The sequence below is a fragment of the Corynebacterium sp. LaCa78 genome, from assembly GCF_046717505.1.
Taxonomy (GTDB): Bacteria; Actinomycetota; Actinomycetes; order Mycobacteriales; family Mycobacteriaceae; genus Corynebacterium.
The window spans coordinates 1,140,378-1,198,048 of sequence record NZ_CP177112.1 but is presented as its reverse complement, the minus strand read 5'-3'; the positions used below and the strand labels follow the sequence as shown (position 1 = coordinate 1,198,048).

The window sequence follows — 57,671 nt, the reverse complement described above, 5'->3', positions numbered from 1 at the left end:
CCTGCAATAGGACATCATACCCATCGCATCGCGCGGTAAAATCTCCTTGCGGTCCCGGTCGCACCTGCGAAATAGGCAATGAAAGCTCGTGCATGCCTGCCCCAATAAAATTAGGCCGTGCCTCCACCGGGGCTTCGATAAGCTCCAGCTCGCCCGATACACCGGTCAAGACATGGAAGGTATTCATCGCTGCGGCGTTACCCCCAACGATATCCGTATCTAGCCTGTCGCCCACCGCCAATGGCTTCTTGGAACCGGCCTTCTTGGCCGCGAGGAAGAACATCGCTGGTTCAGGTTTGCCGGCAGAAACGGGCTCTACTCCCGTCGCCTTCTGGACGGCAGCAACTAGGGAGCCATTGCCAACGCCTAGCCCCCTCTCAATTGGAAGGGAAGTGTCCAGGTTTGAGGCGAAAAACTTCGCTCCTGCCCGGATAGCCAGCGCACCTTCCGTTAGCTGTTCCCACCCAACGGACTTATCAAACCCTTGTAGGACGGCAGCCGGTTTCTCATCGGCACTCGAGACCACGGAAAAACCCATGTCTTTAGCCAAATCACGGAAAGAATCCGCGCCAATAATTAATACCTTCGCACCCGACGGAATTTCCTCGGCAGCCAATTGCAATACCGCTTGGGCGGAGGTGACGATGTCACCTGAATCAGCCGTCAAGCCGATATCCGTCAGCATCGTCGCAACGGCTTCAGGGCTGCGCGACGCATTATTTGTGACATATACTGCGGGAACGCCGCAGGTATTAATAACGTCTACGACGTTGCTGAGCGGACGGCCGCCTTCCCAGACGGTTCCATCCAAGTCCAACAATAAGGCGTCATGTTTGCTTAAAACACTCATTACTTACATTCCGCCAATCGGTCAGCGGCATCGGTCCAATCGCCCTCCTCAATGGCGATGGTGTGCTCGAACCACTCGCGGGCTTCGTCCTTGCGGCCCGCGGCGAGCAGCGCATTTGCATAGGCATACGACAACCTACAAGCGCTTACTCCACGATCGCTGCGATCTGGTTGTGCCCGCTGAATGGTAACCACCGCTGATTCAGGTTGATCGAGGTCAAGGCGAGCACCCGCCAGCACAATCGCTAATTCAATAGCGGATTCTTTGTCTAGTTCCTTCGCCTCCTCGCTGCGCCCCAGCTCTAATGCCTTTTCCGACCGACCCAACCCACGTTCACAATCAGCCATGACCGCGAGCATTCCAGGACCGCCAGAAATACGACGCGCAGCACGCAGCTCAGCCAGTGCCTCTTTCCACTCGCCGGCGCGGTATGCAGCGATACCGTTAACTTCCCGTGCGATAGCCACACGTCCTGCACGATCCTTAGCCGCACGGGCATGCCGCAGCGCCAGTTTAGGATCATCGTCCATCCAGGTCGCCGCCATGATCATGTGCTTGGCGACGGTCTCCGAGTTCTCTTTAGAGAGAGACTTCAAGTCTTGGAGCACCAATGGGTCCAAGTCATTGATATCAACCTCTTCAGGGATGTCCGGATCGGTCATACGACGGTTGATTCGCTCTTCCCGATACCCAGAGCGCTGTGGAGAGAAAGACTTCTTCTTTCCCCCACCGCGAGAATCGCGGTCCCCCGAGTTGCGTGGATTTCGACCCCGACGGTCTTGTCCGCGGCCATTACGGCCGTGCTGGTTGCGCTCCGACATTCAGTCCTACCCTTTCTTGGTTGGAACTCGCACAGAAATACCGCACCCATTCTACAGTGCTAAACGACATTCAAAGAATCTCGATATTTCCCTGCTCTTGTTCTTGGTTTCGATGAACATGGACTCAGCTTTTGGGCGCAGTGGTGTGGTGGTGCTGGGTTAGTGGGCTCTTATTTTTTGTTGTTGTGTTTGTTTCTTTTGTGTGTGAGGAATTGTTTCCAGGTGTAGTGCCAGTGTGTGTTTGTGGTGGCCAGTGGTCCTGTGGGGTGGTCTGTTTGGTAGGTGCCGTTGGTGTGTAGCCAGGCGATGGTGCCGGTTATTGGGTCCATGATGTAGTGGACGCGGCGGTCGGTTTTGATGTTGTGGTGGTGTTGGCACAGGGTGACGAGGTTGTCGGGGTTGGTGGGTCCGCCGTTGTTGTATTCGATGCGGTGGTCGAGTTGGCATGTGTGTGCTGGGGTGGTGCATCCGGGCCAGCGGCAGGTGAGGTCTCTTCCTTGTGTGTAGGCGCGGATGTGGTTGGTGGGCTGGTAGCTTTCGGTTTCTTGTGGGTTGAGTTGTCGGGTGAAGGTGTCGATGTTTTCTAGGTTGGTGATGCGGGACCAGCCGTAGCCTGGGAAGTACACCTTTGTATTTGCAGTCCCGGCGGCTCCGGCATTGTCATCGCTGTTGTCGGTGTTGGTGGCGGCTGCGGTGGTGAAGGGGACCTGACCCCTTTTTGGTGGACACCTGATATCCAGCCCAGTCGGGCTGGGAAGAAAGGTAATCTACCACCATGTCCAGGTACTCCGAACAGTTCAAACGCGATGCTGTGGCCCTCTATGAGAACAATGAGGACCTCTCGCTCAACGCAGCATCAGCAGAGCTCGGTATCAACCGTGCCTCGCTGCATTCTTGGGTCAAGAAGTACGGCACCGGAAAGCGTGCGCGCATTAAAGCTGTGCATGATAAAGCCCAAACGGCGAATAATTCCGAACGGATCCGCCAACTAGAAAAAGAGGTCTCTAAGCTACGCGAAGAACGCGATATCCTGCGCAAGGCCGCGAAATATTTTGCCGAAGAGACTCACTGGTGATCCGCTTCCAGTTTGTCTATGACCACCGAACCGAGTATTCGGTCAAGCGGATGTGTCACGTGTTAAAGCTGAATCGTTCCTCGTTTTATAAATGGGTGCAAACCCGCGAAAAGCGCAGGTTAAAAATGTATTCCGATGCCGCTATTGGTGCAAAAATCAAGACCACTTTTGATGATGAGCACGGGCTTTATGGTGCTAAACGCATCGCTGCAAGCCTTAAAGCCGATACGGACTTCGGCCCGATAAATCACAAGAAGGTCGCCCGCATCATGAAAGCCATGGGACTTAAAGGCTTTACCAAGCGCCGCCGATGTGTCACTACCAGGCGCAAGCCTGGCCACCGTGTCATGCCGGACTTAGTAGGCCGTAAATTCACAGCTGATAGACCAAACCACGTCTATGTTGGCGACATTACGTACCTGCCGTGTAAGGGTGGCAAGAACATGTACCTTGCCACGGTCATCGACGTCTACTCTCGCAAACTTGTCGGTCATGCACTCGCGGATCACATGCGGGTATCGCTGGTTATCGAGGCTTTGTCTCATGCCAGAAAGGTCCGCGGAAGCCTTAAAGGGGCAACTTTCCATTCTGATCATGGCAGTGTGTACACCTCACAGGCGTTTGGGGACCACTGCGCCCAGCTTGATGTGCGTCAATCCATGGGAGCAGTGGGAACGAGTGCTGATAACGCCTTAGCAGAATCCTTTAACGCCACCTTAAAGCGTGAAGTACTGCGTGATAGGAAACTCTTTGAAAGTCCAATCAGCTGCCGCCAGGAAATCTTCCGGTGGTGCATGCGCTACAACACGCGCAGGCGGCACTCCTGGTGCAGCCTTCTAGCCCCCGATGACTTCGAAGCGCTTAATTCAGCTACACTGACCCAAGCAGCATAACTAACCCCCGACGTGTCCACTTTCTGGGGGCCAGGCCCAGGTATTGATCGCGACTTTGGTGTGCGTGTTATCCAGGATGAGTTGGATTAAGGCTTCACCGGCACCGCACTTGTTGTTGGCGGCATGGGCATCAATATGGCGGGCGATGATGGCGGCAGTGGCTTTATCACACGTCACACTGATAGTGGCCCGGTTATTGTGTACAGATACGTTGAGGGTGGGTTCGACCTCGTCAGTGTCGTCGATGGCCAGGTGGTGGGTGTCGATGAAGTCGCGGATAAACCGGCGGATTTCTGCAGCAGTAGGTACATGTTGGCTCGGTGCTGTCGGTGTCAGATAGTCTGCCAGGGCGGCATCGACCAGTCCCACATGTTCGTGGTTGTCGCCTATACGTTCTACTTCCCTATCGATAACCCGCAAGCGTGGTGTATCCAGGATCCACTGCTCCACGTTAGTCGCTGCTACCAGGGGGAGTTCCTGCATGCGGAAATGCGCCCTAATAATGCCAGACAAGATGCTATAGGAAAGCCCTAGGTCTTTAGCCAGGCTGGTCAGTGTCAGATCGACGTCGTCGCCCAGGTCTGGAAGGAGTGACTGGTAGAAAAACCAGGAGTTCTTCCGGGCTTGTGCTCCAGCAGCAGCAATAGGATTGTTTGGGGTATTGGTGGCATAAAAGACTACCGGTTCTCCTGCCTCAGCATCAGTGTCGGTATCAGGTGCCTCGTCGCCGTCAGCGGCAGTGATCATGCGTGCATCAGCTATACCATCGGCGCGCTCGGATTCGCCTGCCGCGCAAGTAGCGCTGGGTAGACGGGTATCTCCCGCCGTGGTGTCATGCACCGGCCCGCCTACGTGCGCGTGGTCTGTGGTGGGTGGTGGTGTACTCATTGTGGTCGAATCCCCCCCGGGGGGTACTACACCCTTCAATGTGTCGAATATGTTTTCGTCTACCAAGGCATCAGACTACCCACCCGAAAAGACACCAGGGGTAAAACCCACACACCCCACCACGCATAACCCCTGCTCGACAGAGTACAAGTCGGCTACACTAGCGGGGGTAAAACCACAATTAATCCCCAAAAGCACCAACCACCCACAATTATTCGGGGTGATGGTCTTTCGGGGACTATCGTATAAACACTATTTTGTTGTTTGTTGTTTGGTGTCGGCGGTGACTTACTCTCCCACAACCTCCCGGTTGCAGTACCATCAGCGCGTACAGGCTTAGCTTCCGGGTTCGGAATGGGACCGGGCGTTTCCCTGTAGCTATAAACCACCGACAAACCTAAAAGAACACTACCCACCACACTGTGTGCGGGTGTTGTGTCAGATACTGCATAGTGGACGCGACACACAATAATGTGTTCATTTATTTGTTTACTCGCTTCACAAGTCCACCCAACATATCCAAACATTGTTTGGGTTGTTGTGGTGTGTTTGTTTTGGTCAATTAGTACCAGTAGCCTTCACACCTTACAGTGCTTCCAAGTCTGGCCTATCTACCCCATAGTCTTTAGGGGACCTCAAAAGAAACCTCATCTTAAAACAGGCTTCCCGCTTAGATGCTTTCAGCGGTTATCCCTTCCGTACGTAGCCAACCAGCGATACCCCTGGCGGGATAACTGGCACACTAGAGGTACGTCCGTCCCGGTCCTCTCGTACTAGGGACAGCCTTCTTCAAGTTTCAACGCGCGCGGCGGATAGAGACCGAACTGTCTCACGACGTTCTGAACCCAGCTCGCGTGCCGCTTTAATGGGCGAACAGCCCAACCCTTGGGACCTACTCCAGCCCCAGGATGCGACGAGCCGACATCGAGGTGCCAAACCATCCCGTCGATATGGACTCTTGGGGAAGATCAGCCTGTTATCCCCGGGGTACCTTTTATCCGTTGAGCGACACCACATCCACAAGTAGGTGCCGGATCACTAGTCCCGACTTTCGTCCCTGCTCGACATGTCTGTCTCACAGTCAAGCTCCCTTGTGCACTTACACTCACCACCTGATTGCCAACCAGGCTGAGGGAACCTTTGGGCGCCTCCGTTACATTTTGGGAGGCAACCGCCCCAGTTAAACTACCCACCAGGCACTGTCCCCAACCCAGATCATGGGCCAAGGTTAGATGCTCAATCCGATCAGAGTGGTATTTCAACAACGACTCCACCACCACTAGCGTGATAGCTTCACAGTCTCCCACCTATCCTACACAAACCGAACCAAACACCAATACCAAGCTATAGTGAAGGTCCCGGGGTCTTTTCGTCCTGCCGCGCGTAACGAGCATCTTTACTCGTAATGCAATTTCACCGGGCCTGTGGTCGAGACAGCAGAGAAGTCGTTACGCCATTCGTGCAGGTCGGAACTTACCCGACAAGGAATTTCGCTACCTTAGGATGGTTATAGTTACCACCGCCGTTTACTGGGGCTTAAATTCTCAGCTTCGCAACAAAAAAGTCACTAACCGGTCCTCTTAACCTTCCAGCACCGGGCAGGCGTCAGTCCATATACATCAACTTAACGTCTTCGCATGGACCTGTGTTTTTGATAAACAGTCGCTTCCCTCTATTCTCTGCGACCCCACAACACTCCAACCGCAAGGGTCTTCACATCACAGGGCCCCCCTTCTCCCGAAGTTACGGGGGCATTTTGCCGAATTCCTTAACCACAGTTCACCCGAACGCCTTAGTATCTTCAACCTGACCACCTGTGTCGGTTTAGGGTACGGGCCATACACACACTCGCTAGAGGCTTTTCTCGACAGTACAGGATCACCACCATCAACCCCTTTAGGGTCTACGCATCACGCCTCAACCACATGTGTAGCGGATTTACCTACCACACGGCCTACACGCTTACACCACCAATCCACTAAGTGGCGCGGCTACCTCACTGCGTCACCCCATCACTTGAACCACACATCAGGCCCCACGACATCAACACCACCAACACTCAAAGAATGCTAGGTAGCGTATCCGCAGTGGTTAGTATCAGTGCTTCATCATGGGCGCACATGTACGGGTACCAGAATATCAACTGGTTATCCATCGACTACGCCTGTCGGCCTCGCCTTAGGTCCCGACTCACCCTGGGAAGACGAACTTGACCCAGGAACCCTTAGTCATCCGGCGGTAAGGATTCTCACCTTACAATTCGTTACTCATGCCTGCATTCTCACTCGCACACAGTCCACGCCTCCTCACGGTAACGCTTCCACCCATGCACGACGCTCCCCTACCCAAACAACAAAAACTGTTGCTTGCCGCGGCTTCGGCGGTGTACTTGAGCCCCACTACATTGTCGGCGCAGAACCACTCGACCAGTGAGCTATTACGCACTCTTTCAAGGATGGCTGCTTCTAAGCCAACCTCCTGGCTGTCTTCGCGATCCCACATCCTTTTCCACTTAGTACACCCTTAGGGGCCTTAACCGGCGATCTGGGCTGTTTCCCTCTCGACTATGAAGCTTATCCCCCACAGTCTCACTGCCGCACAACACAATTGATGGCATTCGGAGTTTGGCTGACATTGCTAAGATTGTAGTCCCGCTCAACCAACCAGTCGCTCTACCTCCACCAAGCTCATACGACGCTGCACCTAAATGCATTTCGGGGAGAACCAGCTATCACGGAGTTTGATTGGCCTTTCACCCCTACCCACAGCTCATCCCCGCAGTTTTCAACCTACGTGGGTTCGCGCCTCCACAACCTCTTACAGCTGCTTCACACTGGCCATGGGTAGATCACCCCGCTTCGGGTCCAGGACATGCCACTAACCACCCCATTAGGATTCGGTTTCCCTACGACTACCCCACACGGGTTAACCTCGCGACATGCCGCTGACTCGCAGGCTCATTCTTCAAAAGGCACGCCATCACACACACAAGGTGCTCTGACGGATTGTAAGCACATGGTTTCAGGAACTATTTCACTCCCCTCCCGGGGTACTTTTCACCATTCCCTCACGGTACTATCCACTATCGGTCACACTGAGTATTTAGGCTTACCGGGTGGTCCCGGCAGATTCACAACAGATTCCACGAGCCCGTTGCTACTCGGGAACCCAACAACCCCCACATCATCATCTTCAGCTACAGGACTCTCACCTACTCCGGTAGATCATTCCAAACCACTTCACCTAACAACAATGCACAGGGCGTGCCACTGGTAGATGACACAAAATCAGGCCCCACAACACCGCACACACAACCCCTACCAGGTATCACATGCACACGGTTTAGCCTCATCCACGTTCGTTCGCCACTACTAGCAGAATCATTATTATTTTCTCCTCCTACGGGTACTGAGATGTTTCACTTCCCCGCGTAACCCCCACAACAGCTATGAATTCACTGAAGGGTAACCCCACATAACCAGGGCCAGGTTTCCCCATTCGGACATCCTCGGATCAACGCTTTATTGACAACTCCCCGAGGCTTAACGCAGCCTTACACGTCCTTCATCGGCTCAGCATGCCAAGGCATCCACCATGCGCCCTAAATAACGAACACACCAACCACCACACACAAACCACACAACCAACAAAAGGTCACGCAGCCCACGTGCGGTAGCAACAAGTGAACTTGACAAAATAAACAAAAAGAAAAATCACATCACACACATGAAACACCACCCACACAAAGCAAGTGGCACCATGCAGATGCTCGCGTCCACTATACAGTTCTCACACAACACCCCGAACCAGCAACCAACACCACCAACAAAGGCAGCATCCATCAACCAGTCAGGCACACAAAAAAGGGGATAATGCCCCAGACACCCAACAATGCACCAACGACTTACCACTAAACACTCATTTTTGTATGCATGGACACTTTTACGCATGTCACAAAGCACTGTCTCAACACTCGGTCCTGCTGATTAAGGTGTATGTCCTACCCGGAATTTCCATAATGCGGTGGCAGCAGAACACTCGCCTACTCAACCACCAACCCACCATCAAACAACAGTGGGCAACCCACAAACAGTGGGCCATTGGCTGCAACTGCAGCCCAATAAAAAGCTCCTTAGAAAGGAGGTGATCCACCCGCACCTTCCGGTACGGGTACCTTGTTACGACTTCGTCCCAATCGCCGATCCCACCTTCGACGGCTCCCTAACACGTTTAGGCCACCGGCTTCGGGTGTTACCAACTTTCATGACGTGACGGGCGGTGTGTACAAGGCCCGGGAACGTATTCACCGCAGCATTGCTGATCTGCGATTACTAGCGACTCCGACTTCATGGGGTCGAGTTGCAGACCCCAATCCGAACTAAGGCCGGCTTTCAGCGATTCGCTCCACCTCACAGTGTCGCAGCGCGTTGTACCGACCATTGTAGCATGTGTGAAGCCCTGGACATAAGGGGCATGATGATTTGACGTCATCCCCACCTTCCTCCGAGTTAACCCCGGCAGTCTCTCATGAGTCCCCAACCAAATGCTGGCAACATAAGACAAGGGTTGCGCTCGTTGCGGGACTTAACCCAACATCTCACGACACGAGCTGACGACAACCATGCACCACCTGTACACCAACCACAAAGGGAAACTACATCTCTGCAGCGATCTAGTGTATGTCAAGCCCAGGTAAGGTTCTTCGCGTTGCATCGAATTAATCCACATGCTCCGCCGCTTGTGCGGGCCCCCGTCAATTCCTTTGAGTTTTAGCCTTGCGGCCGTACTCCCCAGGCGGGGCGCTTAATGCGTTAGCTACGGCACGAAAGTCGTAGAAAGACCCTCACACCTAGCGCCCACCGTTTACGGCATGGACTACCAGGGTATCTAATCCTGTTCGCTACCCATGCTTTCGCTCCTCAGCGTCAGTAACTGCCCAGTAACCTGCCTTCGCCATCGGTGTTCCTCCTGATATCTGCGCATTTCACCGCTACACCAGGAATTCCAGTTACCCCTACAGCACTCAAGTTATGCCCGTATCGCCTGCACGCCCGGAGTTAAGCCCCAGAATTTCACAGACGACGCGACAAACCACCTACGAGCCCTTTACGCCCAGTAATTCCGGACAACGCTCGCACCCTACGTATTACCGCGGCTGCTGGCACGTAGTTAGCCGGTGCTTCTTATCTAGGTACCGTCACACAAAGCTTCGTCCCTAGCGAAAGGAGTTTACAACCCGAAGGCCTTCATCCCCCACGCGGCGTCGCTGCATCAGGCTTGCGCCCATTGTGCAATATTCCCCACTGCTGCCTCCCGTAGGAGTCTGGGCCGTATCTCAGTCCCAATGTGGCCGTACACCCTCTCAGGCCGGCTACCCGTCGCCGCCTTGGTAGGCCATTACCCCACCAACAAGCTGATAGGCCGCGAGCTCATCCTACACCGAAAAAACTTTCCAACCACCACACTAAAGATGGCTCCTATCCGGTATTAGACCCAGTTTCCCAAGCTTATCCCGAAGTGCAGGGCAGATCACCCACGTGTTACTCACCCGTTCGCCACTCGAGTACCCTGCAAGCAGGGCCTTTCCGTTCGACTTGCATGTGTTAAGCACGCCGCCAGCGTTCGTCCTGAGCCAGGATCAAACTCTCCACAAAAAGAATTTCAGCAAAACACTGAAAAGGCCGTGAAAAGCCCAAACCTAACCAAAAGAACAAACCACCACAAACCACACAAAAGCAGGCCCATGCTGGCGTCCAAAAATTACTACAAAGAAAAATCATTGCCTCCCCAACCCGACGGGGCAAAAAAGGGAGACAAAAAGTTGAACACAATCACATGCCAACCAATCCATCAATGCAGCCGAAACACTAAACAGTATTCAAAAAGATGCGTATTCCAACACCTTACCGGCACACACCAACCAACAAACCACACAAGATTCGCTGGCCAACAGACCAATCAACACACAACCATGCACACAAAAATAAAAAATAAGTACATTGGCACACTATTGAGTTCTCAAACAACATCCACACACCACAAGAAAATTAACCAAACGTTAACCTCTCGTTGGCGGCTCGTACTAACTTACCCAACAACCTGAACCAAGTCAAATACTCGAGCCAAGTCAGTACAAAAAGTCACTCAAAAGTAACCAACCGGCTACCTCTCGGCAACTTCGATAAAGTTACACCCAACCCCGAAAAACACACAAATCCCCTGGTAAACACGCAAAACGCGATTACCAAGGGATCAGTCAACAGCTAAGGTGACGCTCTTAGGAAGGATCCACGACCCGTGCCCCGGCGAAGCGCTTCTTGCCCTTACGCAGCACCAGCCACGAACCGTGCAGCAGATCGTTGGAATTCGGCGACCACTCGATGTCCTCGATGCGCTGGTTATTCACGTAGGCGCCACCCTCGCCCACGGTGCGGCGCGCAGCACCCTTTGATTTTTCCAGTCCCGCCTCAACCAACAGATCCAGAATCGTGGCCGCTGGGTCGACCTCGGCAATCTCGGTTTCCTGCAATGCGGAAGACAACGTGGCCTCGTCCAAATCCTGCAGCTCTGCCTTACCAAACAACGCCTGGGAAGCCAGCTCCACTGCTTCGGTGGCCTGCTCGCCGTGCACCAAGGTGGTCATCTCCCGCGCCAATACGCGTTGCGCCTCACGTTTGTGGGGTTCCTCCTCTACCTTGCGCGCCAGCTCTGCGATCTCCTCCTGGGTGAGGAAGGTAAACCAACGCAGGTAATCGATAACCACCGCGTCGCCAGCATTGATGAAGTACTGGTACCAGGAGTACGGGCTGGTCAGCTGAGGATCCAGCCACAGTTTGCCGCCGCCGGTGGACTTGCCAAACTTATTGCCCTCGGCATCTGTCACCAACGGCACCGTCAGGCCATGGACCTTCGCACCATTCACGCGACGGTTCAGATCGACGCCGGAAACGATGTTTCCCCACTGGTCGCCACCGCCAATTTGCAGCACACAATCGTACTCTTTGTGCAGGTGCACAAAGTCGTTTGCCTGCAGCAGCATGTAGGAAAACTCGGTGTAGGAAATGCCGTCGGATTCCAGGCGGCGCTTGACCGTATCGCGGTCCAGCATGGTATTCAGCGAGAAGTTCTTACCGATATCGCGTAGGTACTCGATGACGTTGATCTGGCTAGTCCAGTCCGCATTGTTCACCATCACTGCTGGGATTGCGGACTCGCCCGCCTCAGTGAAGTCGACGAAGGCCTCAAGTTGGTCCTTGATTGCCTGCATATTCTCTGCGATCTGCTCTTCCGAGAGCATGGATCGCTCTCCGACATCGCGTGGGTCACCGATCATTCCCGTCGCGCCACCGGCCAGCGCGATGGGACGGTGACCGAATTGTTGGAAGCGCTTCAGCATAATCAGCGGCACGAGGTGGCCAGCGTGCAGCGAGCTTCCCGTCGGGTCGAAACCGCAGTACAAGCTGATCGGGCTCTCTGCGGCTTCCTTCAATGCCTCTAGATCTGTCGACTGGTTTATCAGCCCGCGCCATTGCAGTTCATCGATGATGTTCGTGGTGTTGCTCATACGTAGGTGTTCCCTTGTTGCCTATTACGTGTTTTCTTTCCAGAGCGCGTCGCTCTACTTAATGGGCCAGTCCTTGGCTTCGTCGACCAGCATGACCGGAATACCATCCTGCACCGGATAGGCCTTGTTCAGCCTTGGGTTCACCAAATAGTCGCCGTGATCCTCCAGCGGCTGCTTGTCGATGGGGCACACGAGGATCTCTAGGAGCTTCTGATCGATCATGCTGCTTAGTCTAACCCGTACCCCAGACAACCTATTTAGTGACTCCCTGATGTTGCTTGCCGATGTCCCCTCGGTCAATCCCCTAGCCCATATCTTCACCCTCGCGTGCTGTGCGTTACAGTGGAAGGCGCAACCGAACACGGGCGCTCGAGGTATCGAGCTGAGATCGCGCTGTACACCTGCGCGAGTACCGCTAGAACCTGCCTGGTTAGAACCAGCGAAGGAAGAATGAGGAGAGTCAACTATGACGGATACGTCTGCCCAGCACACCCGTACCACCATCCCGAACGACGAGTACGGTGCGGAAATCCACCCGAAGCACAGCTTCGCCCCCATCGAAAAGCAGGTGGAGTCCTTCGGCAAGACCTTCACCCTTGAGGTGCCGGAGACCGAGGTTCAGCTGGACGATTCCCCGACCGGACCGAACGCGCCGCAGAAGCTCTACCGCACCCGTGGCCCGTGGGCCGAGCCGACCGAGGGGCTAGAGGCACTGCGCAGCGAGTGGATCGAAGCTCGCGGCGATGTGGAGGCCTACGAGGGGCGTCGACGCAACCTGTTGGACGACGGTAACCGCGCCCTCAAGCGTGGCGAGGCCAGCGACGAGTGGAAGGGCATAAGCCGCGAGACGCTGCGGGCCAAAGACGGCAAGCGCGTAACCCAGATGCACTACGCACGCCAGGGTATTATCACCCCGGAAATGGAATACGTCGCACTGCGCGAACACTGCGATGTAGAAAAGGTGCGGGAGCAAGTTGCTTCCGGCAAGGCGATCATCCCGAATAACATCAACCACCCGGAATCCGAGCCGATGATCATCGGCAATGCCTTCAACACGAAAATCAACGCCAACATCGGTAACTCCGCCGTGACCTCCTCCATCCGCGAAGAGGTAGACAAGCTGCGCTGGGCTACGCGCTGGGGCGCAGATACCGTAATGGATCTATCCACGGGCAACGACATTCACACCACCCGCGAGTGGATCATGCGTAACTCTCCGGTGCCGATCGGTACCGTGCCGATCTACCAGGCCCTCGAGAAGGTCGACGGCGTGGCCGAGGATCTGACCTGGGAAATCTTCCGCGATACCGTGATCGAGCAATGCGAGCAGGGCGTGGATTACATGACGATCCACGCCGGCGTGCGCCTGCCCTTCGTGCCGCTGACCACCAAGCGCGTGACCGGCATTGTCTCCCGCGGCGGTTCCATCATGGCCGGCTGGTGCCTGGCCCACCACAAGGAATCCTTCCTGTACGAGAACTTCGACGAGCTGTGCGAGATCTTCGCCAAGTACGATGTCGCGTTCTCGCTTGGCGATGGCCTGCGCCCCGGCTCGATCGCCGATGCCAACGACGCAGCCCAGTTCGCAGAGCTAAAGACCATCGGCGAGCTGACCCACCGCGCCTGGGAGTACGACGTTCAGGTCATGGTCGAAGGCCCGGGCCACGTGCCACTGAACATGGTGCAGGTCAACAACGAAAAGGAGCAGGAATGGTGCGGCGGCGCTCCGTTCTACACCCTGGGGCCGCTGGTTACCGACATTGCCCCCGGCTACGACCACATCACCTCCGCCATCGGTGCAGCCAACATCGCCATGGGCGGTACCGCAATGCTGTGCTACGTCACCCCGAAGGAGCACCTGGGTCTGCCGAACAAGGATGACGTGAAGACCGGCGTGATCACGTACAAGGTCTCCGCGCACGCGGCGGACGTCGCCAAGGGCCACCCTGGCGCCCACGAGTGGGACGATGCGATGAGCAAGGCGCGCTTCGAATTCCGTTGGCACGACCAGTTCGCCCTGTCCCTGGACCCGGATACCGCCCAGTCCTACCACGACGAAACCCTGCCCGCGGAGCCGGCGAAGACCGCCCACTTCTGCTCGATGTGCGGACCGAAGTTCTGCTCCATGCGCATCAGCCAGGATATCCGCGACGCGTTCGGCGAGAAGATCGACGAGGCTCTGGCCACCGACCAAAAGCAATCGCTAGTCAAGGACCTCGGCTTGCCGGGCTTCGGCCGCCAGAGTGTGGACGAAGAGCACTTCACTAATGCCGAGGGCGAAGAAGAAATGGCCGAGGAGTTCCGTCGTGCAGGATCCAAGCTCTACCTAAACCGGGACGAGGCCAAGGAAGTTTCTGAGGACCTGCAGAAGGAAGCAGCGGCGTACAGTGAGCGCTAACCAGCTGGACCTGCGGTGCTACCACGTGACGGGCGCACCGCAGGAGAAGGTCGTACAGGTTGCCGCAGCGGCAGCAGCCGGTGGCGCGGGCGTGATTCAAGTTCGCAGTAAGCCCATTAGCGTGCGCGATCTGACCGCGCTTGCTATCGACGTGGCGGCGGCGGTCGAAGAGGCCAATTCAGCAACGCGGGTGCTTATCGATGACCGAGTCGACGTGGCCGCCGCGCTAATGTGTAAGCACAATATCCACGGCGTACACATCGGCCAGGACGACCTGGATCCGCGCCTGGCACGGCAGATTCTTGGCGAGGATGCGATCATCGGGTTGACCACCGGCACCCTCGAGCTCGTGCAGGGTGCTAACGAGTACGCCGATGTGATCGACTACATCGGTGCGGGTCCGTTCCGCCCCACGCCCACGAAATCCTCTGGTCGAGCCCCGCTGGGATTGGAAGGCTATCCCCCGCTCGTCGCGGCTTCGGCCGTTCCGGTGGTGGCGATTGGTGATGTGCAAGCCACCGACGCCGAAGCGCTGGCGGAAACCGGTGTGGCTGGTGTCGCGATTGTGCGCGCATTTATGGACTCCGACGATCCGGCGGCGCTGGCGACCACGGTTGTCCGAGCTTTCGACCGCGCGAATGCAGCCACAGGTTCACATGAATAATGCCGAGCACGCCATCATTGGCGCGGGAATCATCGGGCTTAGCACCGCATTCGAGCTGGTGGATGCGGGTGTCGACCCACGGGAAATCGTGGTGATCGATCCCCACCCCATTAGCGGAGCCACGTTCGTGGCCGGCGGCATGCTGGCTCCGGTGGCGGAGGTGCAATACCGGCAAGAGCCGTTGTACCCGCTGATGGTTGCTTCAGGCGAGATGTTCCCGGATTTGCTAACCAGGTTGAGTGCGAAAACGACCGCTCCGACGGGGCATCGCCGTGAATCCACCCTGGTGGTGGGCGCCGACCGCGCCGATGGCGTGCACATCCGCGAACTGCTGGCGCTACAGCAGAAACACGGCATGGATGCCCACGCGCTGCCACTTCGGCAGGCCCGAAAGCTAGAGCCTGGGCTCAGCCCCCAGCTGGCCGCCGCAGTGGAAATCCCGGGCGATCACCAGATCAACCCGCGCATGTTCAGCGCGTGCCTGTTGGAATACCTGCAGCACGCCGGGGTTCGCTTCGTGGCTACGGCGGCAACGCGCATCGACGGGCACACTGTGCTGCTTGCCGATGCCCAGCTGGTCACCGCCGACATGATCTACCTCTGCAACGGTCTGGGCGCCAAAGACGTGGATGGCTGGTTCGAGGGCGCCAATCCCCTAGCGCTACGGCCGGTGTTGGGTGACATGCTAAGGCTGCGGGTACCAGAAGAGCTAGCGCCAATCACCCGAGTGGTGCGCGCATTCGTGGAGGATCGGCCGGTGTATGTTATCCCCCGCACCGACAGCACCATCGCTATCGGTGCCACCAGCCGCGAGGACAACCGCAAGGGCCCGTCCGTGGACGGTGTGCACACGCTCCTTCGCGATGCTATCCGCGTGGTGCCGGGGCTGGAGGACTGCGAGTTCATCGAGGCTATCGTTGGAGCCCGGCCTGGCACCCCCGATGATTTGCCCTACCTGGGCAAAGTACGCGACGGGCTAGTGGTTTCCACCGGCTACTTCCGCCACGGAATCCTCCTGTCCGCCCTGGGAGCTAAGGTGGGTGCCCAGTTGGGAATGGGCACGTCCCCGAGGATGGACATCTCGGCCTGCGATCCGCTACGCCACGCCCGATAGCCTCACAAGAATAGCCTCACAAGAAAGGAATAAGCACCATGGACTACACACTTAATGGCGAGCCCCGCCACAGCGATGGGCCGATCACCGTGAGCGCCATCGTAGAAGCAGAGACTGGCGATGCCTCGCCAAAGGGCGTGGCCGTGGCCATTAATGGCGATGTGATCCCCGCCAGCAACTGGTCTCATGAGGTTACCGACGGCGACCAATTGGATGTCCTCATCGCGGTACAGGGCGGGTAGGAATCTCCTATGCTTACTATTGCAGACAAACAATTCGATTCGCACCTAGTAATGGGAACCGGCGGGGCCAGCAGCCAGGACATGCTGGAGCAATCCCTGGTTGCCAGCGGTACGCAGCTCACCACCGTCGCCATGCGTCGGCACAGCGCTAAGAGTCCCGGTGGCGAGTCCATCTTCGAGCTCTTACAGCGGTTAAACATTGACGTGCTGCCCAACACTGCGGGATGCCGCACCGCCCGCGATGCCGTAACCACCGCCAAGTTAGCCCGCGAGGCGCTGGGCACCAATTGGGTGAAGGTAGAGGTGATCGCTGATGACCGTACGCTTTTGCCCGACGTGGTGGAGCTCGTAGATGCGTGCGAGATGCTGGTTGCCGAAGGATTCGTAGTGCTGGCATACACGAGCGACGATCCGGTCATCGCCAAGCGGCTAGAAGACGTGGGCGTGGATGCGGTGATGCCTTTGGGCTCGCCCATCGGCACGGGCCTGGGCATCCTGAATCCGCACAATATTGAGCTGATCTGTTCGCGTACCCACGTGCCCGTACTGCTGGATGCCGGTGTGGGCACAGCCTCCGATGCTGCACTGGCTATGGAGCTGGGCTGCGACGGCGTTCTCCTCGCCAGCGCTATCAACCGCTGCCAGGATCCCCTGGCAATGGCCACTGCAATGAAATACGCCGTGGAAGGCGGCCGGTTGGCCCGCCAAGCCGGCCGCATTCCAAAGCGACAGCACGCCGTAGCATCGTCATCGTTTGCAGGCTTGGCTAGCTGGGAAGACAAGGTCCTGTAATGAGCCAACTGCCCCACGATGAGCTGCATAGAGTGGCCCGTCAAACCCTGCTGCCCGGCTTTGGCATCGCCCAGCAGGAAGCGCTGCACTCCACCCACGTCTTCGTCATCGGCGCTGGTGGTTTGGGCTGTCCCCTGATGCAGCAGCTGGCTGCCGCCGGCGTGGGTGAGATCTCTGTGATCGACGACGACACGGTGGATTTGAGCAATATCCACCGCCAGATTCTATTTGGCGCCCACGATGTGGGAAGGCCCAAGGTGGAGGTCGCCGCCGAACAGCTCCAGCAACTACAGCCCGGCATCGTCGTGCATGCGATTCGCGACCGACTTACTTCTGACAATGCCGTGGACTACCTCCGTGGGGTGGACATCCTGGTGGATGGTTCCGATACGTTTACCACCAAATTCCTAGCAGCCGATGCCGCGGAAATCACCGGCACCCCGCTGGTATGGGGCTCGGTGCTGCGTTTTCGGGGCGACTGCGCGGTGTGGTGGTCTGGGCCCGGCGCCGAGTCGGGCGTGGGCATGCGCGACCTCTATCCCCTGCAGCCCGACCCCGATTCCGTCCCGGATTGCGCCACCGCCGGCGTGCTGGGTGTGACCACCAGCGTGGTCGCGGGCCTGATGTCCACCGAGCTGATCCAGTTCGCAACGGGCATGAACCGCGAGCGGGTGGGCCTGCTAAGCATCTACAATGCACTAACCGCCTCCATCGACCACTTCCGCGTGCCCCGCGACCCAGCACGCGAACTAACCACCCAGCTGCAGCATGACTACGGTGGCGCTGCCTGTGCCGTGCCGGAGGCTGCTGATAGCGCTGACGAGTTATTCGATAAGCTGCGCGATGGCGCCGCGGCCATCGATGTGCGCGAAATCAGTGAAGCCGCCATCGATGATTTCTTTTTTGACGCCACCGCCAAACATTTCCACTTACCAACCTCCGTATGGCTGGAAGATCCAGAGGCAGCGCGCAGCTTGCTCGATTCCCTGCAGGCCGAGGGGCTTAGCGAAGCGTGGGTGTACTGCGCCTCCGGCAAGCGCTCTGCCAGCTTCATCTCAGCTTTCGCCGAGGAGGGCGAACGGCGCGGCATCACTTTGCACAACGTCGCAGGCGGCATAAAGGGCCAGCCCGCGACATCTCATGGAATGCCTTCCTCTCATTGATGAGGGCATTTTTATCTTCTAGATAAGCCAGGGGCCTAGTCTGTCGCCCCTCTAGTTCTGCGTGCGCACTGGCTTGGTGGCCCACTTACGCGCCGCGGCGGCATGTTCGCGGACGGTTTCGCGCTGCTCAGCAACGCGGACGCCGGCGGTCCCGCCCTTAGTTGTGCGGGAAGCGACCGCACCATCAATGGTCAGAACCTCGCGCACCTCTGGCGTCAGCCGCTTGTCGACGCCCATGAGTTCCTCATCAGTGAGATCCACCAGGTCCACTCCCCGCTCTTCGGCGATGCGTACGCACGCGCCGGAAGCTTCGTGTGCTTCGCGGAAGGGCACGCCTTGGCGCACCATCCACTCGGCCAAGTCGGTGGCCAAGGTGAATCCGCGTGGCGCCAACTCGCGCATCCTGTCTTCATTAAAGGACAAGGTGGACACGAGCCCGGTCATCGATGGCAACAATAGGTTGAGCTGTGCCACCGAGTCCACGATGGGTTCTTTGTCCTCTTGCAGGTCGCGGTTATAAGCCAGCGGCTGTGCCTTGAGCGTGGACAACAACCCGGTGAGATTGCCAATCAGGCGCCCAGTCTTGCCGCGGGTAAGTTCCGGGATATCCGGGTTCTTCTTCTGCGGCATGATGGATGAGCCCGTGGACCATGCATCGTCCAAGGTGACGTAGCCGTATTCCGGGGTGCACCAGTAAATGATCTCTTCTGCCAGCCGGGACATGTCAACGGCGATCTGTGCCAAGACAAAGGCCGTCTCCGAAGCGAAATCGCGAGAAGCGGTGCCATCCAAGGAGTTCTCCGCGGCTGAATCAAAGCCGAGTTCCGCGGCGATGGCCTCTGGATCGAGCTGCAGGGAGGAACCTGCGAGTGCACCCGAACCATATGGAGATACGGCTAGCCGCTTATCCAAGTCCTGCAGTCGCTGAATATCGCGCAACAGCGGCTGAGCGTGGCCCAGCAGCTCGTGCGCAAGCAAGATGGGCTGCGCGGCTTGGGAGTGCGTTTTACCCGGCATGATGGCCTCGGGGTGCGCGGCGGCTTGATCCGCTAGGGCATCGACAAGCTCGGAGACCTGCACTGCCGTATCGCGGATGGCATCGCGCACCCACATGCGAAAGAGCGTGGCGACCTGGTCATTGCGGGAACGTCCCGCGCGCAGGCGGCCGCCCACCTCGGGACCGACGATGTCGATAAGGCCGCGCTCCATGGCGCCGTGCACGTCTTCATCGGTGGGTGCTGGGACAAATTCGCCCGAAGCTACCCTCTCCCCGAGCTCGGTGAGCCCGGAAAGCATGGTGTCGAGGTTGGCATCGGAAAGCAGCCCTGCCTTGTGCAGCACCTTGGCATGCGCCTTCGAGGCAAACACGTCGTAAGGGGCAAGCACCCAGTCAAAATGGGTGGAAACCGAGAGGGCGAACATCGCCTCGGAAGGGCCGCCGGAGAATCGGCCGCCCCAGAGCGCGCCTTCGTTAGTCTTGTGTGGTTCCATCGGTGCCTATTTCTCTGCGCTGGTGGGGAAACCACCCTCGCGGTCACGCTGGTTGGAAATCTGGGTGGACAAGCCGTGCAACTGGACAAAGCCCTTTGCAGCGGTCTGGTCGAAGGCATCGCCGGTGTCGTAGGTAGCCAAATCGAAGGAGTACAGCGACTGGCCAGAGCGGCGGCCGGTCACGGTCGCGGTACCTGCGTGCAGGCTCAGGCGGATATCGCCAGTGACATTCTCCTGGGACTCCTCGATGAAGGCGTCCAGGGAGCGCTTGAGCGGCGAGTGCCACAGGCCGTCGTAGACCTCTTCGGACCACCGTGCATCCGTCAGGCGCTTGTAGCGCGCGAGCTCGCGCTCCACGGTGACATCCTCCAGCGCCTCGTGGGCCTGGATGAGCACCATGGCACCCGGTGCCTCGTAGACCTCGCGGGACTTAATGCCCACCAACCGGTCCTCTACCATGTCTAGGCGGCCGATGCCCTGGGCGCCGGCGCGGCGGTTGACCTCTTCGATGACCTGCAGCGGGGTCAGCTTCTTGCCATCGACAGCAACCGGAACACCCTTCTCAAAGGAAATGATGATCTCATCCGGAGCATTGCCCAGGCCCGGATCTTCCGTATATGCGTAGAGATCCTTTGTCGGTGGGTTCCACAGATCCTCAAGGAAGCCGGTTTCTACCGCACGGCCCCACAGGTTCTGGTCGATGGAAAATGGCGAGGCCGCCGACTGCTCAATGGGCAGGTTAATCTCTTCTGCAAAATCGATGGCCTTATCGCGAGTCCATGCATAATCGCGTGCTGGGGCCACAATCTCTAGCGATGGATCCTGGGCGCGGAAAGAAACCTCAAAGCGCACCTGGTCATTGCCCTTACCGGTACAACCGTGGGAGACGTGCGTCCCGCCGTGCTCCTGCGCGGCCTTCACGAGGTGCTTGGTAATAAGCGGGCGGGAAATGGCAGATACCAGCGGGTACTGCTTCATATACATGCCATTCGCCTTGATGGTGGGCACGCAGTATTGCTCCGCAAACTCATCTTTGGCATCGATAACGATGGACTCCACCGCGCCGCAATCGAGTGCGCGCTGGCGTACGGACTCCATGTCCTCGCCGCCCTGGCCCAAGTCAAGGGAGACGGCAACGACATCGCCGCCGGTCATTTTTGCCAGGTATGGAATGGCTACCGAGGTATCGAGGCCACCGGAATAGGCCAAGACTACGCGTGCAGACATGCTAAGACTCCTTAATTAATTGAAAACAATTCGGTTAGTTACATAATATACGATCGGTTGCGAGAATGCCACCATTTATTAAATCCTCTGCGAGGTCAGCGTCTCCGCCAATTCTGCGCCGGTAACTCCCTCGCGCGCCAGCACAAAAATGGTGTCATCACCAGCGATGCACCCCACCACGTCGTGCAGACCCACGCGGTCGATAAAGCTGGCGAGGTATTGCGCCGCGCCCGCTGGCGTGCGCAGCATTGCAATATTCATCGAGGAATCGTGAGAGACCACCAATTCATCCAACATGCGCCGCAGCTTCTCGCGCGGTCCGCCAACCTGGTCTTCGAATTGCTCCAGCTCGCCGGCGACCATATAGTACGAGCGCCCACCGTCTCGCTTGACCTTCTTCGCTCCCAGCTCATCAAGATCCCGCGACAGCGTGGCCTGCGTAATATCGATGCCTTCTGCCAACAAAAGCTCCGATAATTGCACCTGGCTCGTGACGCGATTGCGGTCCAGGATTTCCAAAATCTTTGCCTGCCGGGCAGTTCGAGTGCTCGGAGTGCTCATGACCTAGTTGTTCTCCTTATTGATATCAAGCAACCACACCAATAGTGCCTTTTGGGCGTGCAGGCGGTTTTCCGCCTCATCAAAAACCCGGGACTGCGGTCCGTCGATAACCTCTTCGGTCACCTCATTCCCACGATAGGCCGGCAGGCAGTGCAAGAAAATCGCGTCTTGCTTTGCCTTAGCCATCACGTCTTTAGAGACCTGATATGGCAAGAACGGGGTGCGCCTGTCCTGGCCATCGTTTTCCTGTCCCATAGATACCCAGGTATCCGTTATTACCACATCAGCGCCGGAAACTTCTTCCACATCATCGGTCACCGTCACATTGCCGCGCCGCCGTGCTCGCTCGACAAATTCGGGACGGGGCTGGAACCCTTCCGGCGACACGATGGAAATATCCATGCCTGCGGTAGCAAAGCCAATCATATAAGAATTGGCCATATTATTATTGCCATCCCCAAGATAGACCGCCTTGCGGCCAGCAAGATCGCCAAAGTTCTCCCGGCAGGTTAGAAGATCAGCCAGGATTTGGCAGGGATGCAGGTCATCGGAAAGCGCATTGACCAGCGGAACCGTCGATGTCTCCGCCATCTGTTCCAGGTTGTCGTGGGCATAGGTACGCCAGACGATGGCCTCCACGTAACGGGACAGGACCGCGGCCGTATCCTGGTAGGACTCGCCCTTGCCCATCTGCGTGCCCGAAGAGTCAACGGTAATGGCGCTGCCGCCCATGTGCGCGATTCCAGTTTCAAAAGAAAAGCGGGTGCGCGTAGACGTCTTATCAAAAAGGACGGCTACCGTCTTTGGGCCTTCCAACGGGCGACGCGCGAACGGATCGGCCTTGAGTTTAACCGCGAGATCGAGGACTTCTTTTTGTTCCTCTGGGCTAAGGTCATCATCGGCTAAGAAATGGCGCAAGCTCATACTAATTCCTCCACAACGGTGCGTAGCTTTTCCAAGGCAGTATCGATTTCCTGCTGGGAAATGACCAGTGGCGGGGTAAGGCGCAGGATCTTCTCGCTCGGGGCATTGAGGATAATCCCCTGCTCAAATCCACGCTTGACGGCCTCGCGAGCCACCGGTGCATTTAATACAACACCTAGCATAAGACCGCGGCCGCGCACATTGCTGACCCCGGAAATCTTTTTGACTTGCTGCGTTAAATACTCTCCCTTTGCGGAGACATCATTCAAAAACTTCTCATCGAGGGCATCGAGTACAACATTGGCCGCCGCACACGCCACGGGGTTTCCGCCAAAGGTGGTCCCATGGGAACCTGGCTGGAATAAGTCCTTGGCGCGACCGCGGGTGATGGTGGCGCCGATGGGCAATCCGGCACCCAACCCCTTGGCCATGGTGATGACATCGGGGGAAATATCTTCGAGCTCGTGGGCAAAGAATTGCCCCGTGCGCCCAGCTCCGGCCTGAACCTCATCGACGATGAGCAAAATACCGTGTTCATCGCATAAATCAGAAACGGCGCGCATAAAACCGGCGGGAGCTGGGATGACCCCGGTCTCGCCCTGAATTGGCTCGAAGATTATGGCGGCGGTATCCGCGGCATCTTGCTCCACCAACTGGCGCAGGTAGTCGATATCGCCGTAGGGGTAAAATTCCACGCCACTAGGCAGTGGGCGGAATGCCTTTTGTTTATCGGGCTGCCCAGTCATGGCCAAAGAGCCCATCGTGCGGCCGTGAAAACCATGGTGTGCAGCAAGGATGCGCCGCTTACCGGTCAGCCGTGCGAGTTTGAATGCCGCCTCGTTTGCCTCCGATCCGGAGTTGCAGAAAAATACGCGCGCCTCGCTATCGCCCACCCGTTCAATCAGCTTTGCCCCGGCGTCTAGCACGGGTTGGGTGGCAAAAAGATTGGAGGTATGCACAAGGGCGCGGCTTTGCTTGGCAACAGCATCTGCTACCTCCGCATTGCCATAACCCAAGGAAGTAACGGCGATACCCGCCAGCAGGTCAATGTAGGTTTTCCCGTTTTCATCAGTAAGGGTGGCGCCCTCCCCGGACACCAAGCCTAGCGGTGGCTGGCCATAGGTATTGGCCAGCGTTTCTGACCACCGGCCGGTTAGTGTTTCTTGCATGCTCATGCGATATCGTCCTTCCTAAACACTGTGCCTTCGGGATAATCATGTTTTTCGTAATCATCGGGCAGGACCATCGTTCCAATGCCGCCCGGGGTTAAAAGCTCAAGGAGCACGGAATGGCCTATTCGTCCATCGATGACGTGCGCCGCGGAAACCCCGCCCTGCACGGCGTTGAGGCAGGATTCCATCTTGGGAATCATGCCGGAGCTCAGGCCGGGAAGCAGTCCGGTAAGTTCATCGCTTTCGATTTTGGACACTAGGGAATCTTTATTTGGCCAGTCGGTATAAAGGCCTTCCACGTTGGTCAAAATGACCAGGCGTTCTGCTCCCAGTGCACTCGCTAGCGCACCCGCGGCGCTATCGGCGTTGATGTTATACACCTCGCCATCAGATCCTGGCGCGATGGTAGAGACCACCGGGATGCGGCCGGCCTCGATGATGTCATTGACGGCTGCCGGGTTGACCTCCACGATATCGCCCACCATGCCGATATCGGTTGCCTCTCCTTCTACGTCCACAAAGCGCTTGGTGGCGCGGAAGAGACCTGCGTCTTCACCGCTTGTGCCCACGGCGTATGGCCCGTGCGAGTTGATGAGGTTCACCAGTCCGCGGCCGACTTGACCAAAAAGGACCATGCGCACCACGTCCATGATTTCGGGTGAGGTGACGCGGAAACCGCCCTTAAATTCTCCTTCTATGCCGAGCTTATCCAGCATGGAATTGATCTGCGGGCCACCACCGTGGACGACGACGGGCTTTGCCCCGATGGTGCGCAGAAACACCATATCCGCCGCAAAGGCTTCCTTGAGTTCCTCATCCACCATGGCGTTGCCGCCATACTTGACGACGACGATTTTATCGCGGAAGTGCTGCAGCCATGGCAGGGCTTCAGCCAGCACCGTAGCGCGTTCCTGATTATTTAATCCGGGAAACATTTCTCCTCCTAGGAGCTATACGCCGAGTTGATCTCAACGTAGGAGTAGGACAGGTCCGTAGTGTAGACGAACGCCGTTCCCTCACCGCCGGTGCCGAGATCCACGCGGACATCGATATCCGCCCCGCTCAAGTCCACATCGCGGGCTCCGGGCGCGCCCGTCGAGTGCACGCATACCGGCTGGTCATTGAAGTAGACGGAGATATTGTCCGGATCCATGTCCGCATCCGCCATGCCGACGGCGGCCAGTACCCTGCCCCAGTTGGGATCGGAACCGAACATGGCGCACTTGAATAAGTTATCCCGCCCCAGGGTGCGAGCGGCATTAAGCGCCTGCTCATCAGAGCCCGTGCCTTCGACGGTGATCTTTACGCGCTTTGTCACTCCCTCAGCATCGGCCTGGAGCTGATCCGCAATATCCGCGCAGACCTCAAGGATTGCCTGATCCAACTCCTCTTCGCTGGGCTGGACGCCGGAGGCCCCGGAAGACATGACGATCACGGTGTCATTGGTAGAGGTCGAACCGTCCACATCCAAGGTATTAAACGTCTGTGCGCAGGCCTTCTCCAGCGAGCTTTGCAGGACCGCTGCGTCAGCGACGGCATCGGTAGTAATGCAGACCAACATCGTGGCAAGCGACGGCGCCATCATGCCAACGCCCTTGCCCATAGCGCCCACGAACCAACCATCACCCGTATAAACAGATTCCTTAGGAACGGTATCCGTGGTCATAATCGCAGTGGCGGCGTCATTGCCGTGCTGTGGGGTCGTGCCCACGTGATTGACTACGTCCGCGATGCCCGCAAGCGCATTGTCCATAGGCAGCGGCTCGCCGATGAGCCCGGTAGAACAAATGGCAATATCCTTCACGGCGATATCCGTGCCATGGGATACGGCATCGACCATTGCGCGTGCATCGACGTCGCCTTGCGCGCCGTTGCACGCATTGGCATTGCCGGAGTTGATGACTACGGCGCGCAGCTGGCCATCCGCTACGGCCTCGCGGGAGACCTTAACGGGGGACGCCACCACGCGATTGCGCGTGAACACTGCCGCGGCGTCCGAGCGCGGGCCTTCATTGATAATCAATGCCAAGTCCGACTTGCCAGAGGGCTTGATTCCGGCCTTCACGGCGCCGGCGCTAAATCCGGCGGGCCCGGTTATTCCAGGTGTAGTCATAAAATTCTCCTCTAATTAGTGCGCAGCCCTACGGGGCGACTGCGGCTTGGGGCAATCCCAAAGTTTCTGTCCATCCCAGCGCAAGGTTCATGCATTGCACGGCGGCACCGGCAGTACCCTTGCATAAATTGTCGAGCGCCGCGGTGATGATGAGGCGGTGGGAATTGTCATCGACATGGGCTTGGATATGCACCATGTTCGTGCCCACCACGTTCTGGGTTTCCGGTTGTTGGCCTTCTGGCAGCACGAGGCAGAAAGGCTCATCTGCATAAAATTCTTCGAAGGCGGTGCGCACCTGCTGCTTGCCGATGCCCCCTTTCAGCTCCGCCGTAATCGTCGCCAGAATCCCTCGGGGCATGGGTGCGAGCACCGGGGTGAAACTCACGGATACCTGGTCGCGAGAAAATGGTTGCAGGTTTTGTACGATTTCCGGGGTATGGCGGTGGGTGCCGCCTGGTTTATAGGCCTTGACGTTTCCCATGGTCTCCGCGCCCAATTGCGCGACGGATGCCTTCTTTCCCGCTCCGGAGACGCCGGTAATAGCGATGACGGACAGGGCGGGCTCCACGAGCTCGCGGGCAATGGCGGGCAACGCCCCCAAGGTAATGGCCGTGGGGAAACAACCAGGCACGGCGACCCGGTTTGTACCTTTAAGGTTCGACCTATTGCCCGGGATTTCCGGGATACCGTACGGCCACTGCCCCGCATAGTCCCCGCCGTAGTAGGCTGCCCAATCGCTCTCCTCGCGCAGCCGAAAGTCGGCGGCGCAATCGATGATGGTGACCTCATCGCCTAATTGCTCCGCGAGCCGCGCCGAGTGCCCGTGCGGCAAGCCCAAGAAGACGACGTCGTGTCCGGCTAACTCTTCGGGCGTGGTGTCAGCAATGACGCGATCTGCCAGCTGCGGCAGATGCGGCATGATTTCTGCGACGCGCTGGCCCACTTGGGAATTTCCCGTCAAGGAACCGATGCGCAGGTCACCGGAGTGATAGGCAGGGTGGGATAGCAGCAGGCGCAGTGTCTCACCGCCGGCGTATCCTGTGGCCCCTGCCACTGCTACTGAAATCGTCATACGAGGAACTATAGCAAGAAATACGTTACGCTGTATGTTATTCAGTGAATTGGGTTACTTTCCCCAGTTCAGGCGGCATGAAAATAATTAACATGTTGCATGAAAACGCAAAACGGCGAAGACCCAAGACCCGAGTGGTTTATGTTCCACCAAAGTCTGGTTCTTCGCCGTTTAATGCAAAAGGCTGGGCTTCTGGCCCGTCCTATGCTCGCATTTCTGCGCCGAATCGCTGCTTGGCCAATTCGGCGGCCGTCGTGCGGTGCTCGTTGACTTCCTCATCGGTCAAGGTACGGTCCGCAGCGCGGAATTGCAGCTGGAAGGCCAAGGACTTCTTGCCCTCACCCAATTGCTCACCGCGGAAGATATCAAACAAGTCGACCGACTCGATGAGGTCTCCCGCACCCTCTTCCACCGTGGCGCGCACCTTTTCCGCTGGGATATCCTCATCCACTACCAACGCGATGTCCTGGTGCAAGGCTGGGAATGCCGACAGTACCGGCGCTGGGAAGCGCTCGGTCAGCGGCAGCGCGGTGATATCAAGCTCCATCGCGCACGTGCGCGGTGGCAGGTTGAGGGCCTCAAGCACCTGCGGGTGCAATTCGCCGGCATAGCCCACGATGTCATCGGCTCCTGCCACCTTGATGGCGGCGCACCGGCCTGGGTGCCACGGCAGGTGGTCCGCGGCTTCGACCTCGATATCCAGGCCAGCGGCGCGGGCCACCAAACGCGCGGATTCAATCGCGTCCGCGTAAGTGTAATCGCGGCCTTCGCCCCACGGCCCCTCGTGCTCCATCTTGCCGGTTGCAACGGTTGCCACGTGCAAGGGCTGTTCAGGAAGCGTGCGCAGGAGTTCTTCTACCACTTCATCGCCAGGACGCTGCGCAACAGACGGCATGGGCGAAGATTCTGCGCGCTTGAAGGCTACTTGCTGCAGGCCATAGAGGGCTAGATCCTTGCGTCCGCGAGCTACGTTGCGACCCAAAGCCTCAAGCGTTGCGGGGAGCAAGGTCGTGGCCAAGATGGCCTTGTCAGATTCCAAGGGGTTCTGCACGGCGACGGTATTGCGGCGAGCATCGTCAGCCGCAAGGCCCCACAAATCAAAGGTGTCGTTTGCGATAAACGGCGTGGGCAAAACCTCTGCATAGCCCGCATAAGCCAAACCGTGGCCAATGGCGCGGCGGCGCTTTTGCGTTGGGGTCAAACCGCGACCGCCAGCCGGCGTGGGCAGAACGGTGGGGATATCCTCTAGGCCTTCCAGGCGCAGGACCTCCTCAATGAGGTCAACGTCCATGGAAATATCGGTACGCCACGTCGCGGGCGTAACCTGCAGAACCGAATCCGATCCTTCCTCGACCGTGCAGCCCACCTCTTTAAGGCGGGAGATAACGGTCTCGCGGGAGTATTCGACGCCGGCGTATTCGCTCGGTTTTTCGGCACGCAAGCGAATGGCTTGGGGCTCGGCTATCTCTCCGACGAGGGTACGCCCCTTTTCGACCGTTCCGCCCGCAATGGAGTGCAATAGCGCGCACGCAATATCAAGGGCCACCTCAACGAGGGCAGGATCGACGCCGCGCTCAAATCGGCGGGATGCCTCAGAGGACAGCTTGTGGCGGCGAGAGGTACGGGCCACGGTAATGGGATCCCAGATAGCGGATTCGAAGTAGACATCCGTGGTCTGATCAGAAATCTCTGAGTGCGTGCCGCCCATAACACCGGCTAACGATTGGATGCCGTTGTCATCACAGATGACCACGTCTTCACCAGAGAGCTCGCGCGTGACGTGATCGAGGGTCTCAAACTTCTCGCCCTCTTGTGCATTGCGCACCGTGAGATCGCCCGCGATTTCATTGGCATCAAAGGCATGCATCGGGGTGCCCAAAAGCAACATGACGTAGTTGGTCACGTCCGTTGCCACATTGACGCTGCGTTGGCCGCACAGCATGAGTTCGCGCTCCATCCAAAATGGCGTGCGCGCCTGCGGATCGATGCCGCTTACCTTGCGCACGCCAAATCGCTGCGCCTTTGTCTCCTCGCGTAGATCGATGTTGATAAGCGAGCCTTCTGCCTCTGGCACCGCAGAGGTATCGATTCCGGCCACCGCTGGATCATCGGCGACGTCCTTAAACTGCAGATCGAAGGAAGAGGCGATTTCGCGGCTGAGACCACGGGCGGATAGCGCGTATCCGCGGTCTGGGGTGATGTTGACGTCAAAGTCGGTATCGGACAGGCCGATAGCTGGGCGAGCATCTTCGCCAACCATATCCGCGACTTCCTCACCCAGGACGATGATGCCGTTTGCCTGCGTGCCAAGGCCCAGCTCAGCAGCGGAGCACATCATGCCATTGGAGATGTGATCGTAGGTTTCGCGCGCCGCGATTTTGAACCCACCAGGCAGCTCTGCGCCGGGCAGGGAGACTACGACGTAATCGTGCAAGCGGAAGTTACGCGCACCGCAGATAATGCCCTGCAATTCACCGGTGCCATTTGCCTGGCCAACGTTGACCTGGCAGTACCGGATGGGCTTTTTGAACTGCGTGAGCTCTTCGATTTCTACGACCTGGCCAATAACCAATGGGCCAGTAGTCTCGGGGATCGGCTCATATCCTTCGGTTTCAAAGCCCACGCGGACGAAACCGGAGTCCATATCTGCAGCGGACACGCTCCAATTCGGATTGGAGGCGCCAAGGATACGGGTAACCCAGTCTTGGGAAATAAGCATGATGTATCTATCCTTTCTGGGTTTTAAGCCTGTACGCCAAAGGGCAGGGTGAAGCGGACATCGCCTTCAACCATGTCGCGCATATCGGTTAGTCCATTGCGGAATTGCAGGGTGCGCTCAAGGCCCATGCCGAACGCGAAGCCCGTGTACTCTTCCGGGTCAACGCCTACCGCGCGCAGCACGTTGGGGTTGACCATTCCGCAACCGCCCCATTCAATCCAGCCGGCGCCGCCCTTTTTATTGGGGAACCAGACGTCCACCTCGGCGGAAGGCTCCGTGAACGGGAAGTAATTCACGCGCATGCGCGTCGTGGTTTCGGAACCGAAGAGCACCTTGGCTAGGTGCTCGAGCGTTCCGCGCAGGTGAGCCATGGTAAGTCCCTTATCCACGGCAAGGCCCTCCATCTGGTGGAAGACCGGGGTGTGGGTGGCGTCCAGTTCGTCCGTACGGAAAACGCGCCCTGGGCAGGCGATGTACAAGGGCACATCGCGCTCGAGCATCGTGCGCACCTGCACAGGCGAGGTGTGCGTGCGCAGGACCTGCTTGGAGCCTTCCTTGCCCACGTGGAACGTATCCTGCAGGGTGCGCGCTGGGTGATCCGGCTTAAAGTTCAGGGCATCGAAGTTAAAGTACTCGGCCTCAATCTCTGGGCCATCGGCGATTTCCCATCCCATGCCAACGAAAATATCGGCAATGCGCTCCGATAAGGACGTAATGGGGTGCAGCGCACCCGTTTGCGCTCGGGTCGTAGGAATGGTCACATCGACGGTTTCGGCCTTGAGCTGGGCCTCGCGGGCCTGCTGCTCCAATTCCTCCTTGACCTGCGCAAACCGCTTTTCCATCTTGCCGCGGGCCATGTTGACGGCCTTACCGGCGGCTTTGCGTTGATCCTTAGGTATTTGGCCGAGGGATTGGCGGGCTTGCGGGATATACCCGTTATCGCCTAAGTGCTCGCGGCGGGCAGCGGCGAGATCCTCTAGGGTCTCTGCTGCTTCGAAGGCTGCGATAGCCTTATCGGCCGCGGCCCCGAGGGCCTGTTCGGTCAATTCGATCTGCGGTGTATCGGACACGTACTTCGTACCTTCTTCTCGCGCGAAAACTAACGCGTGCAATCTTACTCTGTCACTAGGACACGGACAGCCCCAGGGACCCCCTTTTCATTCGCTAACGCGGAGCAACGCGATTGCGGCCTAGTTCTGGTCCTGCGCCTTGGCGGATTCGTACAAGCAGATGCTGGCCGCGGTGGCAAGGTTGAGTGACTCCGCGCTCCCCCGCAGTGGGATGCGTACCCGCATATCGGCCTCTTCAAGCAGCTCGCCCAGCCCGTGAGCCTCATTGCCGAAGAGCCAGGCGGTGGGTTGGGAGAGGTCGGCATCAGCAAGCTCTACTTCCCCATCCGCGGCTGTGGCAACGATTTGCATGCCAGACTTGCGCAGCTGACCCAATACGTCCTTGATATTTGGATCGCGCGCGACAGGGACGTGGAATAAGGAGCCGGCTGAAGCGCGGACAACCTTGCTGCCTAAGGGATCCACGGTCTCGCCTGCAAAGATCACGCCATCGGCGCCCATCGCATCCGAAGTCCTAATCAACGTACCCGCGTTTCCGGGCTCAGAGGTAAGCACCGGCACCGAAATCAACTTCGGCTTCCCATTAAGAATCTTTCCCGCAGACCACAAGACGGAAGAACTGCACAAGGCAAAAATTCCCGTCGTCGTCGCGGTATCGGCCAAGTGCTTCGCGGCCTTATCTGTAATGGGGTGAACATAAACGTCCATATACCCGCAAGCCGTAACGATGTCCGCGAAGCGCTCTGCAGCCTTTTCCGTCACGAATACATCCGTCGCCGCCCCCGTGGATACTGCGGCGTCGACAGCATTTTCGCCCTCGATGATGAACTGTTTCGCCTTCTTACGGCTAGCAGCCCGGTGCAATTTCGCCGCGTTGACGATGCGCGGAGTGCGTTCAGTAAAGGCCGAGTCAAAGTCTAAATTCATAGGCCCTACCCTACCTTGGGCACGTTTGCGCACGTTCCGAACCTTAGGTATAACAAAGCCCTGCCAGAAATCCGGCAGGCCATGGGAAAAGTATTATTTCTTTAGCGGAACTCCGCGTGCGTCTTTGTCGTAATCGCCCACGCCAAGGAGAATCATGAAGAACTCAATAAACACCCAGATTCCTAGAACGGTCCAGAAAAGGAAGCCCAACAGGAACCAGAAGGTAAACCAGCCGAGGATATTCAGCGACAACTGCACGATGGCATAAGTTGTACGGCCAGTGTAGAAGTTATGCGCTCCAACACTGCCCAAGAAGAAGCACAGAAGCAACGCAGCTACCCAGGACTTTTGGTTACCAGTCGCCGCATATTGTTGCTGAGGATAGCCCTGCTGCGGATAGCCACCAGAGTGGAATTCCTGGGAGTAATACGGCCGATCCTGGCCGGAAAATTGACTTGAACCAGGGTTGCCTTCTGGTTGCTCGCAGTTATATGGGCTCGTCATGCCGCGCCGGTCTTCTTGCAAATGCTGGTTTTATCGACTCATCAATTTAGCACATACAGCGAACAGATTATTAGCAGGCTTGAGACAGTGAGATAGAACAAAACCCACCCCTCACCGCGTCGAGCGGCGTGGAGTGGGCGAGCAGCTATGTAGCTGGAAAGGCTTACGCAGCCTTTGGTGCGTTGACGTCCTCAGGCAGGGCGGCCTTAGCGGTCTCGCACAGTGCGGAGAAAGCCTCGAAGTCGTTGACGGCAAGCTCGGCGAGGATCTTGCGGTCTACCTCGATCTCGGCCAAGCGCAGCCCGTGGATGAGGCGGTTGTAGGTGATGTCATTCATGCGGGCAGCAGCGTTGATGCGCTGGATCCACAGCTTGCGGAACTCGGACTTACGCGCGCGGCGGTCGCGGTAAGCGTAAGTCATAGAGTGCAGCCACTGCTCCTTAGCCTTACGGTACAGGCGGGAACGCTGACCGCGGTAACCCTTGGCGGACTTCAGGATCGCGCGACGCTTCTTCTTTGCGTTAACTGAGCGCTTTACTCGTGCCACAGTAATACTTCCTTAAATTCTGGTTGAGATGGTGGATGTGGGTTGATTGGGCGCTATTAAGCGCGACCGAGCAGGCGCTTGACGCGCTTGGTGTCTGGCTGGGAGACGGACTCGGTGCCCTTGAGGCGACGGGTACGCTTGGAAGGCTTGCCCTCCAGCAAGTGGCGGCGGTTTGCCTGCTCGCGGCGCAGCTTGCCGGAACCGGTCACCTTGATGCGCTTTGCGGTGCCCTTGTGGGTCTTCTGCTTCATGAGTATAAGTCCTTAAATCCTACGTGGAATATGGTTTACTTTTTGCCCTTACGAACCGGACCCAAAACCATGGTCATGTTGCGACCATCCTGCTTGGGGCGGGACTCAACTACGCCAACCTCAGCGACGTCATCGGCCAACCGCTCCAAAAGCCGGAAACCTAGCTCCGGTCGCGATTGCTCGCGGCCGCGGAACATGATGGTCACCTTAACCTTGGATCCCTTTTCCAGGAAGCGAACTACGTTACTCTTCTTGGTCTCATAATCGTGATCGTCGATCTTCGGACGGAACTTCTGTTCCTTCACCACGGTCTGCTGCTGGTTCTTACGAGATTCGCGAGCCTTTTGGGCCTGCTCATACTTGAACTTGCCGTAGTCCATGATTTTGGCAACTGGGGGCTTAGCCTTTGGAGCAACCTCGACCAAATCCAGGTCAGCTTCATAGGCAAGCTTGCGGGCATCATCGGTGCGGACGATACCCACCTGTTCACCACCGGGGCCGACAAGACGGACCTCGGGTACTCGGATACGCTCATTAATGCGAGCTTCAGCGCTGATTGTGGTTCTCCTCGATTAGGGGTTTTGGGTAATGAGTTCACCTACCGTGGACCACAAACGAATCTAACCCGGTCTGCCAAAGGCAGCCGGGAGATCTCACAGAGCCAGACGTAAATGTCTGGTTACCTTTACCGTTATCCAACGAACCTGAAGTTCGCGGCATCGGGTGGGAGAATCTCCGCTTGTGACCCAGGTTCCTAGAAAAGGTACCTTGGGCGGTAGTGGATACGACACTAGCAGCCGCTACCATTTAAGGCAAACCGCAGAATACTAGGCATCCTCGCAGGTGGAATCGGGCTCTAGTTTTTCATCCGCAATGGCTTTATCAATGGACTTGAGGACATCATCGGCAAGGTCATCGATCGCGGCGGAGCCATTTTCATAATCCTCGCCCTCGACGATGACGCTCAAGGCCACGCCTACCCTTTTACCGTCCTTTTCATGGACACCGAATTGCCGGAAGGTGTAGTCATCGCTATTTTCATCGAGCCCCCACCCGCTTTTTGCCCGGGTGCTTGTGTGTTTGGAGAGGCCAACGTTTTGCCATTCCACGATGTCATTTAATACCTCATGGACATATTCGGCTTCTTTGATGCAGGGCAATTGCGCCCCGAAATTTGCTTGCTCCTGCAATGGCCAGATGGAGTACCCAAAAGCATCGTCCTCAATGGAGGCATTCGAGCCGTGCTCGCGCAAGAGCTTTTCCACCGCCTCCGAGGCCACACCTTCTTCCCACTGCACTTGCGACCACAATGCGTAGGCGGCATCATTATCGGATTCCTTGATGGCCAAATCCACCAAGGATGGATCGGCGCCGTCCTGCAGGGCCGTAATCGCGATGGGCACTTTGATGGTGGACCATGCTGGGCCTTCGCCTTTGTCGCCCGCAGAAATTTTTTCTTCGCCGACGGAGATGGCCACGCCGACCTTAGCGTCATAGTCCTTGGACACTGCCGCAATGGCGCGGTCTAGATCTTTGGCGATTGCGGCATCGGCATTATCGCTAGCGCTTGCCGATGCCCCTTCCCCCGCCGTATCCGGCGCCTGTTCCGGCGACGAGCACGCCGCCACGGCAGCAAGCGATACCGTCGCCAGTATCGCTCCCATTCTCCGCCGCAGATTCATTCCTCACAGACTAGCCCATCTTTTAGAAAGGGGACAATTTTTCACAGAAACTATCGACTTTAGTTTTTAAGGAAGCAGTTCCTTGAGGTAGCCGCCGGTATAGGAGCCTTCCACTTGTGCAACCTTTTCCGGCGTACCCTGCGCAACCACGGTGCCGCCGCCGGCACCGCCTTCAGGGCCCATATCCACAATCCAGTCCGCTGCCTTGATGACATCGAGGTTGTGCTCAATGATGAGCACGGAATTGCCCTTATCTACCAAGCCTTGAATCACCAGCATCAACCGGCGAATATCCTCAAAGTGCAGACCGGTCGTCGGCTCATCCAAGATATAGATGGTGCGGCCATTGGTGCGCTTTTGCAGCTCCGAGGCGAGCTTCACGCGCTGAGCCTCACCGCCGGACAACGTGGTGGCGGCTTGGCCGAGGCGGACGTAGCCCAGGCCGACATCGACAAGCGTGGCCAAGTGGCGGTGGATGGAGGTAATGGGCTCGAAAAAGTCCGCGGCTTCAGAAATCGGCATGTCCAGCACTTCCGCGATGTTTTTGCCCTTGTAGTGGACCTCCAGGGTCTCGCGGTTATAGCGCGCGCCCTCGCAGACCTCACACGGGACATAAACATCCGGCAAGAAGTTCATCTCAATCTTGATGGTGCCATCGCCCTGGCAAGCCTCGCAGCGCCCGCCTTTGACGTTGAAGGAAAAGCGGCCGGCCTTGTAACCGCGCACCTTTGCTTCTTGGGTCTCCGCAAAAAGGTTGCGAATCTTATCAAAGACGCCGGTGTAGGTCGCCGGGTTGGAACGCGGGGTGCGGCCAATCGGGCTCTGATCCACCTGCACCAATTTATCCAGGTGCTCAATGCCCTCCACGCGCTTGGCGCGCCCAGGAACCTGCCGGGCGCGGTTCAAGTTATTGGCCAAGGTCTTGGCGAGGATTTCATTGACCACGGTGGACTTGCCGGAGCCGGATACGCCGGTAATGCACACCAGAACGCCGAGCGGAATCTCAACGTTGATTCCCTTGAGGTTATTTTCCCGGGCACCAACCACCTTCAGGGTGCGGTCCTTATCGATCTCGCGGCGGTGATCCGGAACGGCCAGGACCTTGGAACCGGATAGGTACTGCCCCGTTAGAGACTCCTTTACCTTCTCCACGCCGGCGGGCTCGCCTTGGTAGACCACTTCGCCGCCGTATTCGCCGGCGCGCGGGCCCACATCCACGAGCCAATCGGACGAGCGAATGGTGTCTTCATCGTGTTCGACCACGATGAGCGTATTGCCGATATCGCGCAGACGCTGCAAGGTCGAAATCAGGCGGTGATTATCGCGCTGGTGCAAACCGATGGACGGCTCGTCCAACACGTAGAGCACACCGGCAAGCCCGGATCCAATCTGCGTGGCCAGGCGGATGCGCTGGGCCTCCCCGCCAGACAGGGTCGAGGCGCCGCGGTCCAGGGTGAGGTAGTTAAGGCCCACGTCCAATAAGAAGCGCAGGCGGGCTTGGGTCTCCTTCAACACCGCCCCAGCGATGATTTCCTCGCGGTGACCCAAGACCAGCGAATCCAAAAACTCCGAGGCATCCTCGATGGACAGGGCGCTAAGCCCCGCGATGGACTGTTCGCCATGCGTGGTCGACGCCAGGCGCACGGCGAGGATTTCCGGCTTCAGGCGCGTTCCCTTACACGTGCTACACGGCACCCGGCGGGTGTATTGCAGCAGCCGATCCTTTTGGGACTGCGAATCCGTGGTATCCAATTTGCGGTGCAGGAATCCGACGGCACCCTCAAAGGGCGCGGTCCAATTGCGCTGGCGGCCATAGCGGTTCTTATAGCGCACCCGCACCTCGGTTTCGGTGCCATAAATCAACGCATCGCGCTGCTCCTTGGTCAGCTCGCTGACAGGGGTCTGCGGGTCAAAGCCCAGGGCCTTGCCCAAACCTTCCACGAGTTTGACGAAGTACCGGGAATTCGGGCTGGAATGCCACGGCTGCACGGCATCGACAGCCGGGGCATCCGGATCCGGGATGAGCAGGTCTACATCCACTTCGAGCTTCGTGCCCAAGCCATCGCAGACCGGGCAGGAGCCAAAGGGCGCGTTAAAGGAAAACGCGCGTGGCTCGTACTCCTCGATGGTGAGGGTATGGCCGTTGGGGCAGGCCGCCTTCTCGGAATAGGTATGCGTGAGTTCCTCTTTATCAACAAACTCGATGGTGACGAGGCCATCGGCAAGCCGCAAAGCCGTTTCCACGGAATCGGTGAGGCGCTGCTTCTGCGATGCCTTGACCTGCAGCCGGTCCACCACCACCTCGATGGTGTGTTTGACCTGCTTCTTTAGCTTCGGCGGATCGCTTAATTGGTGGGTCTCACCATCCACGCGCACGCGGGAGTAGCCCTGCGCCGAAAGGTCCTGGAAGAGGTCGACAAACTCACCCTTGCGCTTGCGGGCCACCGGGGCAAGCACCTGGAACTTCAGCTTTTCTTCCTGCTCCAGGACGGCATCAACGATCTGCTGCGGCGTCTGGCGCTCGATGACGGCATCGCACTTGGGGCAGTGCGGGGTGCCGGCGCGCGAGAAGAGCAAGCGGAGGTAATCGTAAATTTCCGTAATCGTGCCCACGGTAGAGCGCGGGTTGTGGTTCGTAGACTTCTGATCGATGGACACCGCCGCCGACAGGCCACCGATGTATTCCACATTGGGTTTATCCATCTGGCCCAAAAACATCCGGGCATAAGAGCTCAACGATTCCACGTAGCGGCGTTGGCCCTCCGCGAAGATGGTATCGAAGGCCAGCGAGGACTTACCAGAGCCCGAAAGCCCAGTAAAAACCACCATTTTATCGCGCGGAATATCGATATCCACGCCCTTGAGATTGTGTTCCCGTGCGCCTCGCACAATCAATCGTTCTGCCACTGCGCTCCAGCCTCCACATCATAGATTTTAATCTCCCCTTGAATGTACCCGTAGGCTGGGACGTATGACTAACGAGCTACATCTTCACCAAATCTCCGTTTCGGAAATGGACAATAACTGCTACCTGCTTACCGCCGGCGATCAAGGCTTGCTTGTCGATGCCGCCGATAACGCCCCCGCCATCCTCAACATGGCGCGCGAGGCAGGGGTTGACATCACCGCCGTTCTCACCACGCACCGCCATTGGGATCACGTGCGGGCTCTCGACGAGGTTTTGGAGGCCACCAACGCAAAGCACTACGCCTCCTTCATTGATTCGCCGGCCATTCCGGAAGACGTAGACGTTGAGCTGCGCGAGGGCGATTCCATCGAGTTTGCCGGCATGAAATTGCCCATCATCATCCTGCGCGGCCATACCCCCGGCGGCGTGGCACTCGTGGCCACCGTTGACGGGGTCACCAACCTGTTTGTGGGAGATTCCGTATTCCCCGGTGGATTGGGTCGAACGACCTCTGAAGGCGACTTCGTGCGGCTATATAAGGACGTCACCAAGCGTGTTTTCGAGGAGTTCCCGGATAACGCCATCATCCGCCCAGGGCATGGCAAGCCCACCACCTTGGGGGAAGAACGCCCCAAGTTGGGTGATTGGTGGGAGCGCCGTTGGTGATCTAGGCGGCTATTTCAGCGTATAATGGTCAATCACACGATTGGTCTAGAACAACGAGCTAAGGAGCTTAAAGGACTATGATTCGCAAGTTTGCCCGCCCCATGCTGGCATCGGTATTTGTATGGGAAGGTGTAGACGACCTGCGCAATGCCTCGGAGCACACCAAGGAAACCGAAGGCTTCCTCAAGACCCTGCGCAAGTTCGTCCCCTCCGGTTACAAGAACCTGATTCCCAATGATCCGGAACTAGCTACCCGCGCCCTCGGCGGCGCAAAGATCGGTGCAGGTACCACCTTGGCTCTGGGCAAGGCACCCCGCACCTCCGCAGCCGTGCTGGCTGCCGCTACCCTGCCTAACTTAGTGGGCAAAAATAACTTCTGGGCCGCAGATAACAAGAAGGACAAGGAAGACCGTCGCAACGGCTTCATTACCAACACCGCCCTGCTCGGCGCGCTCTTTATCACCACCCAGGACACCGAGGGCAAGCCTTCCCTGCGCTGGCGCGCACAAAAGGCCGGTGAGCGCACCAATAAGAAGATTCAGCAGGCGCTGCCTACCAAGTCTGAGTCCCAGGAAAAGCGCGAGGAGCTTTCCGCTCGCGCCAACGAGCTGTCCAACAAGGCCGGCGACTGGTTCAATGAGACCTCCCAGAAGGCTCAGGCCTATGTGGATGACAACAAGGATGACTGGCAGTCCACCGGTCGCGGCCTCCTGGATACCGCCAAGTCCTATGTCGATGACGCCAAGGACTACGTCGATGAGAACAAGGATGACTGGCAGGATTCCGGTCGCGGCTTCTTGGACAACGCGAAGTCCTTCATCGAGGACTCCGTGGATAGCGCCAAGTCCTACGTCGGCGACAACAAGCAGGACTGGCTGAAGTCCGCTGAGTCCAACGCTAAGACCGCCCGCAAGGGTGCCGTCAAGGCCGCGAACAAGGCACAAAAGCGTGCCGATGACGCCGCATCGAAGCTCGACAAGGCAGACTCCAAGCGCGCTGCTAAGAAGGCTTCTAAGCACGCAGATAAGCTGCAAAAAAAGGCTAATAAGAAGATCGAAGCCGCTATCAAGAAGATTGAAAAGCGCGCTAAGTAATTCGCCTTAACCCTCGCACACGGCCCAGCCCCTACGCTGGGCCGTTGTTCTTTGTCACGGCAAGGTCTAAACTCGAACCTCCCCTACACGGCACGCGGATGCGCGCCCACCCCATATTTTCGTGTTTCATTCTGAGGAGTCTTGTGAACTCTGCACCGAAGAATTCTCCAGCCACTCATTCTCCCGCTGACGCATCTTCATCCAGCCGCGCGGATAACGCTGGAATTTCAGCCATCGAAGCCGAGCAGAACTATGTCGATGGCCTTTTTGACCGCCTAGATGACGAGGTAGCCGCGGCAAACGCGCGCCTGAATGAGGTCCAGGCCGAGGTCGATCCGGCGACCCCCGATGCCGATGCCTTAGTGCGCCGCGAAACGGAATACCACGGCTTGCAGGCCAAATTGGACCGCCTCAACGTCGCGCAGATGGGGCTCGTCTTTGGCCGTATCGATATCGATGCTCCCGGCGATAACCCGACTGAAGAAGGACTGGACCGCCGCTATATCGGCCGCATGGGTTTGGATGCGCGCGAAGAAAACTATCGCACCCTCCTTCTGGATTGGCGCGCGCCCATGGCCCGCCCCTTTTACCTCGCCACCACCGCACAACCTGAAGGCGTACACACGCGCCGCCAGATCCGCATGTCCGGCCGCACGGTCACTGATGTCAATGATGAGGCCTTAGATGGCCCAGGCGTGCGAGAGGAAGAGGCGGGCGTGGCGAGCGAGTCCGCCCTGTACTTTGCCATGCAACGCGCCCGCACGGGACACATGACGTCCATCGTGGAAACAATCCAGCGCGAGCAGGACGAGATCATTCGGGATAATACCCGCGGCGTCATGGTCGTAGAAGGCGGCCCCGGCACCGGTAAGACTGCCGTCGCGCTGCACCGCGTTGCCTACCTGCTCTATACCCACCGCGAACTGCTATCTTCCACCGGTGTACTCATCGTTGGGCCCAATACCAATTTCTTGGACTATATTTCCCGCGTGCTGCCAGAACTCGGTGAAACCGGTGTCGTGCTCTCCACCATCGGTGGGTTATTTCCCGGCATTACTCCCACCCATACCGAGGGGCTTGTGGGCCGCGAGATTAAGGGCAGTGCGGCCATGGCGGAAATCCTGAGCGCCGCCGTCAAGGATTATCAGCAGGTGCCGAATGAGCCTCGGGACATCACCGTGGATGGCCTGACCCTGACCATCACGCCGTCCATGGTGAAGAGGGCGCGCACCCGCGCCCGCCGCTCACGCAAGCCGCATAACCAGGCGCGCGAGGCGTTCATCGAGCACTTCGTAGAGGACCTGGCCCAGGAGATGGCCACCAAGGTGGGCACGGATCCCCTGGGCGGGGAAAACCTCTTAAGCCGCGCGGATGTGGACCAATTCCACGACGATCTTGCCATTGATGAGTCCGTGGTGGGCTGCATCGATGATTTTTGGCCCGAGCTTGATCCCTCTGAGGTACTCGCCGCGTTATTGTCTTCCCGCGAACGCATTGCCTCGGCTGCCCGCGGCTACGACGAGGAAACCCAGGCCGCCTTGTACCGCGCTGATGGCTACGCCTGGACTGATTCCGATGCTGCCCTTTTGGATGAGTTGGCCGTCCTCATCGGGCTGCCCAATCCGGAGGAAAAGAAGGCGGCCAAGGACGCCGAGTGGCGCGAGCAAATCGCGGATGCAGAAGGTGCGCTGGATATCCTGTCCTCCTCCGAATCGACCGATAACGACGATGACATGTTTGAGGCGGAAATTCTTTCGGCGCACGACGTGATCGACGCAGAAACCCTGGCGCAGCGCCAGGAGGTGCGGGATACGCGCACCACCGCGCAGCGCGCCCGGGAGGATCACACGTGGGCCTTTGGCCATATCATCGTGGACGAGGCGCAGGAGCTTACCCCGATGGAATGGCGGATGCTCTTCCGCCGCTGCCCGTCCCGGTGGATGACGTTGGTTGGCGATACCTCGCAGACGGGCTCCCCTGCCGGCGTGGATGACTGGGGCGAGGCCCTGGAACCGTTCATCGCCCAGCGCTTCCGCCACCACCTCCTTACCGTCAATTACCGCACGCCCGAGCCCATTACCGAGCTTGCCAATGGCCTGTTGGCCTCCATCGATCCGGATGCCACCCCGGCCATTGCCATCCGCGATGGCGAGCCGGTGCGCCGGCTTGCCGATGCCGACTTCACCCCCGGCATTACCACCGAGGACGATGGCCGCCTGACCGCGGTCATTGATTCCACGAACGCCGAAGCAGTTAAGGGCCTCGAATTCGACCACGTTATCGTGCTTCACCCGCGCGAGATTGTCGATGCCTCCCCGCAGGGGCTGCAGAATCTGTACGTCTGCATCACCCGGGCCACGCAAACGCTGACCCTTGTAGGAGATACTGCCGGCGTGCTTTAGCCCGCTGGGATCACAAAACCCACCGCGCGAATCCAGAGGTGGACTCGCCGCGGTGGGTAAGGCGAAAGCCGGTCAGGCGAAAGCCTAGATTAATTGACGGTGTGAACAATCATGACGTCACAATCGGACTGACGCGCCACATCCGCTGGCACCGAGCCGAGCAGACGGCCGGTCAGGGAATTAATGCCGCGGTTACCAACGATGAGCAGGTCTGCATCATTGTCATTGACAATGGACATCAGGGCTTGCACCGGCGTGCCAGGGCGGACGGCGGTTTCTGCCTTGGAAACACCGTGCTTTTCCGCTTCTTCCTTGCCTGCCTGCAGGTTGGCTTCGGCTTTCTCATCACCAAGAATAGTGACGGAATCCTGACGCAAGGTCTTCGAAGCCTGCTCTTGATTCTCGTAGTAAGCACAACCGATGATCAGCGTGGCATCGAATGCAGCGGCAATCTTGGCTGCTCGCTCCACGGCGAGGAGGGAGGACTTGGAACCGTCAGTACCGACAACAATCGTGCTGTAGTCGCTCATGATGACCTTTCTTTGTGGGTGTGTACCCTAACTATTCTAGTGTGCCAACTTGGCGTTACTGCAAGTCTAACAATGAAAAGTGATTAACGTTTTTCACTCGTGTTAACCACCACGACATCCACCTTGGATTTATGGGTAAGTTCCGTTGGCACCGAGCCAAAAACGCGCCCGCGCATGGAATTAACGCCGCGATTGCCCACGACTAGGAGCTCAACGTCGTATTTCTCCGTGACCTCGATTAAGGCGTTGACGGGGTCACCGGGGGTGGTGACCACCTCAATGTTTTCCGCCCCTTCGGACTCAGCAATCCGCTGCGCGTTCGTGAGGTAGGTATCGGCCATTTCTTCGCTGACCACCGGTAGCCTGGAGCCCTCACCGCTGGGGGCGCCGAGCATGGACCCAGAATGGTTATAGGCTGCGGAGACGATAATGAGCTTGGCATCGTATGCCCGCGCCATGGATGCCGCCGAGCGCACGGCGCGCAGGGAAGTTTCAGAGCCATCGGTACCGACGGCGATGGTGTGATACGAAAGCATGATTCTCCTTGCTGGTGAAGTACTAGGTCGGCACATTGAACCGGCTTTTAGTCGCCCCCAGTATAGTCAGGACGCCGGACCAATAAGCCGATCGTTGCAGTAGTGCGCACTTTTAGGGGGAGAGCGTTACCAGGACGGCGCGCACGCCGCTAGATTCCGGCTTCCTTCAGCCCGCGCAGTTCTTTCTTCAAATCCGCAATCTCATCGCGCAGCCGGCCGGCCAACTCGAATTTCAGTTCGCGCGCGGCAGCGCCCATCTGTGCCTGCAGGTCATTGATGAGCGCCTCAACCTCATCGGTGGCCATGCTGGACACGTCGCGCTTTTCCACCACCGCTGAAGGATCCGACTCGGCGGTCTCCTCCTCATTGTTCTCATAGACCTGGTCCAAGATATCCGCGATCTTCTTGCGCAGCGGCTGCGGATCCACACCGTGTTCCTTGTTATAGGCAATCTGCTTCTCGCGGCGGCGCTCCGTTTCATCGATGGCTTCTTGCATCGAGTCGGTGATTTTATCCGCGTACATGATGACCTCGCCCGATACGTTACGCGCGGCGCGGCCAATGGTCTGGATGAGCGACGTCGTCGAGCGCAAGAAGCCTTCCTTATCCGCATCGAGGATGGCCACGAGCGAGACCTCGGGCAAGTCCAAGCCCTCGCGCAAGAGGTTGATGCCCACGAGCACGTCGAATTCGCCCTGGCGCAATTGGCGCAGCAGCTCCACGCGCTGCAGCGTATCGATATCCGAGTGCAGGTAGCGGACCTTAATCCCCTGCTCCAAGAGGTAATCCGTCAGGTCTTCTGCCATGCGCTTGGTCAAGGTGGTGACCAATACGCGCTCCTGAGAGGCGATGCGGCCGCGGATCTCATCAATAAGGTCATCAATCTGGCCCTTTGTGGGCTTCACCGTCACCTTAGGATCGACCAGGCCGGTCGGGCGAATGACCTGCTCGACAAACTCGCCGCCGGAGGAGGTCATTTCGAAATCGCCAGGGGTGGCGGACATATAGACGGTTTGACCAACGCGCTCTTCAAACTCATCGAAGGTCAGTGGCCGGTTGTCCACCGCGGATGGCAGGCGGAAGCCAAATTCCACCAGGTTTCGCTTGCGCGACATATCGCCTTCGTACATGCCGCCTATCTGTGGCACGGTCACGTGGGACTCATCGATGATGGTAAGAAAATCCTCTGGGAAATAGTCCAAGAGCGTGGCTGGCGCGGACCCCGCCGGGCGGCCATCCACGTGGCGGGAGTAGTTCTCAATGCCGGAACAGAACCCCACCTGCTCGATCATCTCTAGGTCATATTCCGTGCGCATGCGCAGCCGCTGTGCTTCTAGGAGCTTGCCGCGGTTTTCTAGATCCTCGAGGCGCTCAGCCAACTCTTCCTTGATATCGGCCACGGCCTTTTCCATCCGCTCTGGGCCGGCCACGTAGTGCGTGGCGGGGAAAATGCGCACTTCATCGACCTGTTCGATAACGTCACCGGTTACCGGGTGGATATAGTACAGCGAGTCGATATCATCGCCGAAAAACTCAATGCGCACCGCGCGCTCCTCGTACGCCGGAATGATATCGACCGTATCGCCCTTGACGCGGAAGGTACCGCGGGTAAAGCCCACATCGTTGCGCTCATATTGGATATCCACCAAAAGCCGGAGGAAACGGTCCCTATCGAGCTCCTCGTCGACGGCGATAATGACCGAGCGATCCAAATAGGATTGCGGGGTACCCAGGCCGTAGATGCACGAGACCGAGGAGACCACCACGACATCGCGCCGCGAGAGCAATCCAGAGGTGGCCGAGTGGCGCAGGCGCTCGACGTCCTCATTGATGGAGGAGTCTTTTTCAATATAGGTATCGGTCTGCGCGATATAGGCTTCTGGCTGGTAGTAGTCGTAATAGGAGACGAAATATTCCACCGCGTTATTGGGCAATAATTGGCGCAGCTCATTGGCCAGCTGCGCGGCCAAGGTCTTATTGGGCGCCATGACGAGCGTGGGTCGCTGCTGCTTTTCAATCAACCACGCGGCCGTCGCGGACTTACCCGTACCGGTTGCGCCCATGAGCACAACGTCGCGCTCGTCACGGTTGAGGCGCTCATCAAGTTCCTTGATGGCCGCAGGCTGGTCACCTGCGGGTTCATAATCAGAAACGACCTGAAACTTGCCGGGGGTGCGTTCTACCTCGCCGACGACGCGGTGTTCAGAGTTTGGAATAAGGGGATGTTCAGCAGCAAAAGCCATGCCCGCTATTCTACTGCTTGGACGCTCCTGCTAGCCATTTCACGGCAGCGCGGCCTGGGCGGTGTGCAGCCACTGGTTCAGCTCCCCCGTTGGTTCCCAGAGCGCGTAGACCGACGAGGACTCAGAGCACATCGCTTGGTTGATGCGCCGGCGCAGCCATGCCTTAGATTGCGGGGTGTACAGGGACGTAAGATCCCGTGGGGCTACGCCGTCTGGCAGGCCATCGGCAGGCAGCTTCGTCAGTGCACCTAATGCTATGACCGCTTCGGCTTCATCGGAATCGAGCACCCCCGTGCCGCACGATCGCTGAAAGTGCCGGAGATCAAAAGAACCATCCCGCAGGCTATCGAGTACGTCTCGCGCCGCGTGATTATCGAATGGTCCAGTGCCCCAAGTTCCCACGCTCAAGTAGTGTAGGAGCCAAAAGTAAACATTAATAGGAAAATGCGTTAACGCTACCTACCAAAAAGGTTAAGGTTAAGAAGACGCCGCCTCGATCTCATCGCAGACCGCCGCTGCGTGCTCGGCCAGTTGTTCCTGCGTGCCGTTATTGTCTATGACATGGCTTGCTGCCGCGAGCCGCTTCTCATCAGAAATCTGGGCGTTAATCCTTTTGCGCGCGTCTTCCTCATCGAGTCCGCGGAAATCCACGAGGCGCCGCACCCGCTCTTCTGGGTCCACGTCCACGACGATGACAAAATCCATATCCCCGTCGAGCCCATTATCCACCAGCAGCGGCATGTCATAGACCGTAAAATCAACGCCCTCTTCGCGCGCGGCGGCAAATTGCCGCTGGGTCTCTTCTTGGATGCGCGGGTGCGTAATCGAATTGAGGAGCTCGGTATGCTCCTTGTCCACGAAGGCCCGGCGAGCGAGTTCCTTGCGGTCGAGGCTGCCGTCTTCCTGCAGGATGTCCTCGCCGAATTTCTCCGCTAGCTCGGCCAATGCCGGTTGGCCAGGCTTGACGATGTCCCTCGCTATGCGATCTGCGTCCACCACCCGCCAGCCGCGCCGGGCGCACAGCTTCGCTACCGTAGATTTCCCGCTGCCAATTCCCCCGGTTAATCCGATTAGCTTCATAAGGTACCAGGGTACGCGAAAAGGAGCCCGGCACGACTGCCTGGGCTCCTTGGTACGGAATTTACGCGTGTCTATTAGGACTCGAGTTCTTCTTCCGGCTTTGGATGAATCTGCAAGAGTTCATCGCTTGGGGTGACAGCGCCGGTAGTGCCGCTCACGGAACCAAATTTCTTGGCGTTGGTAACAACGACCGGGGTAATCAGGTTGTAGTCCTTGGACTTGATGAAGTCTGCGTCAAAGCTGATGAGCTTATCGCCAGCGGAAACGCGCTGTTTCTTTTCCACGTGGACATCAAAGCCCTCGCCGCCGAGTTCCACGGTATCCAGGCCAACGTGGATGAGCAGCTGTACGCCGTTATCCAGGTTCAGACCGATCGCGTGGCCGGACTTTTGGACGGTGAGCACGGTGCCATCGGCAGGCGCGTAGACGGTATTGCCGGTTGGCTTCACTGCAGCGCCTGGCCCAAGCTTCGCGCCGGCGAAGATGGGATCGGGTACCTCGGACAGGTCCACGGCCTCACCCTCCAGAGGAGAGTCCAGCTTGATGGTTGCCTGTTCTGCTTCCTTGGTGGCGATCCCGGTGGCGGACGCAACCCCTGCAGCCTGTGCATTGTCAGAACCGTCCGACTCATCATCGGATCCTCCGATGATGCGGGACTCGGAGCGGCTAGCGACCTCTTCCACAGTCTCGTTATTTTCGCGGGCGATGCGCTCGAGGTCGGCCTGCTTTTCCTCTGCGGTGCGGTAGCCAAACAGCAGCGTGAGGGAGAAGGAGGTGAAGAATGCCACGGCGATGCCGATGATGTAGCCCACCTGCGGGGTCATGGCTGGGGTGGTCAAGATGGAGGTGAAGACGAAGGCGTTAGCGCGGACATCGAATAGCCCCATCACTGCACCACCAATGGCACAACCCGGCAGCAGGCGGTAGTAGGTGCGGCGGAAGCGGAGCAAGATACCGTAGAGGGACGGCTCCGAAATACCGCCGAGCATGCCGGCTGCGAATGCACCGACGGAAACCTGGCGCATGGAGTTGTTCTTCTCCCTCATGGAGATGACCATCACGGCGCCGGTGACACCGAAGCAGGCAAAGTTCCACGCACCCATCGGGCCCTGGATAAAGTCGTAGCCGTAGGTCGTGATGTTTTGAATCATGATCACGTTGAGCGGCCAGTGCAGGCCCATGGGCACCAGGAATGGGTACAGCAGCGGAATGACAATGGCCAAGATGAACGGCGAGAAGTCATTGATCTGGAACAGTACCCAGGAGATGCCGTTGCCCACGCCGATGCCGAATGGGCCGAGCAAAAAGGCCGTGGCCGGAATCATGATGAGCAGCGAGAAGAATGGCACGAAGACCATGTGTACGGCGCTCGGGATGACCTTCTTCAGACCCTTTTCCACCCAGAACAGGCCGATAGCGGCCAAAATCGGGGGGAATACCTGGGAGCCGTAAGAGTTAATCACCAGCGGCAGGCCGAAGACGTTCACGGTATCGCCCTGTTCACCCAGGGACATGAATTCCGGTGTCAGCAGTGCGGCAGGAATTGCGGCCGAGACCCACATATTCGCACCTAGCTTCTGCGCGGCGGTGGCACCCACCATCACCGGCAGGAAGTAGAAGACCGATTGGAACATCGCGTGGGCCAAGCGGTAGCCCTCAGGCTGTTCTTCCAACGGCGCGCGGAAGTCTTGGATGCCAATGGTATCCGCCAGCACCAGCAGCGTGATGATGAGGGAGGCACCAAGCAGCGCCCACAGAATCGGGCGGAAGGTATCAGAGAGAAACTCGAAGCAGTAGTCGATCCAATCGTACTTACCGCGCACACCATCGTAGTTCTTCTTGGATGAGGAGCCCTCCTCATCCGGCGGGTTTACCCCAGGGTCCTTGATGATTTCGCCGTAGTAGTTGGCCACGCCGCCACCCATGACCACTTGGTAGCCATGCGTACCCTGCGTGACGGAACCGAGAACGGCCGTATCGCTTTCTAGCTTTTCCTGATCTACTTTCCCCACATCAGCGAGTTGAAAACGCAGGCGCGTCGCGCAGTGCGTCAGCGACGTGATGTTATCGGCGCCGCCCAAGCTATCGATGATGTGTGTGGAAGTGTCCTTAACAGATGCCACTTCAACTCCTTGCATAAAGACAAAACAATAGTCAGTACTCAACTGGCTATTACGTCACACTCGGATTATAAGTGAGAGACAACACAAACAAAAGCCCAATTCAGTGGCCTTTAGTGGGGGTAGTTGTCTTTTCTGGAGGCCCAGTCACTTCTCCGCAGGTCAAGAACCCGCAAACGAAAAATAACGGGCAATCGTTTGCATATACTGTCATAAAACTCACAAAGCCGCGTCCTGTCTCCCAAAAGGAGAAGGACGCGGCTAGTGCAGCTGCGTGGAGTTAGGGGTTATATCACCCCAAGTTCCAAAGGCGTCTTAGTTGCCGGCGAGCTTGTCGCGCAGTGCAGCGAGCTGCTCGTCAGAAGCCAAGGATCCACCGGACTCTGCCTGAGTCTCCGATGCCGGAGCTGCATCGGAGGAGTCAGACGAGTAGTTGGAGGATGCTTCAGCGGACTCCGCGGCCTCTGCGGCGGCAGCGCGGTTGCGTTCGATCTGAGCGGTGTGCAGGTTGAAGCGGCGCTCGGACTCTGCGTAGCGTGCTTCCCAAGCCTGACGCTGCTCGTCGAAGCCTTCCTTCCACTCGTTGGTGTCCGGGTCGAAGCCTTCTGGGAACACGTAGTTGCCCTGCTCGTCGTAGGAGTCAGCCATGCCGTACTTGGACGGATCGAACTCTTCGGAGTAGTCCTCGTCAGCCTGCTTGACGGACAAGGAGATACGACGACGCTCGAGGTCGATGTCGATGACCTTGACCATAACTTCCTGGCCAACGGTGACAACCTGGTCCGGAACCTCGACGTGGCGCTGAGCCAGCTCGGAGATGTGAACCAGGCCCTCGATGCCTTCCTCGACGCGAACGAACGCACCGAACGGAACCAGCTTGGTGACCTTGCCCGGCACAATCTGGCCCACAGCGTGGGTGCGGGCGAAGACGCGCCATGGGTCTTCCTGGGTTGCCTTCAGGGACAGGGAAACGCGCTCGCGGTCCAGATCAACGTCCAGAACCTCAACGGTTACCTCGTCACCAACGGTGACAACCTCAGATGGGTGGTCGATGTGCTTCCAGGACAGCTCGGACACGTGGACCAGGCCGTCGACGCCGCCAAGATCGACGAAGGCGCCGAAGTTGACGATGGAAGAGACAACGCCCTTGCGGACCTGACCCTTCTGCAGCTGGTGCAGGAACTCGGAACGGACCTCGGACTGGGTCTGCTCCAGGTATGCACGGCGGGACAGGACAACGTTGTTGCGCTGCTTGTCCAGCTCGATGATCTTAGCTTCCAGCTCCTGGCCAATGTAAGGCTCCAGGTCGCGGACGCGACGCATCTCAACGAGGGAAGCAGGCAGGAAGCCGCGCAGGCCGATGTCCAAGATGAGGCCGCCCTTGACAACCTCGATGACGGTACCGGTAACCGGCTCTTCCTTGGCCTGCAGCTCCTCGATGGCGCCCCAAGCACGCTCGTACTGTGCGCGCTTCTTGGACAGGATCAGGCGGCCTTCCTTGTCCTCCTTGGTCAGGACAAGTGCGTCAACCTCATCGCCGACCTCGACGACCTCGTCGGGGTTGACGTCGTGCTTGATGGACAGCTCGCGGGAAGGGATAACGCCTTCGGTCTTGTATCCGATGTCCAGCAGTACCTCGTCGTGGTCAACCTTGACGACGGTACCCCCGACAATGTCACCATCGTTGAAGTACTTGATGGTGGCGTCTACAGCTGCGAGGAAGTCCTCTGCGGTTCCGATATCGTTGATCGCAACCTGAGGGGTAGTAGAAGATGGCATATTGTAAAAATGCTCCGAATAAATGTAGGAAATCGTTCGTGGACAACTGCGTGTCTCTCGAATTAAAAGCCCGTCTACACTGCACAAATACAGGAGATAGAGGCCGCATTCGATCCCGCCGCGTGATTGCCCCAAGCTTTCCTACAATAGCCTGCAACAACCCGTGGCATAGACATGCTTGTAAGAGCCTACATCTGTCCAGCTTATACGGCAAATATTGCACGCCACCAAGAAAGGTAGCGCACCCCAATGACTTCGCCCTCTCGCGCCAATCAATCCCACTGGGATGATGATGCGGTCTCTTACCATGCCGAGCACCCCGAGTACCTCTCCTCTTTTTACTGGTGCCCGGAGATGTTGCACGAGGCCGATGCGCAGTTGCTTGGCGATGTCTCCTCTGCCGCTGTCCTCGAAATCGGCTGCGGTTCTGCCGCCTGCACCCAGTGGCTCAGCACCCGCGCCCGCTTTGTCACCGGCTGCGATATTTCCCGCGGCATGCTCTCCCACGCAGATCCCGGGTTGGCGCTCATCCAAGCCGATGCGCTGGCACTGCCCTACGCCACTGATTCCTTTGACGTGGCATTCTCTGCATTCGGCGCATTACCCTTCCTCGCCGATCTCGATGCCGCGCTCGCGGAGGTTGCCCGCGTGGTGCGCCCAGGTGGACGCTTCGTATTCTCCGTGACCCACCCAATGCGCTGGATCTTCCCCGATGATCCCACCAGCCTCACCGCTGAGATAAGTTATTTCGACCGCGCCTATCTGGAACACGATTCCGCCGGGACGCTAACCTATGCCGAATTTCACCGCACCATCAGCGATTGGTTCCGCGCGCTCCAAGGTCGCGGACCATTCCTCATCGAGGACATCATCGAACCGGAATGGCCCGAAGGCTTAGATACCACCTGGGGTCAGTGGTCTAGGCAGCGCGGGGAAATTTTCCCTGGCAGCATGATTTTCATCTGCCGCGCCTACAGCTAACGTAGAGAACATGATTGCCGAAAGACTGGGAATTTTCCTGCGCCGCGCCGTGGCTTGGTGGATCGACGCCTTTCTCGTGGCCGCCATCGTCACCGTGGTGCGGTGGCTGATTAATGCTCTTGCCAGTACCCCCTTATCCGGCCGCCCCGAAGAGATCTACGAGGCGGTCGCTCTCGCCGTGGTCTTTTATACCTACCGCGTGTGGGTGGAAACGAAGAAGTCTACGTCCCTGGGCAAATGGTCGATGCAGCTCGAAATCATCCCGGCCCGCTCGCCGTTTGTCACCGCGTGCCTGCGCAATTCGTGGCTGCTGCTTACGCCCCTGACGCTTACTGGTTGGAACATCGACGGTATAGTCGTTGCACTTTTAGGCCTTTCGGTTTTAGCCATCGGCCAAACTCCCTTTGACCTCTTGGCTGGCTGCCTAGTGGAAAAGCGACCTCAGGAGGATTCCACCGCGATGCGCGGCCAAAAGTAATACGCCAAGGCAGCAATAGTAATGGACGCGAATACCCACGAATACGGGAAGGCCACTGCAATCACGGAGACCACGGTCATTACACCGGCCGCCTGTCCCCGGTAGCACCACGGGTTCTCGCCTTCCCTGGCGGCGTTACCAGCAGAAAGGAAAAAGCCCAAAACCATGACCGCATAGTAAATGAAGTAAAATGTATCGCTGCTTACCGCTTCTTTTAAGCCGCTCTCAGCAATCTGTCCCGCCGGGTATGGGACCATGGCTGCCCACATAGACTCAAAAAAGCGCAAGACGAAGGGGCGAGACTTCCACCTAATACGTTTTCCGAGAAACTCCATGAAATTACTTTAAAATCCTATTCTCCTTCACGCACTTCTCAGCACTCTTTCCACTGGCGTTCCACGTGGCGTGCCGCATAGGCAGGAATTCCCCAGTCCTCAATCCCCTGTTTATTCCACATGCCGCGCACTTGGCCGTCGATAACGATGGCGCGACGAAAAATGCCCTGGTTTCCGGGAACGAGAGCGTGGTGCATATCCACTGACATGGCAAAAGCCGATCTTGGTAGCCCAGGATATACTCATCAAAGGCGCCTAAAAGCAGCACCGATTTCTTCTTTTTCACCTCTGGTAGCTCTAGGACCTCTGCAGAGACCAGCTCCTCGCCTTCCCTTCCTATCCGGATAAGGTCATCAGGCAACTTCTCCGCTGCGGGACGAATAAGTCTTTGGGGCAGCTTGCACCACCACGCAAAGTCCTGCACAGTCGCCGGCCCATGGGTGCGAAAATAGCGCGTCATCAATTCCGTCGTGGCGGCCACCGAGTCGCCGTTAAAAAGGGCCTCCAAGCCGTCTAGCTCGACCGGAGTAATGAGCTGTTCTTCGCCCGCATAACACGCATGCCCGCTTTCCATGCCGATACGTACTACGTGCCAGAAAGGCAACTCGGGCAAGGCTTGGGCGGCGCGTGATTTCAATTCTGCGCGCGTTAATGGGGCATCGATAAGCTGCAGCACGGCTTCCCGTACCGCGGCGTCTCCCTTGCGAGGCTTCGCACATAGCTCGGTTATCCAGCCCATATCCTTGACGGAGGCGGCGAACAACGTATTGCGCATCGCATAGCCGCGCACGATCTCGGAGTTATCCGATTCATTCGGTGCACGCAGTGCCAAGGACCGGCGCACCGAATGCAGGTCCTGGCCCTGCATGACGCCAAAGGCGCGGACTGCCTCTGCGGCGGTGTGCCAGCGCAGGGCCGTAAGCCCCTGGGCGGCCAAGCGCATGCGGGCGCGCTCACGCCGGTTAAGCATCATCATCGAACTAGTGGGCCGCGGCGTCCCAATCCGTGCCGGCACCAGCAGAGACCTCGAGTGGCACATTCAGCTCGATGGCAGAATCCATCTCGCGCTCAAGAATCTCGCGGACTTGATCGGCCTCACCGGGGGCGACCTCCACCACCAATTCATCGTGCACCTGGAGCAATACACGGGATTTCATATCGCGCAACGCGCGGTCCACGCGAATCATCGCGACCTTAATGATATCTGCGGCCGTTCCCTGGATTGGGGCATTGAGCGCAGCGCGTTCCGCGTTTTCGCGGGCCAGCCGGTTATCGGAGTTGAGCTCTGGCAGGTAGCGGCGGCGACCAAAGAGCGTGGCCGTATAACCATCCTTGCGGGCTTGCTCCACGACATCATCCAGGTACTTCTTCACGCCGCCAAAGCGCTCGAAGTAGCTTTCCATAATGGACTTGGCTTCACCAGCAGGGATTCCCAGCTGCTGCGAAAGTCCAAATGCGGATAGGCCATAGACCAAGCCATAAGACATGGCCTTTACGCGGCGGCGCAGCTCAGGAGTCACCTGATCGACCGGCACATCGAAGACCCTAGAACCGACGAAATTGTGCAGGTCTTCGCCGGCCTTGTAGGCCTCAATCAGCCCGGGATCTGCAGAAAGGTGCGCCATAACGCGCATTTCAATCTGCGAATAGTCCGCGGTCATTAGCTGTTCAAATCCCTCGCCTACGATAAACGCCGAGCGAATTTGTCGGCCGGCCTCCGTGCGCACCGGGATGTTTTGCAGGTTGGGCTCCGTCGAGGACAAACGTCCCGTCGAGGTCACCGTCTGGTTAAAGGTCGTGTGGATGCGCCCATCCGGCTGGACGGTCTTGATAAGGCCCTCCAGCGTGGTCTTCATCTTCTGGTACTCGCGGTGGGCCAATAGGTGGTCCAAGAACGGGTGCGGGTGCTTGATGGCCAGCTGCTCGATTTCCTTCGCGGCCGTGGAGTAGCCGGTCTTCGTCTTTTTCGTCTTGGGCATATCGAAGGTCTCAAAAAGTACCTTTTGCAGCTGCTTGGGCGAATTCAAATTGAGCTTGTCATCGCCAGCAAGCTCGCGCGCGGAGCGTTCTTGTTCAGCCACCTGCTCCACGAAGGCATCCTTTTGGGTTTCCAAAATATCGACATCGACCGCGATGCCCGTAGTCTCCATGCGTGCCAGGATGGTCACCAGCGGCAATTCCAGGTCGGTATAGAGCTCGAAAGAGTCGATGTCCTGCAGTTCCGCGGTGAGTTTTTCCGCCAGCTCCATGATTGCCGCCGCCTGATCTACCAGGGAGGAGCTATCGAGCAGCGACATCTGCTCCGAGGCGGCGCCGAGGGATTTTTGAAGGTGGCGCTGGTAGACATCGGAAAGCTCGTAGGTGCGCTGGCCTGGGCGCAGGATATACGCCGCCAAGGCCGTATCGTGCGCAAGCCCGTTGAGCTCAATGCCGCGCCCTGCCAGCATGTGGAACGCGGCCTTTGCGGCGTGGAAATACTTAGGGGCCGACGATTCTAGCCACTGGACCAAGGCCTTTTCCTCATCGGCGGAAAGTTCTCCGAGTTCCACCTGCAGGCCATGATGGTTGCGATCCACAAACGCGATGGCAGAAGCATCACCCTGACTTGGGATGCCCTCGCCCTGCACATACACAGCTACGTGCTCGCGGCCAGGTAGCCACTCGCTCAAGGAGGCGTCATCGATAGTGAGCTCTACGTCTGGGGTGTCCGCAGCTTGCTCAGCAGCCTCTGCACCATCGTTGGGGATGGCGGATAAGACACGGTCGCGCAGGTTGGTACCAAACTCCAGCTCATCGAACTTCGCGGCGACATCGGCAACCTTGGCTCCCCTAAAGGCCAGATCATCAGGGCCAACATCTAAGTCCATGTCTGTAATCATCTGGGTGAGCTTCCGGTTCATCTGCACCTGCTCGATGCGTTCGCGGAAGTTATTTCCCACCACGCCGTTGATTTCTTCGGCGTGCTCTACCAAGGAAGCCAAGTCTCCGTACTTGACTATCCACTTGGTGGCGGTCTTTTCTCCCACCTTGGGAATGCCGGGGAGGTTATCGGAAGGGTCGCCGCGCAGAGCAGCAAAGTCGGGATACTGCGCGGGGGTAAGCCCGTATTTATCCTCGACGGCTTCTGGGGTAAACCGGTGCAGCGTGGATACGCCCTTCATGGGATAGAGCACCGTGGTCGAATCCGTAACCAGCTGCAGATAATCCCGGTCACCGGTGACAATCAGCGTCTCGTAGCCCTGTGCCTGGGTGGCAAGGGTTGCCAAAATATCGTCGGCCTCGTAATTTTCACGCGAGAGCGTCGTAATACCCAAGGTCTCTAAGGTATCGCGAATGATATCTACTTGGCCCTTAAATTCTTCCGGCGCGGCCTCGCGCTGCGCCTTATAATCCGGGAACATCTCCGTGCGGAAAGTCTTCCGGCCAACGTCAAAAGCAACCGCGATAGCATCCGGCCTTTCCTCAGAGACGATATTGGACAGCATGGATAAAAAGCCATACACGGCATTGGTGTGCTGACCACCGGAGGTAGAAAAGTTTTCCACCGGGAGGGCATAAAAGGCACGAAATGCCATGGAATGGCCGTCAATGAGCAAAAGGCGGGTCTTATTGGAAGTCACCTGCCCCATATTAGGCAACACAATGGACACGGCGATACCCCGCCCAACCTCACCGTCTTGAGCAGGCCTTTTCACCGGAAAGGGACCCCAATTAGGAATTGCGCCAACCCCTGCGCTAGTATTTCCAACAGTCAAAGGCGCTCGCTTTTGATTGCCCCTGTAGCCCAATTGGCAGAGGCAACGGATTCAAAACCCGTCCAGTGTGAGTTCGAGTCTCACCAGGGGCACAGTACAACCCCGCTTCTTTCCGGAAATATATCCACGAAGGAAGCGGGGTTTCGTCATGCCGCCTAGTTCCCTATGTCCCCTACAGCGGCCTCGATTCAGCTTATATCCTTCCGCGAATTGCATATTTACACAACGCCCGAGAAGCCTAACTGCTGCAAAATTACGCCTTCTTACCTCGAGACTTTAAGCACAAGCCCGTCTCATATAAGGTGGGTAACCGTTAAAGTAATGAAAGATATGCAGGCTTAAGCCACCGCGGGCGGTGCTACACCTCGCCGTACGGTCTTGAGCAAAGAGTTTTTGGCACCCCGAGTGGCCCGTCAAACGCAGTCATGTCTTGTACCCAGGTAGATTTTTAATTTATGCACTATATTTTGAACGCCATTCGTGGCGCCCTCATCGGTATGGCCGAGCTGGTTCCCGGCATCTCCGGCGGAACCGTCGCCCTCATCGTGGGGATTTATGAGCGCGCCGTCCGCAATGCCAATGACCTCATCTCCGGCAACTTTAAAAAGGTCGAGTGGTCCTTTCTAGCCTCAGTTGCCGTCGGCATGCTAATCGCCGTATTCGGCTTTTCCACGCTCCTGTCTAACTTCGTCGACAACAACGTCTCTGCCTCCAGCGCCCTCTTTTTAGGCATGGTGGTCATCTCCATCATCGTTCCGCTTTCCATGTTGTCTAAGGCGGAGCGCACCGCCCCCTCGTCCATCATCGCGTTTATCGCTGCTGCCGTCCTGATTTTCATCGTCACGGGCTTTACCTCTGAGCCGCAGGATGACCCGAGCCTCATCGTGGTCTTCTTTGCCGCAGCAATCGCCGTATGCGCGCTAATTCTGCCGGGTATTTCCGGCTCGCTCATCTTGCTGACTATGGGGCTCTACCAGCCGATCATTGGCGCAGTATCGGACCGTGAATTAAGCACCATGGGCGTCTTTGCGCTGGGTGCCCTGTGTGGCCTCGCCGCCTTCATCAAATTGCTCAACTATTTGCTGAGCACCCACCGCGCGCCCACCCTGGCCGCCATGGCGGGCTTCATGCTGGGATCCCTGCGCGCCCTGTGGCCGTGGGGTGCTGACCAGGACGCTTCTTCGGGCGCCATCATCGGATACTTCATCCTCGGTGCCATTATCGTGTCCATCTTCATCTATGTAGACCGCAGGAACGCGAAAGCCATCGAGGAAAGGACGGCGGAATATTAATGCCCTGGGCGATTAATCATCGACCACTAACGGCCGCCGTGATGGCGTGCGTACTCCCCTTGAGCGCGTGCGTGGTCAACGAGGAGGATTCGACTCCAGAGGGCTGGCAGGAACCCCAGACCAGCGAAGTTCCCGAAATTGCCGCGATGTACCACGACGATGACGGTGTGCTCACGGCAGGTACAAACCCGCCCTATGCCCCATTTCAGCTCAAGGACTCCCACGGCGATCTGCAGGGCGTAGAGCTTGACCTTGCCCGCGCCGTCGCAGGCGTGCTGGGCCTGAAATTCCAGGCCCTAGAGCAAGACTTCTCCATGATTTTGCCGGCTGTGCAATCGGGACAGATAGACATGGGTGCCTCTGGGTTTACGGATACGGCCGATCGCCGCGATGAATTCGACTTCGTGGACCACCTCTATGCGGGCATCCAGTGGGCAGAGCTTGTCGATGGCCCCAATAGGGTCGATCCCCAAAACCCTTGCGGTCTGACCGTCGCCGTGCAGCGCACCACCGTGTCAGAGACCGATGATGTGCGCCCCAAGCAAGAAGCCTGCGATGGCGATCTCACCGTCTTGTCCTATGACACCGGGGATAACGCCGCGCTCGCCGTCCTTATGGGCCGCGCCGATGCTTTATCCGCGGACTCGCCGGTAACGGCTTGGGCGGTCAATCGCTCCGAGGGAAAGATGCGCGCTGTGGGCGATATGTTCCAGGCCTCTCCTTACGGCTTCGCGGTCCCGAAGGACTC

47 protein-coding genes, 1 tRNA gene, 3 rRNA genes and 1 riboswitch (2 of these 52 cut by a window edge) are annotated in these 57,671 nt (G+C 57.9%); of the genes, 15 read left to right on the top strand and 36 right to left on the bottom strand.

All coding sequences use genetic code 11. The annotated features are described in order from the left end of the window. The 3 genes from ACLI1O_RS05785 to ACLI1O_RS05775 all read right to left on the bottom strand — a co-directional run. A protein-coding gene (locus ACLI1O_RS05785) for an HAD-IIA family hydrolase (protein ID WP_411707029.1) crosses the window boundary here: on the bottom strand, nucleotides 1-850 show its 5' portion. The gene continues 134 nt to the left of window position 1, outside the view; 850 of the gene's 984 nt are visible here — the first part of the coding sequence; its start codon is at nucleotides 848-850; its stop codon lies off the left edge, out of view. Next, nucleotides 850-1,671: a hypothetical protein gene (locus ACLI1O_RS05780; protein WP_284772273.1), complete on the bottom strand. Its 822-nt coding sequence runs from the start codon at nucleotides 1,669-1,671 to the stop codon at nucleotides 850-852. Before ACLI1O_RS05780 ends, ACLI1O_RS05785 begins: the two co-directional genes overlap by 1 nt. A 170-nt stretch (nucleotides 1,672-1,841) precedes the next feature. Beyond that, nucleotides 1,842-2,297 carry an HNH endonuclease signature motif containing protein gene (locus ACLI1O_RS05775; protein WP_284849781.1) on the bottom strand — a complete coding sequence of 152 codons (456 nt, stop codon included), beginning with the start codon at nucleotides 2,295-2,297 and terminating at the stop codon, nucleotides 1,842-1,844. A 149-nt stretch (nucleotides 2,298-2,446) separates the two neighbouring features. On the opposite strand from ACLI1O_RS05775, the gene ACLI1O_RS05770 reads away from it, so the two are divergent. After that, a protein-coding gene (locus tag ACLI1O_RS05770; RefSeq protein ID WP_349819951.1) for an IS3 family transposase occupies nucleotides 2,447-3,639 on the top strand; the annotation gives its coding sequence in 2 pieces (ribosomal slippage) (nucleotides 2,447-2,726 and nucleotides 2,726-3,639; 1,194 coding nt in all). Here ACLI1O_RS05770 and ACLI1O_RS05765 read toward each other — a convergent pair. From ACLI1O_RS05765 to ACLI1O_RS05740, 6 genes are all read right to left on the bottom strand, one after another. Then, nucleotides 3,640-4,527, bottom strand: coding sequence for a hypothetical protein (locus ACLI1O_RS05765; RefSeq protein WP_284869959.1), 888 nt, complete (start codon nucleotides 4,525-4,527; stop codon nucleotides 3,640-3,642). A gap of 275 nt (nucleotides 4,528-4,802) precedes the next feature. Further along, nucleotides 4,803-4,920 (bottom strand): 5S ribosomal RNA (gene rrf / locus ACLI1O_RS05760). A gap of 150 nt (nucleotides 4,921-5,070) precedes the next feature. Beyond that, a 23S ribosomal RNA gene (locus ACLI1O_RS05755) occupies nucleotides 5,071-8,143 on the bottom strand. Nucleotides 8,144-8,663: 520 nt separating this feature from the next. Next, nucleotides 8,664-10,181 (bottom strand): 16S ribosomal RNA (locus ACLI1O_RS05750). The 16S, 23S and 5S rRNA genes sit together here, the layout of an rRNA operon. Nucleotides 10,182-10,804: 623 nt before the next feature. Continuing rightward, the gene (gene tyrS / locus ACLI1O_RS05745; RefSeq protein ID WP_284772183.1) at nucleotides 10,805-12,091 is read right to left on the bottom strand and encodes a tyrosine--tRNA ligase; all 1,287 of its coding nucleotides are present in this window, start codon (nucleotides 12,089-12,091) and stop codon (nucleotides 10,805-10,807) included. 54 nt (nucleotides 12,092-12,145) lie between these two features. Next, the gene (locus ACLI1O_RS05740; protein WP_023017904.1) at nucleotides 12,146-12,313 is read right to left on the bottom strand and encodes a Trm112 family protein; all 168 of its coding nucleotides are present in this window, start codon (nucleotides 12,311-12,313) and stop codon (nucleotides 12,146-12,148) included. A 129-nt stretch (nucleotides 12,314-12,442) separates the two neighbouring features. Continuing rightward, nucleotides 12,443-12,556, top strand: a riboswitch (TPP riboswitch). Between the two features lies 1 nt (nucleotide 12,557). On the opposite strand from ACLI1O_RS05740, the gene thiC reads away from it, so the two are divergent. Genes thiC through ACLI1O_RS05710 form a run of 6 tightly spaced genes read left to right on the top strand, consistent with a single transcriptional unit; the run spans nucleotide 12,558 to nucleotide 18,464 of the window. Continuing rightward, nucleotides 12,558-14,489, top strand: coding sequence for a phosphomethylpyrimidine synthase ThiC (thiC, locus tag ACLI1O_RS05735; protein ID WP_284772184.1), 1,932 nt, complete (start codon nucleotides 12,558-12,560; stop codon nucleotides 14,487-14,489). Continuing rightward, on the top strand, nucleotides 14,479-15,153 hold the full coding sequence (locus tag ACLI1O_RS05730; protein ID WP_284772185.1) for a thiamine phosphate synthase: 675 nt from the start codon (nucleotides 14,479-14,481) through the stop codon (nucleotides 15,151-15,153). Before thiC ends, ACLI1O_RS05730 begins: the two co-directional genes overlap by 11 nt. Next, the gene (gene thiO, locus ACLI1O_RS05725; RefSeq protein WP_284772186.1) at nucleotides 15,146-16,267 is read left to right on the top strand and encodes a glycine oxidase ThiO; all 1,122 of its coding nucleotides are present in this window, start codon (nucleotides 15,146-15,148) and stop codon (nucleotides 16,265-16,267) included. The genes ACLI1O_RS05730 and thiO overlap by 8 nt, the downstream gene beginning before the upstream one ends. Nucleotides 16,268-16,305: 38 nt before the next feature. Beyond that, entirely contained in the window at nucleotides 16,306-16,509 is a 204-nt protein-coding gene (gene thiS, locus ACLI1O_RS05720) for a sulfur carrier protein ThiS (protein ID WP_284772187.1), read from the top strand. A 9-nt stretch (nucleotides 16,510-16,518) separates the two neighbouring features. Further along, nucleotides 16,519-17,301 carry a thiazole synthase gene (locus tag ACLI1O_RS05715; protein WP_411707028.1) on the top strand — a complete coding sequence of 261 codons (783 nt, stop codon included), beginning with the start codon at nucleotides 16,519-16,521 and terminating at the stop codon, nucleotides 17,299-17,301. Further along, complete coding sequence (locus tag ACLI1O_RS05710; protein WP_411707027.1) at nucleotides 17,301-18,464, top strand: ThiF family adenylyltransferase; 1,164 nt, start codon at nucleotides 17,301-17,303, stop codon at nucleotides 18,462-18,464. The genes ACLI1O_RS05715 and ACLI1O_RS05710 overlap by 1 nt, the downstream gene beginning before the upstream one ends. A gap of 51 nt (nucleotides 18,465-18,515) precedes the next feature. On the opposite strand, the gene argH is transcribed toward ACLI1O_RS05710, so the two are convergent. From argH to uvrA, 17 genes are all read right to left on the bottom strand, one after another. Beyond that, nucleotides 18,516-19,955: an argininosuccinate lyase gene (argH, locus tag ACLI1O_RS05705; RefSeq protein WP_411707026.1), complete on the bottom strand. Its 1,440-nt coding sequence runs from the start codon at nucleotides 19,953-19,955 to the stop codon at nucleotides 18,516-18,518. Nucleotides 19,956-19,961: 6 nt separating this feature from the next. Next, entirely contained in the window at nucleotides 19,962-21,182 is a 1,221-nt protein-coding gene (locus ACLI1O_RS05700) for an argininosuccinate synthase (protein ID WP_284772191.1), read from the bottom strand. A 78-nt stretch (nucleotides 21,183-21,260) separates the two neighbouring features. After that, nucleotides 21,261-21,743 (bottom strand): arginine repressor, encoded by a 483-nt coding sequence (locus tag ACLI1O_RS05695; protein ID WP_005282729.1) that lies wholly within the window; start codon nucleotides 21,741-21,743, stop codon nucleotides 21,261-21,263. A 3-nt stretch (nucleotides 21,744-21,746) separates the two neighbouring features. Beyond that, nucleotides 21,747-22,667 carry an ornithine carbamoyltransferase gene (argF, locus tag ACLI1O_RS05690; protein ID WP_284772192.1) on the bottom strand — a complete coding sequence of 307 codons (921 nt, stop codon included), beginning with the start codon at nucleotides 22,665-22,667 and terminating at the stop codon, nucleotides 21,747-21,749. Then, entirely contained in the window at nucleotides 22,664-23,842 is a 1,179-nt protein-coding gene (locus ACLI1O_RS05685) for an acetylornithine transaminase (protein ID WP_284772193.1), read from the bottom strand. The genes argF and ACLI1O_RS05685 overlap by 4 nt, the downstream gene beginning before the upstream one ends. Next, nucleotides 23,839-24,774, bottom strand: coding sequence for an acetylglutamate kinase (gene argB, locus ACLI1O_RS05680; RefSeq protein WP_284772194.1), 936 nt, complete (start codon nucleotides 24,772-24,774; stop codon nucleotides 23,839-23,841). The genes ACLI1O_RS05685 and argB overlap by 4 nt, the downstream gene beginning before the upstream one ends. An 8-nt stretch (nucleotides 24,775-24,782) precedes the next feature. Further along, the gene (argJ, locus tag ACLI1O_RS05675) at nucleotides 24,783-25,952 is read right to left on the bottom strand and encodes a bifunctional glutamate N-acetyltransferase/amino-acid acetyltransferase ArgJ (protein WP_411707025.1); all 1,170 of its coding nucleotides are present in this window, start codon (nucleotides 25,950-25,952) and stop codon (nucleotides 24,783-24,785) included. A 28-nt stretch (nucleotides 25,953-25,980) separates the two neighbouring features. Then, nucleotides 25,981-27,024 carry an N-acetyl-gamma-glutamyl-phosphate reductase gene (argC, locus tag ACLI1O_RS05670; RefSeq protein ID WP_284772196.1) on the bottom strand — a complete coding sequence of 348 codons (1,044 nt, stop codon included), beginning with the start codon at nucleotides 27,022-27,024 and terminating at the stop codon, nucleotides 25,981-25,983. 202 nt (nucleotides 27,025-27,226) lie between these two features. Next, a complete protein-coding gene (gene pheT / locus ACLI1O_RS05665) occupies nucleotides 27,227-29,743 on the bottom strand; it encodes a phenylalanine--tRNA ligase subunit beta (protein ID WP_284772197.1) in 2,517 nt (838 codons plus the stop codon). Between the two features lie 23 nt (nucleotides 29,744-29,766). Then, nucleotides 29,767-30,813 carry a phenylalanine--tRNA ligase subunit alpha gene (gene pheS / locus ACLI1O_RS05660; RefSeq protein ID WP_239269862.1) on the bottom strand — a complete coding sequence of 349 codons (1,047 nt, stop codon included), beginning with the start codon at nucleotides 30,811-30,813 and terminating at the stop codon, nucleotides 29,767-29,769. Between the two features lie 120 nt (nucleotides 30,814-30,933). After that, nucleotides 30,934-31,740 (bottom strand): TrmH family RNA methyltransferase, encoded by an 807-nt coding sequence (locus ACLI1O_RS05655; protein ID WP_239269863.1) that lies wholly within the window; start codon nucleotides 31,738-31,740, stop codon nucleotides 30,934-30,936. A gap of 93 nt (nucleotides 31,741-31,833) precedes the next feature. Beyond that, nucleotides 31,834-32,244 carry a TM2 domain-containing protein gene (locus ACLI1O_RS05650; protein WP_239275777.1) on the bottom strand — a complete coding sequence of 137 codons (411 nt, stop codon included), beginning with the start codon at nucleotides 32,242-32,244 and terminating at the stop codon, nucleotides 31,834-31,836. A 163-nt stretch (nucleotides 32,245-32,407) separates the two neighbouring features. Then, the gene (rplT, locus tag ACLI1O_RS05645; RefSeq protein WP_023017886.1) at nucleotides 32,408-32,791 is read right to left on the bottom strand and encodes a 50S ribosomal protein L20; all 384 of its coding nucleotides are present in this window, start codon (nucleotides 32,789-32,791) and stop codon (nucleotides 32,408-32,410) included. 56 nt (nucleotides 32,792-32,847) lie between these two features. Beyond that, nucleotides 32,848-33,042 carry a 50S ribosomal protein L35 gene (gene rpmI, locus ACLI1O_RS05640; protein WP_239269865.1) on the bottom strand — a complete coding sequence of 65 codons (195 nt, stop codon included), beginning with the start codon at nucleotides 33,040-33,042 and terminating at the stop codon, nucleotides 32,848-32,850. Nucleotides 33,043-33,077: 35 nt separating this feature from the next. Beyond that, a complete protein-coding gene (infC, locus tag ACLI1O_RS05635) occupies nucleotides 33,078-33,599 on the bottom strand; it encodes a translation initiation factor IF-3 (protein WP_081443661.1) in 522 nt (173 codons plus the stop codon). Nucleotides 33,600-33,869: 270 nt separating this feature from the next. Continuing rightward, nucleotides 33,870-34,706 (bottom strand): hypothetical protein, encoded by an 837-nt coding sequence (locus ACLI1O_RS05630; protein WP_239269866.1) that lies wholly within the window; start codon nucleotides 34,704-34,706, stop codon nucleotides 33,870-33,872. An 84-nt stretch (nucleotides 34,707-34,790) separates the two neighbouring features. After that, complete coding sequence (uvrA, locus tag ACLI1O_RS05625) at nucleotides 34,791-37,631, bottom strand: excinuclease ABC subunit UvrA (RefSeq protein WP_411707024.1); 2,841 nt, start codon at nucleotides 37,629-37,631, stop codon at nucleotides 34,791-34,793. A 64-nt stretch (nucleotides 37,632-37,695) separates the two neighbouring features. On the opposite strand from uvrA, the gene ACLI1O_RS05620 reads away from it, so the two are divergent. The 3 genes from ACLI1O_RS05620 to ACLI1O_RS05610 all read left to right on the top strand — a co-directional run bounded on the left by ACLI1O_RS05620 (nucleotide 37,696) and on the right by ACLI1O_RS05610 (nucleotide 41,794). Next, the gene (locus ACLI1O_RS05620) at nucleotides 37,696-38,298 is read left to right on the top strand and encodes an MBL fold metallo-hydrolase (RefSeq protein ID WP_239269868.1); all 603 of its coding nucleotides are present in this window, start codon (nucleotides 37,696-37,698) and stop codon (nucleotides 38,296-38,298) included. 77 nt (nucleotides 38,299-38,375) lie between these two features. After that, nucleotides 38,376-39,392 carry a DoxX family membrane protein gene (locus ACLI1O_RS05615; protein ID WP_411707023.1) on the top strand — a complete coding sequence of 339 codons (1,017 nt, stop codon included), beginning with the start codon at nucleotides 38,376-38,378 and terminating at the stop codon, nucleotides 39,390-39,392. A 143-nt stretch (nucleotides 39,393-39,535) separates the two neighbouring features. Beyond that, nucleotides 39,536-41,794: a HelD family protein gene (locus ACLI1O_RS05610; protein WP_239269870.1), complete on the top strand. Its 2,259-nt coding sequence runs from the start codon at nucleotides 39,536-39,538 to the stop codon at nucleotides 41,792-41,794. Between the two features lie 89 nt (nucleotides 41,795-41,883). On the opposite strand, the gene ACLI1O_RS05605 is transcribed toward ACLI1O_RS05610, so the two are convergent. From ACLI1O_RS05605 to rpsA, 7 genes are all read right to left on the bottom strand, one after another. Further along, on the bottom strand, nucleotides 41,884-42,324 hold the full coding sequence (locus tag ACLI1O_RS05605) for a universal stress protein (RefSeq protein ID WP_411707022.1): 441 nt from the start codon (nucleotides 42,322-42,324) through the stop codon (nucleotides 41,884-41,886). A gap of 83 nt (nucleotides 42,325-42,407) precedes the next feature. Further along, a complete protein-coding gene (locus tag ACLI1O_RS05600; RefSeq protein ID WP_239269871.1) occupies nucleotides 42,408-42,860 on the bottom strand; it encodes a universal stress protein in 453 nt (150 codons plus the stop codon). Nucleotides 42,861-43,009: 149 nt separating this feature from the next. Further along, the gene (gene uvrB / locus ACLI1O_RS05595) at nucleotides 43,010-45,103 is read right to left on the bottom strand and encodes an excinuclease ABC subunit UvrB (RefSeq protein ID WP_411707021.1); all 2,094 of its coding nucleotides are present in this window, start codon (nucleotides 45,101-45,103) and stop codon (nucleotides 43,010-43,012) included. 39 nt (nucleotides 45,104-45,142) lie between these two features. Beyond that, nucleotides 45,143-45,505, bottom strand: a complete 363-nt coding sequence (locus ACLI1O_RS05590) for a DUF4259 domain-containing protein (RefSeq protein WP_239275779.1) — start codon at nucleotides 45,503-45,505, stop codon at nucleotides 45,143-45,145. Nucleotides 45,506-45,580: 75 nt separating this feature from the next. Continuing rightward, nucleotides 45,581-46,183 (bottom strand): dephospho-CoA kinase, encoded by a 603-nt coding sequence (gene coaE / locus ACLI1O_RS05585; protein ID WP_239269874.1) that lies wholly within the window; start codon nucleotides 46,181-46,183, stop codon nucleotides 45,581-45,583. Between the two features lie 74 nt (nucleotides 46,184-46,257). After that, nucleotides 46,258-48,321, bottom strand: a complete 2,064-nt coding sequence (locus ACLI1O_RS05580) for a glucose PTS transporter subunit IIA (protein WP_239269875.1) — start codon at nucleotides 48,319-48,321, stop codon at nucleotides 46,258-46,260. Nucleotides 48,322-48,618: 297 nt separating this feature from the next. Then, a complete protein-coding gene (gene rpsA / locus ACLI1O_RS05575; protein WP_239269876.1) occupies nucleotides 48,619-50,082 on the bottom strand; it encodes a 30S ribosomal protein S1 in 1,464 nt (487 codons plus the stop codon). A 249-nt stretch (nucleotides 50,083-50,331) separates the two neighbouring features. Here rpsA and ACLI1O_RS05570 point away from each other — a divergent pair, with 249 nt between their 5' ends. Together ACLI1O_RS05570 and ACLI1O_RS05565 are read left to right on the top strand one after the other, a co-directional pair. Continuing rightward, nucleotides 50,332-51,063 carry a class I SAM-dependent methyltransferase gene (locus ACLI1O_RS05570; RefSeq protein WP_284796594.1) on the top strand — a complete coding sequence of 244 codons (732 nt, stop codon included), beginning with the start codon at nucleotides 50,332-50,334 and terminating at the stop codon, nucleotides 51,061-51,063. A gap of 10 nt (nucleotides 51,064-51,073) precedes the next feature. Continuing rightward, nucleotides 51,074-51,541, top strand: a complete 468-nt coding sequence (locus ACLI1O_RS05565) for an RDD family protein (protein ID WP_284770506.1) — start codon at nucleotides 51,074-51,076, stop codon at nucleotides 51,539-51,541. On the opposite strand, the gene ACLI1O_RS05560 is transcribed toward ACLI1O_RS05565, so the two are convergent. The 3 genes from ACLI1O_RS05560 to polA are packed head-to-tail and all read right to left on the bottom strand — an operon-like array spanning nucleotide 51,505 to nucleotide 55,505. After that, entirely contained in the window at nucleotides 51,505-51,876 is a 372-nt protein-coding gene (locus tag ACLI1O_RS05560; RefSeq protein WP_284770507.1) for a hypothetical protein, read from the bottom strand. The genes ACLI1O_RS05565 and ACLI1O_RS05560 overlap by 37 nt on opposite strands. Before the next feature lie 4 nt (nucleotides 51,877-51,880). Next, nucleotides 51,881-52,852 (bottom strand): DNA glycosylase AlkZ-like family protein, encoded by a 972-nt coding sequence (locus ACLI1O_RS05555; RefSeq protein WP_411707020.1) that lies wholly within the window; start codon nucleotides 52,850-52,852, stop codon nucleotides 51,881-51,883. A gap of 4 nt (nucleotides 52,853-52,856) precedes the next feature. Beyond that, nucleotides 52,857-55,505, bottom strand: a complete 2,649-nt coding sequence (gene polA / locus ACLI1O_RS05550; protein ID WP_284770556.1) for a DNA polymerase I — start codon at nucleotides 55,503-55,505, stop codon at nucleotides 52,857-52,859. Nucleotides 55,506-55,649: 144 nt separating this feature from the next. Here polA and ACLI1O_RS05545 point away from each other — a divergent pair. The 3 genes from ACLI1O_RS05545 to ACLI1O_RS05535 all read left to right on the top strand — a co-directional run. Beyond that, nucleotides 55,650-55,723: transfer RNA gene (locus tag ACLI1O_RS05545), tRNA-Leu, on the top strand. 363 nt (nucleotides 55,724-56,086) lie between these two features. Next, nucleotides 56,087-56,923, top strand: coding sequence for a DUF368 domain-containing protein (locus ACLI1O_RS05540; RefSeq protein ID WP_284782982.1), 837 nt, complete (start codon nucleotides 56,087-56,089; stop codon nucleotides 56,921-56,923). After that, nucleotides 56,923-57,671, top strand: the 5' portion of a protein-coding gene (locus ACLI1O_RS05535) for an ABC transporter substrate-binding protein (RefSeq protein WP_284782980.1). Its footprint extends 139 nt past the window's final position; 749 of the gene's 888 nt are visible here — the first part of the coding sequence; the start codon lies at nucleotides 56,923-56,925; its stop codon lies beyond the right edge, outside the window. The genes ACLI1O_RS05540 and ACLI1O_RS05535 overlap by 1 nt, the downstream gene beginning before the upstream one ends.

Bases quoted from the DNA above. Each gene is read 5' to 3' on its own strand.
- ACLI1O_RS05780 (WP_284772273.1), bottom strand. From the start codon at position 1,671: ATGTCGGAGCGCAACCAGCACGGCCGTAATGGCCGCGGACAAGACCGT.
- ACLI1O_RS05765 (WP_284869959.1), bottom strand. From the start codon at position 4,527: ATGAGTACACCACCACCCACCACAGACCACGCGCACGTAGGCGGGCCG.
- tyrS (WP_284772183.1), bottom strand. From the start codon at position 12,091: ATGAGCAACACCACGAACATCATCGATGAACTGCAATGGCGCGGGCTG.
- ACLI1O_RS05740 (WP_023017904.1), bottom strand. From the start codon at position 12,313: ATGATCGATCAGAAGCTCCTAGAGATCCTCGTGTGCCCCATCGACAAG.
- thiC (WP_284772184.1), top strand. From the start codon at position 12,558: ATGACGGATACGTCTGCCCAGCACACCCGTACCACCATCCCGAACGAC.
- thiO (WP_284772186.1), top strand. From the start codon at position 15,146: ATGAATAATGCCGAGCACGCCATCATTGGCGCGGGAATCATCGGGCTT.
- thiS (WP_284772187.1), top strand. From the start codon at position 16,306: ATGGACTACACACTTAATGGCGAGCCCCGCCACAGCGATGGGCCGATC.
- ACLI1O_RS05715 (WP_411707028.1), top strand. From the start codon at position 16,519: ATGCTTACTATTGCAGACAAACAATTCGATTCGCACCTAGTAATGGGA.
- ACLI1O_RS05710 (WP_411707027.1), top strand. From the start codon at position 17,301: ATGAGCCAACTGCCCCACGATGAGCTGCATAGAGTGGCCCGTCAAACC.
- argH (WP_411707026.1), bottom strand. From the start codon at position 19,955: ATGGAACCACACAAGACTAACGAAGGCGCGCTCTGGGGCGGCCGATTC.
- ACLI1O_RS05700 (WP_284772191.1), bottom strand. From the start codon at position 21,182: ATGTCTGCACGCGTAGTCTTGGCCTATTCCGGTGGCCTCGATACCTCG.
- ACLI1O_RS05695 (WP_005282729.1), bottom strand. From the start codon at position 21,743: ATGAGCACTCCGAGCACTCGAACTGCCCGGCAGGCAAAGATTTTGGAA.
- argF (WP_284772192.1), bottom strand. From the start codon at position 22,667: ATGAGCTTGCGCCATTTCTTAGCCGATGATGACCTTAGCCCAGAGGAA.
- ACLI1O_RS05685 (WP_284772193.1), bottom strand. From the start codon at position 23,842: ATGAGCATGCAAGAAACACTAACCGGCCGGTGGTCAGAAACGCTGGCC.
- argB (WP_284772194.1), bottom strand. From the start codon at position 24,774: ATGTTTCCCGGATTAAATAATCAGGAACGCGCTACGGTGCTGGCTGAA.
- argJ (WP_411707025.1), bottom strand. From the start codon at position 25,952: ATGACTACACCTGGAATAACCGGGCCCGCCGGATTTAGCGCCGGCGCC.
- argC (WP_284772196.1), bottom strand. From the start codon at position 27,024: ATGACGATTTCAGTAGCAGTGGCAGGGGCCACAGGATACGCCGGCGGT.
- pheT (WP_284772197.1), bottom strand. From the start codon at position 29,743: ATGCTTATTTCCCAAGACTGGGTTACCCGTATCCTTGGCGCCTCCAAT.
- ACLI1O_RS05655 (WP_239269863.1), bottom strand. From the start codon at position 31,740: ATGAATTTAGACTTTGACTCGGCCTTTACTGAACGCACTCCGCGCATC.
- ACLI1O_RS05650 (WP_239275777.1), bottom strand. From the start codon at position 32,244: ATGACGAGCCCATATAACTGCGAGCAACCAGAAGGCAACCCTGGTTCA.
- rpmI (WP_239269865.1), bottom strand. From the start codon at position 33,042: ATGAAGCAGAAGACCCACAAGGGCACCGCAAAGCGCATCAAGGTGACC.
- ACLI1O_RS05630 (WP_239269866.1), bottom strand. From the start codon at position 34,706: ATGGGAGCGATACTGGCGACGGTATCGCTTGCTGCCGTGGCGGCGTGC.
- ACLI1O_RS05620 (WP_239269868.1), top strand. From the start codon at position 37,696: ATGACTAACGAGCTACATCTTCACCAAATCTCCGTTTCGGAAATGGAC.
- ACLI1O_RS05615 (WP_411707023.1), top strand. From the start codon at position 38,376: ATGATTCGCAAGTTTGCCCGCCCCATGCTGGCATCGGTATTTGTATGG.
- ACLI1O_RS05605 (WP_411707022.1), bottom strand. From the start codon at position 42,324: ATGAGCGACTACAGCACGATTGTTGTCGGTACTGACGGTTCCAAGTCC.
- ACLI1O_RS05600 (WP_239269871.1), bottom strand. From the start codon at position 42,860: ATGCTTTCGTATCACACCATCGCCGTCGGTACCGATGGCTCTGAAACT.
- uvrB (WP_411707021.1), bottom strand. From the start codon at position 45,103: ATGGCTTTTGCTGCTGAACATCCCCTTATTCCAAACTCTGAACACCGC.
- coaE (WP_239269874.1), bottom strand. From the start codon at position 46,183: ATGAAGCTAATCGGATTAACCGGGGGAATTGGCAGCGGGAAATCTACG.
- ACLI1O_RS05580 (WP_239269875.1), bottom strand. From the start codon at position 48,321: ATGCAAGGAGTTGAAGTGGCATCTGTTAAGGACACTTCCACACACATC.
- rpsA (WP_239269876.1), bottom strand. From the start codon at position 50,082: ATGCCATCTTCTACTACCCCTCAGGTTGCGATCAACGATATCGGAACC.
- ACLI1O_RS05570 (WP_284796594.1), top strand. From the start codon at position 50,332: ATGACTTCGCCCTCTCGCGCCAATCAATCCCACTGGGATGATGATGCG.
- ACLI1O_RS05565 (WP_284770506.1), top strand. From the start codon at position 51,074: ATGATTGCCGAAAGACTGGGAATTTTCCTGCGCCGCGCCGTGGCTTGG.
- ACLI1O_RS05560 (WP_284770507.1), bottom strand. From the start codon at position 51,876: ATGGAGTTTCTCGGAAAACGTATTAGGTGGAAGTCTCGCCCCTTCGTC.
- ACLI1O_RS05555 (WP_411707020.1), bottom strand. From the start codon at position 52,852: ATGATGATGCTTAACCGGCGTGAGCGCGCCCGCATGCGCTTGGCCGCC.
- polA (WP_284770556.1), bottom strand. From the start codon at position 55,505: ATGGGGCAGGTGACTTCCAATAAGACCCGCCTTTTGCTCATTGACGGC.
- ACLI1O_RS05540 (WP_284782982.1), top strand. From the start codon at position 56,087: ATGCACTATATTTTGAACGCCATTCGTGGCGCCCTCATCGGTATGGCC.